This window comes from Bacillus sp. X1(2014) (assembly GCF_007678255.1).
The window spans coordinates 229,804-287,474 of the sequence record NZ_VEED01000006.1; the positions used below are offsets into that span (position 1 = coordinate 229,804).

Genomic DNA, 57,671 nt, shown 5'->3' on the forward strand with positions numbered 1-57,671 from the left:
ATTATCCAACGCGAACGATTTTGAAGTCCATTTTAAAGCATTGCCAAGAGCATCTACGCCGCGAACATGTAAATACCAAAGGCCGTTTTTACCTGAAAGCTTTAACGTGCTGCCATTTGTGAACTTACTCCAGCCAGTTGCAGGGGCAGAAGTAGTTTGTGACCATACATACTCAAGTGAGTTAGCTTCTGCATCCTTCACAGTTACCTTAGCAGCAACTGCTTTGGCAGGTGTTGTACTGCCATTTGGTGCAACAGAAGCTGTTGGTGCATCATTATCTACTCCAAATGAAGTTTGTCCGGAAACAGCATTGCCTTCTTCATCTGTAGCTGTTACTTTTACAGTATAATTACCAGTTGCACTGTTTGGTAATGTTAATGTACGCTCAAATGATTTGTCAGTACCAGTTAATGTTTCAGACTCAGTTAATACCACTTTGCCATTCTTATCAACTAGTTCATATTTAAGAGCTACACTCTCACCAGGTCCATCAAGGTGAACTTGACCTGAAACCGTTAATTCTTTATGGCCGGCTTGGTTTGAATAAGCAGTCTTGCTTAATGGGTTTAATTCCACTTTGTCGATATTTCCTGTATGAAGTTCAATTGCTCCAACAGACATATCATCCGCTTGACCTGTTACGTGAATCTTTAAGCCATACTTTGGTACATTACGGCCTGAATAAATTAAACCGGCATTTGTATAATCTCTTGAATCGTCAAATGCAGTTACTGCAGGTTGCGCACCTAAAGTCATATAACCAAGACCATAATCTAAGAACAACTTACCTGTTTTGTTTAATGAGAAAGCTGCATCTTTAATTTGGTATCTAGTATTAGCAGGACCATAGTAATTGGTATTGTCACTGATGTTGCTATCTTTCCAGATTGCTGTTTCTTGATGCGCATCAACAACTCCTAAAAACCCTTCGCCTGGATGATCGCCTACCCAGTTATCGGTATATTTGTTGTCAACATACCAAAGAACAAGACCTGGATCATGAGTTAATACAGATTTTCCGCGAGTAGTAGCAGCAAGTCCGCTGTCGGTACCTGCATGAGAACGCCACTCAGCTAAATAGTATTGTGTTGATAATTTAATACCATTATTTTTCTCGAAGCCAGTAAGAGTAAACGGTGAAGTTGCACCTTCAGCATCGTCTGTTAAAACATCCGCGCCATCAGCAGTTACTTTCACATCATCTACAAAGAAACCAGGAAGAGAAACCCCAGCATCTGTTACATAATGGAAGCGAAGAGACACTTTTTTGCCGGCGAATGCAGAAAGGTCAAATGTAGCATCTACCCAATCCTTAGAGTCGCCTGTGATTCCGTTGCCTAGATTTGCTTCATATGGGTTAGTAGTTGTTGTGATATTCCCTGGAATTGGAACATAGCTTGTAGCGCCATCTTCTTTTACTTCAACATAGGCATAATCATAACCATCTTCAATCTTGTACCAAGTCTTAAATGTTAATTGTGCAGTTGTTTTACCTGTTAAATCAACATTAGCTGCCATTGAAGTGTTAATGTCATCTGCACTACCGCTAAAGTATTCATATTGACCACTTGACGGAGTGTTGATTGTTGTTGATTTATCTGGCAGATTTATTTTTACAGCATCAGCGTTTGTACCTTTGTCATTTGCTTGGTCTAATTTAACTGTTTTTCCATCTGTTAAGTCAGAAAGATTATATTCTACATCTTTGAACCAGTTTGATCCTGGCATTGTTGCTTGTAAAAATTCTTTGTCATAAGGACTGAAACTTGTTGGTTCTGTTCCGTTGATTTTACCAGCCCAGCTTCCTGCTGACATGATTGTCCAATATTCAGTAGGAGCACCAACTGAATTAGCTGTGTACATTGTGTCATATTCATCAGGTAATCCTAAGTCATGACCAAATTCGTGCGCAAATACACCTGCAGCGCCATCTTCTGGCTCAATTGTGTATCCATATGCAATCATCTGACCATCCCAATATGGAACTTTTGCAGTTGAATTAGGAATCCCTTGTAAGTCGGTAAGTGCAGAGCTGTGTGACCAAATCGCATCGCCACCAAGTGAGCCGCCGCCAGCTTCTTCACCAATACCCGAGTGGACAACCATTAAGTGGTCGATGATTCCATCTGGCTCAAAATAATTGCCATCTCTATCTAAGTCGAATTCATCTTGAATATCATAATCTTGTAAATTAATATCCGGATCTTGTGCTGCTTGAGCTAACGCTTCTTTAACTAATGAACGTGGATGTGCATCATTTCCATCTGGTGCTGGCACGTTACCGCCATAATATGCTGCTGGCTGGCTCGCTGTATACCATTTAGAAACTTGTCCATCAACGGTATAACTGCCACCTGATTGTTCTTCGTAATATTGTTTCATCGAAACAAGTTTTTCACCATTTGGACCCGTATACCCATCTTCACCAAAGATCATATCCTCGTAATGTTTTTGAGTATAATCGTCATATTGAAGAACTGCTCCTTCACCTTCTTTAATCGTACTATGAGGTGCATCTGGATAATCAATTAATAAAACAAGTACCTTATCTGTTCTTTCTGAACCTTCCCAAGTTTCCTTTTGAATTGGGTCTACTTTAGAAGTAGTAACATAAGTAGATTCCCTTGCCTTAGAGGCTTTCGCTTTTGGGGCAATAGCATCTTGTACTTTTAAGTTTGCCTTTTCTTGTAATTTAGTACGAATTTGCTTTACTTCTTGCTGATTTGTCCCAGCAACGTTGGCTTTAGCCGCACGTTTTGCAAAATATGCATTCATTTGTTTTTGCTGCTCTTGAGGAGAGGCAGTTTTGCTCACGATACCTTGATCGATTAATAGTTTTAGAACTTTTTCATCATTTACTAGACCAATATCAAAAGGACCGCCAGTGTGCTTGCCAAGGAATGGCAGTGTTGATCCTTCTGGAGTTTGTAAAACATTTGCGTATGGAACTTTTGAAACATTCGTAGTCTTCGCAAATGCAGCTGGTGCAAAGGAACTAACTACAAGACCAGTCGATAATAGTGAAGTCCCAAGGACATTCTTCCAATTTACCACGTTTTTTCCCCCTAATTTTTTTGTTTATGTAGTAATCAGCGTTCTTTCGTCGATCCCTCCTCAGAGATTCATGCTTTGTGACTATTAATCTAGTTTTTTGTAAAAAATTGTAGATTAACAGTTACAGGAATTTTATTTTATCATCAAAATATTCAAAATAAAACAAAATTTTATAAAAATCTTATTTTTTTCATAACAAAAAAAGGCCGAATTTTATCGACCTTTTCCTACTATACATTCAAATCTCTTTTTTTATAAAAAGTGAAGGTAATTGCTAAAAATAGGGCAGCTACAAGTACTGATATAACAAGATAAATTGGTTCAAGCCCATTGCCTAACATTAGATTCTTAGCCTCGAAATATTTAAAGGGGGTCAAATATTTCAAGCCTTCCATATTCTCATTCAAATCAATTGCAATTGACAGCATATACGTTAGTAACAGGATACCCGTAGCTAGTGATGGGGCTGATCTCGGTTTCCTTTTTACAGCTGCCAGTGCACTGCCAATGACCAAAAACAAGACTTGTAAAATAAACATGCCCACCTGGGTGAGGACTATTTCACCATTAACAGCTTCACCCGCGCTGTTGTACTTTTCAATAAGAGTTATTGATGAAATCAAGGTAATTAGATTAAAAATAACGATATTCGTGAAGGCAGCTAACAGTTTTGCCGTTATAATCTTCGTTCTGGAAACTGGCTTGACGAATAAAAACTCCGCTGTTTTGTCACGTTCTTCTTTCGCAATGATCGAAGCCCCGAGCATTGCCGCATGGATCGTCGCCATTAATAACAAATATATATACAATAATGAGTAATAACCGCTAATCTTCGACAAATCGACTACACCAAACCCCATGACTGCCTTTAGCGATTTAGGCAAATCAGCGATCAGGTCATTGATGGATTGACCCGATGAAGAATAGGCAGCGTATTTGGCCATTCCTGAAGCTACCATGAGGAAGACACCGATGCTCCAAAAGATCAGCGACCTTCGGTACGATTTCAGTTCTTTTACAAATATATTCATAACCCTTGCCCTCCTTCACAGCTATACAGCATGGATATCCTTTTTTAGATAAACAATATAACTTGCCGTAATTGACAAGATGATAATAACGGCACCAGCCACTAGAAAGGAAGTTTCATAGCCAGAATGTTTAATGATATAGGCAGTGTCAAAGTATTTAAAAGGTGAAATATAGCGTTTTGCTTCTTCACCCGTTGTACTGCTAAACATTCCTAAAAAGTAGAAAGCAAATACGGTTGTAAGTGAAACGGAAAGGACAGATTTAATCTTAGGAACAATGACTGAGATCATAATTCCGACTGCAAGGAACATCAACTGAATAAAAAACATGGTAAGTGAAAGTAAAAGTAATATTTTTACGCTGAAATTATCTGTCTTGACTTGAAAAACCATGAACATTGTAACCACTAGATAAATAATATTGGTAATGACGATTGAGACAAAGGCTGCGAACAGTTTCGATGTCAGTACCGCTGTCCTCGTAACGGGTTTAGTTAACAGAAAATCCGCTGTCTTCTCACGGACTTCCTTACTGACAATGCTTGTGCCAAGGTTCATTGCTTGAATCGCCCCGCACAAGGTTATGAACGATAACGGAAAGCAATAAAAGCCTAGAATTGTAAAGAAGTTGCCAAGGTTAAAACCGATTGCATTTCTAATCGCTTCAGGATATCCTTCCATGATCTTTTGAAAGTCCTCTGCATCATTTGCAAAGGCAGGATAAAACGACATAAACAGAGCAATAATCAGCACTAATGAACAGGACCAGATGATTGTGGATTTCCGATAGGCCCTCAACTCATGAAAAAATATATTCATAGTTTCCTAGGCCTCCTTTTCATAATAATGCAGAAAGATCTCCTCAAGGTCTGGCTCTTCTATCCATAAATTCACGAGCTCAATATCGGCAAGTTTTTTCATAATGGCATTAATATTCCCTTTAAATAAAAAGCTGGTGATATTGTCTTTGACTTCTAAATTGTTGGCGCCACTGATGTTGAAATAGTTTGGATCCAGCGGTACTTTCGTTTCTACTTTAAATTTCTTATAGTTGTTTTCTTGTAAAGTACTGATCTTTTCAACGGTAACAATCTTACCTTCTTTAATGATCGCCACCCGGTTACATAAACGCTGCACTTCGCTGAGGATGTGCGATGAAAAGAGAATGGTTGCGCCTTTTTTATTTTCTTCTTCTAAAAGTTCAAAGAATTTCTGCTGCATGAGCGGATCAAGACCGCTTGTTGGTTCATCGAGAATAATTAACTTTGGTTCATGGAGCAGCCCTTGAACAATTCCGACCTTCTTTTTATTTCCTAAGGAAAGATCATCAATTTTTTTATTGAGATCCAGGTCCATAATCGCGGCCAATTCTTTGATTCTCTTACTGCAATCTTTTTTATAAAAACTAGCTGAATATTTTAATAGGTCCTTAACCTTCATATTGTCATAGTAAAAAACTTCAGAAGGTAAATAACCGATTTCCTTTTTAACTTCCGGTGCAAATTGAACAGAGTCTTTGCCAAAGATGGTGGCACTGCCGCTGGTTGGGTAAATCAGCGACAAAAGGGTCCGAATGGTGGTTGATTTTCCTGCACCGTTTGGCCCAATGAACCCGAAAATCTCGCCTTCCTCAACATGAAAGCTAACGTCAGTAATTCCTCTTGACTTACCATAGGTCTTAGTAAGTTGGTTAATTTCAATTACATTCATCGTGATAGCCTCCTAATGTTTATAAAAACATTTAATCATGACCTCAAAATACTCTTCTGCTTCCGCTTGGATCTTTTGATAATCAATCTCGTGGGTGGGGGACAACTTTGCTTTCTCTATCGCTTCATCACTCATTTTTTCAAATGTCCAGCTGATCATTTTTATGATTTTCGTGAGGTCGACATCGTCCCTAAATTTCGAATAATCAATTCCCTCATACGCCTTTTCAATATTGATATGCGTTAGTTCTGACTTCTTTTTATCAAATTCAACCTTTATTTCAGCCGATTCCTCCATAAATACCTCTTGAATAAACTTGAAGATATCCGGATAAGTTGAGAGCATCTCCATTTTGACAATGATGGCTTGACGCATTCGTATAAAGAAATCTGTCTCTTGAAGATTAATTTTCTTGTAAAATTCGTCGACGACCAATTCGTAGCAGTAATCAAAGACAAATAAGAACAGTTGCTTCTTGTTTTGAAAATAATGAAACAGCAGTCCCTTCGATATACCCGCTTCTTTGACAATTTCATTGGTCGATGCCCGGTCATATCCTTTCTCGGCAAATTCCTTAATGGCAGCATTTATAATTCTGTCTTGTTTTTCTTTATCTAAGTTGAGAAACTTCGAAAACATGGTTGCGGCCCTCCCTCTTTTGTTATTGACCACATCAGTCAACCACATTGTACTCCCGTTGACTCATCTGGTCAATAGTAGTCAAGCTATATTTTTTACAAAATTATAAAATGGACAGTTGATGTATAGTATGGCCTTTGGGTATGTGCTGCGATGCAGGGTGAAGGAACTATTTTACAGAGGTAATGGACAAGATTCAAAAACGTGTAACCGCTCTCTCATAGTGATATGATATTCATGAATTCAACTCAATAAAGGGGAGTGTAGTGGAATTGAAGAACGAACTCATTGAAAGATTTACTTCCTATGTTAAAGTGGACACCCAGTCCAATGAAAACAACGAAACTTGTCCATCCACCGAGGGTCAGTGGACCCTAGCCCGGATGCTTGTCGAAGAATTGCAATCAATTGGAATGCAAGAAGTTACGATTGACGAGAATGCATACGTGATGGCGACCTTACCGTCAAACACAGACAAAGAAGTGCCAACGATTGGCTTCCTTGCTCATGTTGACACAGCCACTGATTTTACAGGCAAGAACGTAAACCCGCAAATCGTTCAAAACTATGATGGGAACGAAATCGTTTTAAACGAGGCCCTTAAAGTAGTGATGTCACCGAAGGATTTCCCAAGTCTTCCTGACTATATAGGCCACACCCTGATTACAACAGACGGCACAACGCTGCTTGGGGCAGACAACAAAGCCGGCATTACCGAAATTATGACTGCCATGGCTTATCTGTTGAATCATCCTGAAATTAAACACGGTAAGGTCCGCGTTGCGTTCACTCCAGATGAAGAAATCGGCAGGGGACCACATAAGTTTGACGTTGCGGCCTTCAATGCTAAGCATGCCTATACCGTTGATGGCGGCCCGCTCGGAGAATTAGAATACGAAAGCTTCAACGCAGCGGCAGCAAAAGTCACCATCAAAGGCAACAACATTCACCCGGGTTCCGCTAAAGACAAAATGGTCAACTCGATGAAGATTGCGATGGAATTACATAGCAAGCTCCCAGCACAGGAAGCACCAGAACATACCGAAGGATACGAAGGCTTCTTCCATTTGTTAGCCTTCAATGGTGATGTGGAACTAACCAAGCTCCACTACATTATCAGAGATCATGATATGGCCAATTTTAAGGCGCGCAAGACATTAATTGAAAGCATCGCGGGTGAACTCAAGGCCAAATACGGCAGTGACACCATTCAACTGGAATTGAATGATCAATATTACAACATGGGTGAAAAAATTAAACCGGTGATGGAAATAGTCGACATCGCGCATGAAGCAATGGTGAACCTTGGCATTACGCCGATTGTTAAACCAATTCGCGGCGGTACCGATGGATCTCAGCTTTCCTATATGGGTCTGCCAACACCAAATATCTTTACTGGCGGGGAAAATTTCCACGGCAAATTTGAATTTATTTCCGTGGATAATATGATTAACGCTACTAACACTGTCATCGAAATCATCAAATTAACGGAGCAAAAAGCATAACAAAAAAAGCTCGCTTTGACTAACTCAAAGTGAGCTTTATTTCATAAAAGCAGTGCTGTTGCACACTGTTGAAGACTCGATATAGTTTCATCAAGTTGGGTATTTAGTTGCTCAACAGACCATTTCCCACCATTTCCTGCTAAATCCCTTTGAATCAATAACAGCATCCAAACCGAAAAAGCAGTTGCCACTAAATAATACTCTTTAAAAAACCAAGCCCGGTCATACTCAAATGTCACTTGATTTAGGTACGTTTCCAAGATCCTCTCCCGTAATGAACTTGTTATTTTTTTTGGAAAAAGGGGATGGGACATATCAACCAGATGGTATAGGTCCCAGTGTGGTGAATTAAGATGGGCGTGCTCCCAGTCCAAAATCTTCAACTTGTTGCTGGCAACCGCATAATTTCCGGTATGTAAATCACCGTGGGTCAACACTTGAAGCTTTGACAGCTGCCAATTGCTTATTTTTTCAAAAATAGCATCAACGAGTTCTCGCTCGATGTTCAGAGAAGACATTAAACGATATACTTCATCCTTCTTAACAATAACCTCAGATACAATCTCCTCTATTCTCGGCTTCAGTCCCTTATGGGGTAGAATTCCCAATTGTTCAACTGGCAGGGAATGCCACCATGCAGCCCACTTTATGACATCTAATACAATATCCTCGTTAAATTCATGTGAGAGCTGACCAAGGTCTTCAAGAATCATCCAGTTAAGTTCGGTACATTCATTTATGGAGTAAGAAATAATTTTTGGAAAAATGGCTGGGAAATGGGGGAGAATATGTTCATAAACCCAGACCTCTTTGCCTAATTGACCATTATTTGTTAGTGGTTTAAAAATATAGCTTGTTTCGGGAGTCAGATAAAATCTTTCAACAAATCTTCCATTCATCCCTTTATAGAGGATTTCCTTTTTCAAAATTAACTGCTTATTTAATGCTCCATTGGCCTGAACAAGATTGTTAGGCAGCTCCATTGACACACCACCAAATCTATTAATAGTTTCATAGATTTACTTTTACAAAGAATATAATGGTAATCATTATGCACAACAACTGAAAAGCATTACTGAATATTTTCAAACAGCTTGGTCAAAATAACAGTGGTTCGATTTTTCAAGGAGGTTAGGCGGAATGGATAATCGTGACACACATGAATTTGTAGAACAACTGCATGAAAAGCAGGCAAAAGATCAAAAAAATAAGCAACGGCAAGCGACTAGTCAAAAAAGCCAAAGGATGCCGAATAAACAGCATTAAAAAAAGGGCCAGCCTCACGATACTGTGAGGTTTGCCCTTTTAAATTACTTATTCATGTTAGCAAGAAAACCACCAAGTAAGTCGTCGATATCCGGCTCCACTTCGTTTTCCTCTTCTTCAAGTAAAGGTTGCTTTTCTTTTGCATCTTCCCAGTCAAACTCACTGAGGTCATCATCCATATCACTTAAATCGATAGGGGGGGATGGAACCTCCTTACCAGCAGCAATCTGCAGATAACTGTCATCTTTTTGAAGTTTCTCGGGAAATACCTCTTCCTGAAGATACAAAGCTTCATCGATATCAATTGAATGACTGTTTAATGAAGCAAGCAGCGAGGTCGAACGAACTGGATCAGAAATCAGCTGATAAAGAATACTCCCCAGCAAAGCTTCTGAATGCTCATGCTTTAACCAATTTCGCTGGGCTTTCGTTAACTTCTGGGGAAGGGGAATCGTAATGGTCTCCTTTTCCCGCGAAACAGAACTACTTACACCTTGCATTACAAACTCGGCAATTTTACTGGAAAAATTCCTTCTTTCTGTATCCTTCAACCTTTGTAAATGCTTTAAGATATGGTCAGGTGTATCAGAGGGGATGCGAAAGGATATGGCTTGTCCCCGCTGAACCTCGTTTGAGGCTGGTTTTTTCATATATAATCACCTTATTTAGCTTTTACAGGTTCAACTCTAGGCGCTGTTTGTTTTTCTGACTTTCGAACAAAGTCCATGATGAGTTTATAATAAGCATTGGCCATCATCCAAATACTTTCTTTCCCATCTTCAAAGAAATCAATATTGTAACCGTCTAAATTGTTATTCAATGTTTTAAGATATTCCTTTAAGACATTGGCACCGCCACCGACAAAGTAGCAAATTTCCGTTTGCGAGTTTCTCTGCCAAACATTACGTAATAAACGATATTGCTTTTTAGCTAAATCAAGCAGGATTCGGTCGGTAATATCGTGAACGCTCGTCCGGCTTCCTTTAACCATGATATGATTGCGGTCACTTTTCTTCGTAATAATCTCAACAACATCACGGCGGCTATCGAGCTCAACGCCATGCTTTGTTCTAATCTCTTCACGAATAGCTTCTAATGATTCTGAAACTCCTAAATTAAACCCTTGGGCTTTATCATCATCAACATTACGATTTTTGATGACAGCGATATCTGTAGATAATCCACCGATATCTTGAATTAAGATGCGCTTATCAATAAGATCCTTATTGATGATTTTTCCGCTGTTATCCAAAACAAGATTAATAAATGCGGCGAAACCTTCCGGGTATACTTTTACTTCATCAAATTTAATATTTACTTTCAATCCTTGGTACTTTGGAGTGACAAGGAATTCAACTTGATGGACTGAACCTACTAATTTAGAGCGGTAGCCAGCATCTTTTCCTTCTTTTACTTCGCGAAGGGGAAGTCCTGTTCCCAATGTATAATTGGCATCAATTATATTTTTAGTGCGCGGAAAAGCATTTGAGTTATTTTCCTTTACCGCATCTAAAGCTAATGTTGCAAAAAGCATAATTAGCGTTTGGTCTTCCTCAGACTTGCTGCTGCCAGGATCTAGCTCAGTTGCATTAATACTTTTCGTAGCTAAATTACCAATCCGATAAATTCCGTTGTTTTCTTTTAAAGCAGGGGAGTGGACTTTGATGTGAATTCCATCTAATGGATTTTTATTATCAAGTTCTTCAATCCCGATAACAGGTCGATCTTCTGTATCCCTAGCAATAATGTTAGGAATATTTAATTCATATTCTAATTCTCCGAAAATGGCCTTAATAGAGTCATTCCCAACGTCAATAGCTGCAACTCTGGATTTAGTCATTAATATCATTCCTTTTCAATATTTAGATTTATTTTTAATAGTGGGTATGTAATTCTAGGTCCTTCTTTAAGGTTATAGAAGATTAATAGATTCTTCAAGATTTCTCAGCAAAAAAAAATATAACTGTAAAGTTGTAAACAACATGTAAACTTCAACTCATTGTATACATTTATGTAAACAATGATGACAAAATCGTATACGAGGCTCTGTTTTACTATGTGTACAGGTTTGTTTACATGTAAACCAATTTGTAAACAAAAAGTATACAAATTGTAAACAAGTACACAAAAATGTATACTTACGATAATTTCCCCTGTCTAATTCTCCATTTTAATCATCGTATTCCTAAGTAAAAAAGCACTCATCAAATTTCTACTTATCTATTCCGTATTAGGACATAGTGCGCTGCCAATTTCATCTTTTTGTACTTTGTAAGTTTGTGCTATCCCTCAAATAAATTCGAACTAATTGAATCATAAATTTCATCTTTTTCGAGAAGATTCCCCAGATTGTAGGAGAGGGGGAGCCTGAGTGTTGTTTCTACCCTCATTCTCCTAAAGAAAGACCATCTTACATCTGTCTCAGAGCTGACCTGGGAATTTTCATGACACAAGAGATGGAAGAATAACATTCCTCACTCGCTAGCCATCCGGCTTCACACCAATGACTAATCAAACTTTTGTCTAAAATGATGACAGATCTTAAAATTCATGGCGTGGATATAAGATGTGTACAGGTTTGTCCACATGTAAACGAATTTGTAAATAACAAGCATACAAAACGTAAACAGGTATACAAATTCGTAGACGTGTCTGCAAAAATGTATACTAGTTCCATAACTCCTCTCGTAACCACAAACCTTTAATTTTAAATCCTTACTCCCTTCTCTCAAAAAAACACACCATAATCACCAATGGATGGAGAAGGGCATAGTTCCCTACCCTTTATTCATGGAGCCGGGAACCATATCTTCACGAACATAGAGGAATACCATTTCTCCTTGTAATTCAACCAGCCGGTCACGACTGATTCATGACTGTTTAATTTGTACCTTTCTCCTAATAAATCTGGCTCATCAGATTCTATATATTCATTTTTGTCGAGATAATCCCACTGACTATTGTAAATGAGCTCCTGCGTATTTTTCATCATGCCATAACCATTAAGGAAATACCATCTGCCTTCAGATTTGACCCAACCCACTGGTTTTCATCACGATGGTGCTATCAAATAATCTCATCCTTCACATCAGTTAACAAAATAATACCGCTGTTATTAAGATATTTGTAAACAATGATTACAAATATGTATACATAGCGCCATTACTTGATGTGTACGAGTTCGTGCACATGTTTACACTTTTGTAAACAATAAGTATACATAACGTAAACATGTATACAAAAATGCAAACTTACCTTTTAAATCTAACATCAAAAAAAAAGCACCTACTAGAGGCACTTAAACATGTCTATTAATCTATTAGGCATTTTTCCTACCAGCATAATTACCCTTCACTCATCGCACTGGCAACCATATCCTCACTAACGTAGAGGTAATACCATTTCTCCTTGTAATTCAACCAGCCGGTCACGACTGATTCATGACTGTTTAATTTGTACTTTTCTGCTAATAAATTTGACCCTTCCAATTCAGTATCTTCACTTTTGTCGAGATAATCCCACTGACTATTGTTAACAAGTTCCTGTGTATTTTTCATTACCCCCTGGTCATTAAGGAAATACCATCTGCCTTCAGAGTTGATCCAACCTGTTTTCATCAGCCCTGAATCATCGAGATAGTACCATTTTCCCCCATCAGCCAGCCAGCCTGTTTCCATTGCACCGCTGTTATCGAGATAATACCGATTCGCATCGAACGATAACCAGCCGGTTTGCAGAACCCCTTTATTGTCCAGATAATATTTCTGTCCGCTGTCAGCAATCCAGCCCTTTCTCATCACACCCGTTTGATCAAGATAGTACTTCTTACCGCCTTTTTCAAGCCAACCTGTTTTCATGACGCCTTTTTTATTAAGATAATATTTCTGTCCATTCTGGGTAAGCCAGCCGGTCTGCATTACCCCTTCGTCATTAAAGAAATATCTTTTTCCGTTGATCGATTGCCAGCCAGTTTTTACATCACCATCCACATAATAGTACTTGTTCCCGCTTAATTCGGCCCAACCGTTGCCATATCCGTTCGCTTTGGCAATTGAATCAAAGCTGCTATCCGTATGGGTGATAATAACTAATGTATATTTTTTAACGTGACTATAAAGCCAGCGTATTTCTGAATTATGCATCCGAACGCATCCTGAACTTGCATAGGTGCCAATTGAATTTTCATTGGCATTTCCATGAATCGCATAAGTTGTACCATAGGTCCCTCTTGCTTCTAACCCCATCCAGCGGTTACCCAATGGGTTCCGTGGATCTCCTCCAGGAATTTTCAATTTATAATAGGGACGATTAACGATTTTAGTAACAATTCTAAATGTGCCTTCTGGTGTAAGTGACCTGGTTCGACCTGTAGCCACTCTAAATGTTTTAACTAGTTTTCCACCTTCATAAAAGGCAAGCGTGTTAGTCTTTTTATTAATAATAATTAACTGTGAACCGTCACTAGCATCTGCTTGACTCGTAAATAGGAATATACTAAATAGCAAGACAAAAATAATAGATAGTTTCTTCATCGTAATCTCCCCAATTATGTAATTATTACTATTAAAAGTAACATAGGCAATCGGAATATTTTGTCAAAAAATAAGTGGAAAAGTAATCCTACTTTCCTGTTTTTTAAGAAATTTAATTTGAAAATCTCTCTCATTTCGACAATTTTCTCTCCAAGATTAAATATGAACTTCTTCTCTATCTGGTGTCAGGCACCAGAAGGACTTGAAAAAACGATGGCAGTTGGGTATGGTAAAAATACAATTCTCCATTTAGGGTGTGTATCATGCGTATTAATAAGTTTATTAGCGAGTCTGGGAAGGCATCTAGAAGAGGCGCGGATAAGTTAGTTAGTGAAGGAAAAGTTACGATTAATGGCCAAGTGGCGGTAATGGGCAGCCAGGTGGAGCCGGGCGATGATGTTCGAATCAATGGGAGCCAGATTAGAGTTGCTCATAATTATGTCTATATCGCCTTAAATAAACCTGTTGGAATTACGAGTACAACAGAAAGACATATAAAAGGAAATATCATTGATTTAGTCAATCATCCCTTACGAATCTTCCATATTGGACGATTGGATAAGGACTCGGACGGCCTCATTCTTCTAACGAACGATGGCGATATTGTTAACGAAATCTTACGTGCCGAAAATAAGCATGAAAAGGAATATATCGTCACTGTCGATAAACCAATCACTCCAGAATTTTTAAAGAAGATGGCAGCTGGTGTGGAAATTCTCGATAAAAAAACTCTGCCATGTAAAGTAACCCAGATGTCTAAATATGTATTTCAAATCATCTTAACACAAGGGTTAAACCGCCAAATCCGCCGAATGTGCTCAGCGCTTGGCTATGGGGTTGTCCGTCTGCAGCGGACAAGGATTATGAACATTCATTTAGGCAACCTGCCGATTGGACAATGGCGCGACTTATCGAAAAAAGAAAAGAATCAATTATTTGCTGACTTAAACTATCAACCTAAAGAATGGTAAGGAAGAATAATCGGATCACCAGAGGTGGGTCATTTGGAAATAGGAGCAAAAATTCGTGCCATACGAAATCGAAAGAAAATCACCATTGCGCAAATGTGTGAAGGGACAGGACTGTCCAAAGGATTTATCAGCAATGTCGAAAACAATAACACCTCCCCTTCAATTAGCACGCTGCAAACAATCGCAGCCTTTCTTGGGGTTCCTTTACCCTATTTATTATTAGAAAAAAAAGAGCATATGCGTGTTGTTAGAAAAAATGAGCGGACTCATTCTACTTTTAACCACTTGAAAATCGAGCATTTAACCTCTAAAGGAGGATTAAGAATGATGCTTGTCGAATTTCCTGCGGGTGCTTCTATGGGTGAATTAAATGCGCATGAAGGGGAAGAATGCCACTTGGTGCTAGAGGGAAAAGTTCTAGCAGAACAAGGCGAAGACTCCATGATTATTGAAGAAGGAGATTCCTTCAGCTGGAACGCAAGTGTCCCTCATTTTGTTAAAAATATCGGTGACGGCAAGGCCGTTGTCCTCATTTCGATTTATTCTGATAGTGAATTAAGAGATATTTTTTAATTTATCCCAAAAAGGGCTGACAAGGAGGGGCGACAAGCAGCTTTCAATAGTCAGCCTTTATTTAAATGATAAGAGGGTATAATTTTTTGAACTTAGATTACTGTCTAGCGCAAGCGGCCCTAGCGGCTGACCACGGCGCTTGCGCTTTTCTTATGTTCCTACTTTATTTTCAAATCATGGATTACATCCTGTGCAGCCTTCTCACCAGTTTCGACCGCACCGTTTAAATATCCTGGGTACAGGATTGACGTGTGCTCACCAGCAAAAAAGATATTGCCTTCCCGTTCTCCTAAAATTCCGGCAAATTTCGTATACTGGCCTACCTTCCAATACGAATAAGCCCCTTTGCTCCATTGATTACTAAGCCAATGGTCGATTGTGGCTAACCCGTTCCACTTATTAATGCTTCCTTTCAAAACAGGTTCTAGCTTGTCCAGAAAGCTAATCGTCGTCTCTTTTAACTTCCCATCTGTGACAGCAAACTGCTGAGCCGCCGTTTCACCTCCTGTATAATTAACTAGAATTCCGGATTTACCTCGTTGTGCCCGTGATGATTCAAATGTCTGCTGATAACCTGTATCCGCAAATGTTTCACCATTATTTCCAAGCTCATTCCAAAACCGATTGATAAATTGAACATGTAGCTTTGTATTTATACCCATTCCGAGCTCTTCAATCGCTGCCGCCTTTAACGAACAAAATCTTGCATTCTGATAATCTATTGTTTTTAAAATACTACAAGGGATTGCGAGAATGACTTTGTCGGCTAAAACTTCCCATTCTCCTTCTTTATTTCGAAAAATGAGCCTTATATTCTCTGAATTGTGTTGGTCTATCTTTATCAGTTCGGAATTAAAGTTTATTTGTTCTTGAAGATCTTTTGCCAATAAAGCAGGAATTTGATCATTGCCTCCTCTAATATGAAGACTTTCATCAGAATCACCGTACATTCGAAAGTTCTCTTTTTCCGCAAATCCTAACAAATAAAGAAGATTTAGTGCACTCTGCACATGGGCGTCTGCTCCATATTCAATCGAATAGGCAACAGCTAATAGTTTACCGAACCTAGATCCAATGCCTCCTGGTACCGTTTCATTGATATAGTCAACAATCGACATATGATCGATCTCAAAGCCTCGCTCTGTATAACGATTATAAAGGGTCGTTTCACCTACTTCTTGAAGATCTTTTTTTAGTTTGGGGAGGATTTCCATAAAGTCAGCGGTTACCTCCTGAAAGGAATATGGACGCTGATCAAAAAAATAAAATGGCTCGGTATTGCAGGATTCAGACATGATTAAATGATCTAAAGTTAAGCCTAGTTCCTTTGCAAGCTCTTGAATCTCCCTGTGGCAAGTATCTATTAATTCCCCGCCACGCTCGACCATTTGTTCGTCCTTGAAATAACCTCTCCTAGTCCAACAACGTCCTCCTACCCGTTCGGAAGCCTCATAAATTGTTGCTGTGATTCCAGCTTGTTTAAGCCGATATGCACACGTGAGGCCGGCCAGACCTGCTCCCACAATGACAATCCTTAGATTCAGCGGCTGACGTTTAACCTTTTCGAAGGGATCCTGCATATTTTGTATATGATGAAGATCTACAATATTAGCTTGTCCAGTAGATAATTTGTTCTCCATTTGAGTATCTGCCAACGCAAACGATTTCTGCAGTATACTAGCTAATGGTGTTCGTGCCAAGAAAAACCAACTCCTTTGTGCAAAATAAAACCATGCTAAAAGATTGATAAACTATCGCGGGATAGTAGTTATCAATAAAATATGCATGGCGGTTAAATTTGCCTGAGACAAGCAGCCAGTTCCTTGATTTAAATTTATTTTATTTAAAACGACAGAATTCTTTGAGATATCCTGCTCGTATGTCAAAATATTTATGAATAAATGTTGTGATCATGTCGGTAGAAGGGCCGAACTATTTATCTAATCTCTGACATCAATCACCAAGTTTTACAAATTGGAGGGAAAAAATGATGAGGACCATGAAACTCGGAAGCAGTTCGTTAGAGGTGCCAGTCGTATCTGTTGGTTGTATGCGTATTAACTCGCTCGAGAAAAACCAGGCAGAGCGTTTTGTTCAATCAGCCTTAGAAGAAGGGGCAAACTTCTTTGACCATGCTGACATTTACGGCGGCGGCACATGTGAGGAAATTTTCGCAGATGCTATCCAAATGAATGCAGATGTTCGTGAAAAAATCATTCTGCAATCTAAGTGCGGGATTCGAAAGGGAATGTTTGATTTTTCAAAAGAATATATTTTGGAATCCGTCGATGGGATTTTACAACGACTGAAAACCGAATATCTCGACGTCCTGCTCTTGCACCGCCCGGATGCACTTGTCGAGCCTGAGGAAGTGGCTGAGGCCTTTGATATCCTTGAAACTTCGGGAAAGGTTCGCCATTTCGGCGTTTCCAACCAAAACCCGATGCAGATTCAACTGCTAAAGAAGTTTGTGAAGCAGCCACTTGTTGCTAACCAGCTGCAATTAAGTATCACCAACGCTACGATGATCTCAAACGGAATTAATGTCAATATGGAGAATGATTCCGCTGTCAACCGGGACGGAAGTGTTCTCGATTATTGCCGTTTGAATGATATCACTATCCAGCCATGGTCTCCATTCCAATATGGGTTCTTTGAAGGGGTATTCCTAGGAAGCGAGAAGTTTCCGGAGTTGAATCAACAGATTGATGAAATTGCCGCTACATATGGAGTCAGCAATACTACCATCGCGATCGCCTGGCTTTTACGTCACCCAGCCCATATGCAGCCAGTAATCGGGACAATGAATATCGACAGATTAAAGGATTGCTGCAAAGCGTCTGATATTCAACTGACTCGTGAGGAATGGTATCGTATTTACCGGGCAGCCGGCAATATTCTTCCGTAAAGAAACTCCTTATCGGGAAGAAAATTTATTTTTCAAGGTAAAAAATAGTGGCAATAATGGTATATACTGTAAATACTTTGATAAAAAATCTGAAGTATGTAACATTTTTGTAATAAATAGAGGTTAAGCCCAGCAATTGTCACTGCTGGGCTTATTACTATGAAGAGTTGTAAAATAGCTATGTTTTCAGATAATTAAATAAACTCAGAAATACTATCGCAATATACTTGCCACAGATGTAAAGAGATTAACATACCCCTGTTCTTTGTTTCAGAAAATTCTATGTTACTATTTAGAAAACTTAGCAACCAAAGAACATGGAGGGTAAAAGAATGCTTAAAAGAATACTATCAATTATAGCAGTTGCTGTACTCTCAGTAACTGTAAGTGCTAATGTACAAGCTGCAACAGTAACAGTAAAAGAAGGGGATACCCTTTGGGACCTATCACGTGTAAATAATACGTCTTTAGAAAATATTCAAAAGTTGAACGATCTGACTACAGACCTTATTCACCCTGGGGATGTTTTAACCATAGCACCAGAAAAACATTATACTGTTAAAAAAGGGGACTCATTATGGGAGATAGCCAGGGATTATCAAGTAACTGTTTTACAGCTTAAAGAATGGAACAATTTAACTACTGATCTCATCCATCCTGGATTAAATCTATTAATCTATGAAGGTTTAAATACTACTACTAAGGTTGTAACAGAAAAACCAGTCAATCAGGCGGTACATAAAGAATCTGCAAAGCCGGCTGTGCAGGCACCAAAGGAAAGTGAACCTGAGGAAAAAGAAGCACCAACAGATAATGCAAATTCAAAAGAAATTACAGTGAGAGCTACAGCTTATACTGCCTCATGTGAGGGATGTTCTGGTACTACAGCTACTGGTATTAACTTAAAGGCAAACCCAGATAAAAAGGTGATTGCCGTTGACCCATCTGTTATACCGCTTGGCAGTAAAGTTCATGTAGAAGGCTATGGTGAAGCAATTGCTGGAGATACTGGCGGAGCTATCAAAGGAAACAGAATTGATGTCTTTATTCCTTCAGAAAAAGATGCTATTGATTTTGGCGTAAAACAATTGAAGGTAACCATAATAAACTAATCTGCTTAATAAATGCCACCCCTTTATTTATCAAGGGGTGGCATTTTAGGATATTCTTTTAAAACCTTATGGCGAACGTAATCAAGATGTAAATACAATTGATGAAATGCCTCAAAAGGATCTCTTTTTTCCAATGCTTGATAAATAGCTAGGTGATGTTGAATGGTTCGCTCTGGTTCGCGAATTTTTATTTCACTATTGATTTTGACAAGGGTAACGATTAATGTATCAATCATTCCTTCGACAATCGGATTATTGGCACTTAAGGCAATGATCCGATGGAATTCAAGGTCTGCCTCGCTATAGTCACTGTCTTTATTGTTGGCAATCGTATCAATTGTTTCTTTTAGCCGTTGGAGTTCTTCGTCGCTGATTTTTTCAGCAGCAATCGTAATTAATCCCAATTCTAAGGCCATTCGGGCTTCTACCATTGCCTGCAGATTATCGTGTGCCAGGGATAGCATGATGGAAAAGGGATGACTGCTAATTTTATTATTAAAAAAAGTACCTTCCCGCGTTTTTCGGTGAATAACGCCTAATGATTCGAGAGAACTAAGTGCCTCCCTTAACACAGGGCGGCTGACATTAAGTATTTCCATTAATTCCATTTCAGTAGGAAGTTTCTCGCCCGGCTTCATTTGACCACTAACCAATAGTTGGATAATATTTTCGACTACCTGCTTGGATAAAGTATTGCGGTGTACTGAATCAACTTTTATTTTTTTAGGAGTTTCGTCCATCGTTAGGCCCCTCGTTTTACCAATTTTGTAAGCCTATTATAATCTATTCATATCCTTTTTCACCAGCGATTACAAAAAACGCTGCCGTATATTAGCAGCGTTCGGTTTACTATATTTTCAATACACGGCATACATTTTCTGCCGCAAAAGCTAAGTTTTCTTCCCCACATTCGAGTGCCTCCTCTAATGTAGTCACACCCTTTAAGATCCCAATAATGGCAGTAAACCCGTTGTCGTACAGGGACTCCACTCCATTGCCAATTCGGCCAGCAAACGCAATCACCGGAACAGAATATTTTTCAGCGATCGCAGCAACGCCATAAGGTGTTTTACCAAACAAAGTCTGGCCATCAATGCTGCCTTCTCCTGTAAAAACGTAGTCTGCTCCCTTGACTTGCTCCTCAAGGCCGGTATACTCAATGACTAGATCAATTCCCTTTTTAAGCTGGGCATTTAAAAAAGCCAATAACCCCGCACCAAGTCCGCCTGCAGCTCCAGCACCATCCAAATGGGCAATATCTTCACCTAATTGTTTTTTAATCACATCAGCAAAATGTGCTAAATTTTGGTCAAGAATTCTTACCATTTCCGGGGTTGCTCCTTTTTGGGGACCAAAAATAGCTGATGCCCCATTGTCGCCAATTAATGGATTGGTGACATCACAGGCAACATCCATTTGCACGGTTTTAATCCGTTCATCTAAACAGCTCATGTCAATGGAATGTAGTCGATGTAACGCTCCACCGCCAAACGGCAGTTCATTTCCATCTTGATCCTTAAATGAAACTCCCAGTGCCTGCAGCATTCCTGCCCCTCCATCATTGGTGGCACTTCCGCCAATTCCAATCAGGAACCGCCTTACACCTTTGTCTAAAGCATGTTTGATTAATTGACCTGTTCCATAAGTTGTTGTCAGTAACGGGTTTCTTTCTTTTGGTTTGATTAATTCAAGTCCACTTGCACTGGCCATCTCAATCACGGCCGTTTGTCCTTCGCCTAAAAGACCATATTCCGCAATTACTTTTTCTCCTAATGGACCAATGACGTCTGTCTTTATGATTTCTCCGTTTGTCATACTTACTAGGGAATCTACTGTTCCTTCTCCGCCATCAGCCATGGGAACAATGACGCATTCTGCGTTAGGAAAAACAGCTTTCACCCCTTTTTCCATTGCAAGGGCAGCCTTCTTCGCCGTCATACTTTCTTTAAATGAATCAGGCGCTAACACAAACTTCATAATAATCTGTCCTTTACATTTAGTGAGTTCTTTTATTTTGAAAAGAGAAGGGTTATATTAAGCCACCCCTAAATTTTTTAACGAACAAGGCAAGGACGTTTGTTATCAAATTTCCAGCCAGGGATGTAGAACTGCATACCGACTGAGTCGTCACGTGAGTTAAGTCCCATATTATTATATACTTCATGTGCCTTCAAGATTTGGTCCATATCTACTTCAACACCTAAACCAGGCTTATCTGGAATCGCTAGGTGCCCATCCACGATTTGGAATGGATCCTTCGTTAAACGCTCAATTCCTTCCTGCCAAATCCAGTGTGTATCGATAGCTGTAATTTCACCAGGAGCTGCCGCAGCCACATGAGTAAACATTGCAAGTGAGATATCAAAGTGGTTATTGGAGTGAGATCCCCAAGTTAGTCCCCAATCATTACACATTTGTGCTACACGTACAGAGCCTTGCATCGTCCAGAAGTGTGGGTCAGCAAGCGGAATATCAACTGATTGCAGTGAAATCGTATGGCCCATTTGACGCCAGTCCGTCGCGATCATATTCGTTGCTGTAGGAAGACCTGTTTGTCTTCTGAATTCTGCCATAACTTCACGGCCTGAGTAGCCATTTTCCGCACCGCATGGATCTTCTGCATAGGTTAGAATGCCATGCATATCCTTACAAAGCTCAACCGCTTCTTTTAATGACCAAGCACCATTTGGATCAAGGGTAATTCTTGCATCAGGGAATCTTTCTTTTAGTGCTTTAATCGCTTTGATCTCTTCTTTCCCATCCAAAACGCCGCCTTTTAGCTTAAAGTCTTTAAAGCCATAAAGCGCTTGTGATGCCTCCGCTAGACGTACAACTGCTTCAGGGGTTAACGCTTCTTCATGGCGGATTCGGTACCATTCGACTTCAGAATCCGGATTGCCGTAATAAGGTAAATCCGTCCGATTACGGTCGCCAATATAGAACAAATATCCAAGTGTTTTTACTTTATCACGCTGCTGGCCTTCACCAAGAAGAGCGGCAACAGGAACATTTAAATGCTTTCCTAATAGATCAAGCAGGGCAGCCTCAATCGCAGTAACGGCGTGAATCGTAATTCGTAAGTCAAATGTTTGTAAACCACGGCCAGCTGAATCACGGCCGGCAAATTCTTTTCTTATTTTATTTAAGATATTGTTATAGTTACCGATTGATGAGCCGACTACAATAGCTCTTGCATCTTCAAGCGTTTTACGGATGCTTTCGCCGCCCGGTACTTCACCAACACCGACATTACCATTGCTGTCCTTTAAAATCACAATGTTTCTAGTAAAATAGGCACCGTGTGCGCCGCTAAGGTTTAATAACATACTGTCACGGCCGGCAACAGGATATACTTCCATTTCTGTAACAACTGGAGTAGCATTTATCACTTTCTCAACTGTTTTCATGGGGATATCTCCAATCAAAATGATTTAGTTTTTGGCTGTGTTAAACTTATCCGTTGATTGCAGCCCCAATCAACAAATAAATTTAACACAGCCTTGTTTTTAAAAGGAGAGAACGCAGAATTCTACCATGCCACGTTCTCTATAGTATTTTTCCAATGAATTATCGTGAAATTTCGACATTCGCTAATTTTTCATAGTATTTTAATAGACTGCTATGGTCATCGAACTCATGACCGTCTACTTTCAATTGATACATCATTTCAAGAACAGCTGCAGTTAATGGAGCTGGGGCGCCGAACTCATGGCTAGTTTCCAACGCATTTGTTAAGTCTTTAATGTGTAAGTTGATACGGAAACCTGGGTTGAAGTTACGATCTAACATCATTGGTGCTTTTGCATCTAATACCGTACTTCCAGCTAGACCGCCGCGGATAGCTTGATAGACAGCTTCTGGATTAACTCCAGCTTTTTGAGCTAGTACAAATGCTTCAGACACAGCCGCAATGTTTAATGCGACGATGACTTGGTTTGCAAGCTTTGTTACATTACCTGCACCAATTTCACCTACGTGGACAACTGATCCAGCCATGGCGTCTAAAACCTCTTGCACTTCTTCAAATACTTCTTTCTTACCGCCAACCATAACAGAAATCGTACCATCAATTGCCTTTGGCTCTCCACCGCTAACAGGAGCATCTAGCATTTCTACGCCCTTTTCAACTAATGCACGATAGACTTCTTGAGAAGCAGCCGGTGCGATGGAACTCATGTCAATATAGATTAATCCTTCACGTGCACCTTCGATCAGTCCGTTTTCTCCTAGTGCAACAGCTTTTACGTTTGGAGAGTTTGGAAGCATAGTGATGACGATATCTGCTTTTTCAGCAATTGCTTTTGGAGTTGTTTCTACTTCTGCACCTAATTGTTCAAGTTCGTGTACAGCCTCTTTATTAAAGTCACTAACGATTAACTGGTAACCAGCTTTGATCAAGTTTTTACTCATAGGCTTACCCATAATTCCTAGTCCAATAAATCCAATTTTCTTCATTTCTACTTCACTCCTACAGTTTTTTTTTATTAAAAAGAAGTTATTATCCTACAAACATATTCAAAAGTAACACACCGATTAAACCAATGATGGCAAGTGCGGTTGTATAAGTTGTTCTTATTTTTATTGCTTGAGGTACCGATAAATTGAGGTATTCCTTAAACATCCAGAAGCCTGGGTCAGTTACGTGAGAGAAAGCAATACTTCCGCATGTAACGGCAAGTGTCATTAACTCCATGCTAATTCCTGATGCTTGAGCAATAGGAAGTACTACCCCAGAAGCTGTCATAACGGCAACCGTTGCTGAACCAAGAGCAATACGTAAGAGAGCCGCAATGATCCAAGCAAGCACGATTGGAGACATGTTCCAATCAGCTGTGATATCCTTGATATAATCGGCAATTCCACCATCAACAAGTACTTGCTTAAATGCGCCGCCTGCGCCAATAACCAAAATGATCATTGCCATTGGCTTAACTGCATTGGAACAAGACTGCATAACATCTTTTAATGGACGGCCAATTTTTGGTCCTAATAGCCACATAGAGATTAAGAGAGCAATTAATAAGGCCATTTCAGATGAACCGAAGAAATCCATTGCGTGCCTAAATTTGTTACCTTCTGGTAAAAACACAGTTGAGAAAGCATCAATGGCCATTAGTATTACTGGAATAAGAGCAACGAAAATACTTGATCCAAAGGATGGCATTTCTTCTTCTTTAAACGTTTTGTTCGTAACAATCCCTTCAGGAATGGCTGGATTAATTTTTTTAATAAATGGCAATCTAGTCCAAGTAAGGGCGATAAAAGTAGCCGCAGGTATAGCAATGATTAAACCGTATAAAAGAGTCAATCCCATGTCGGCATGGAAGACGTCAGCAACTGCTGCTGGTCCAGGGTGTGGCGGAAGAAAACTGTGACAGGTTGATAACCCGATTGACATCGGTAAAGCAACCCATAATAGATTTAATTTTGTTTGACGTGCAATAACAAATACTAGTGGAATTAATAAGACAAACGCTACTTCAAAGAACATCGTTATGCCAAGCACAAATGCAGCAATTAATATAGAAATTTGAATCCGTTTAATTCCCATTTTGTCTACTAAACTCGTAGCAATACGCTGTGCTGCTCCCGCATCAGCCATTACGGTTCCAAGCATGGCGCCAATACCAACAATAAGGGCCGTGCCGCCCAATTGGCCTCCAAGGCCATCACCGATGGTTTCCCAAATTTGATCCAGCGGCATTCCCACGAGGAGACCGACAAATATAGAAGACAAGAGAAGGGCTATGAACCCATTCATTTTTAGAGGAATCATTAAAACTAGTAAAAGGACAACTGCTAAGGCAACATACAATAATGGCATGTTATTTCTTCCTTCCCTTTAGGAAATTAATAAATTTGATAAAGTTCTAGATCCTTTAAAACATTTTCTAAGATTGTCTTACTTTCTGGATTCATCTCTGCTGCAGGCGCAAATGCATAACCCACATCAATTCCTACCATTCTTAAACCTTCTTTTAATACAACAGGGAATGTTGCTTTGTCCACCGCTAAGCGTAATGGAGCAAGTTTAAACTGCAATTCTAGTGATTTTTGATAGTCGCCAGCCACAAATGTATTGTAAATATCTGCTACTAATTTAGGAGCAATATTTCCTGTGCTTGCGATCGCACCAGTGGCACCGTGACATAAACCAGCATAAATGAGCGTGTCTCGTCCAAGTAATATGGAAAAAGATTCGCGAGGAGTCACTCGTAAGTACTCAGCCGTTTTCGTCATATCACCGCTCGAGTCTTTAATTCCAATAATGTTGTCAACCTTACTAAGTTCTTCGCACGTCTTTACATCAATTTTCACTTGGGTACGCGCTTCATTACCATAAAGAATAACTGGCAGATTTGTTGACTTGGCGATTGCTTTAAAGTGCTCAGCTAACTCTGTTTGGGTTGGTGACATAAAGTACGGAGTAAGGACAGATAGTGCTGATACACCGCCAATTTCTTCAACCATTTGAGCTGTTTGGATACAGTCTCTCGTTGTAATCTCACTGGCTCCGCAATAAACTGGCACTCTTCCAGCTGTATGATCGACTGTGACTTCCACAACCCGGCGCTTTTGCTCTGGTGTTAACCCGTAAATTTCACCGCTGCTCCCTAGAATGAATAAACCATGAACACCGCCTGCGATTGTGTAATCAATTACTTTTCTTAAAGCATCTTCCATCAAGTTACCATTTCGATCTAAAGGTGTGACTAATGCGGGAATGACCCCTTTTGGCTTAAACATTGATTTAACTCCTCCTCGCTCTACATTTTTTACAAATTTCCTGAAACTCCATTAAGTTTGTCAAAATTGTGAACTACTTCACATAGTTTTTTTTTGAAAAAGATTATTATTTTGATTAGCACTATTTCTAACTTAGTAATCTAATAATAACCTCTTGGCGTGACCATTTATGCGAAAGTTGTTACAAATAATAGACATGTGATAATGGAGTACATTTAACGATTAACTGATGTTATGTTTATTTGTGAATTTCTTCACATGTCTATTGTAAACGGCTTCGGTGTAAATATCTTCATTCAATTTGCTAAAGTATATCGATACTTTTTTAGGCAAATGAACAAGAGGATTATGGTTTTATAAATGTTTAAAATTGTCAAGATAGCTCATGTGATCGTTTTATTACAATAAATCAAACATATTTTAAACTTTTTATCATTTCTAGTAACCGTTTACATTTTTATTGTATAATTGTCTTACAAATAAATCAATCATTCAAATTACTAAGAAACCTTATTATTTTTTAGGCAAACTTACAAATCATTTATTAACCCTTTATTCCTAAAGGAGGAACGGCATATGAAAATAAATAGAGCTCTCGCCCAAGAGATTGCGGATAAAGTAATGATGGTTATTCCTTATAATGTAAACATCATGGATGAAGTGGGGATGATTATTGGAAGTGGGAACGCCAATCGAATCGGCACCTTTCATCAAGGGGCCATCTCTGCAGTTGAACGTGGAACGATTGTTTCCATTTATGATTCAGAAGGCTCTTCAAAGCCAGGTGTTAATATCCCATTCCATTTCAAGCAGGAAATAATCGGGGTAATTGGAATTAGCGGAGAACCTACGATTGTTGAACCTTTTGCTGAGTTAGTCCGTGTTACGGCGGAATTATTAATTAATCAGGAATTTTTGTTTAGAGAACGCAGAATACAAGAGCAAATGAAGGAAGAGTTTTTATATCAGTGGGTATTTCGACTAGATGAATATGATGCAGCTTTTATCAATAATGGGGAGGCTATTGGCATCAATCTTAAATTGGAAAGAAAGGCCATTATCGTGAAGGGGGAAACGATAAAAGAACCATATTTGAAAGAGCAAGAATTTACATTCAAACTGAATAAATCTAATGTTTTATTCATTTTGCCAACTGATAGTGATCTCTTAAAACGATTAGAACCGATGATTACCCAGCAGAGTACTAAAATTGGAATCAGCGATAGCAGTACGCATGTAGCAAAATCCGTTCACGAAGCAAAGCGAGCAATTGATATCGCAGAAAAACTAGGAATGCCCGCCACTTGCTGCTATTATCAGGAGCTAAAGTTTATTGATTATTTGACCAATAAAGATCAGTCTTTTAGCGAAATTAGTCATTTTTTTCAGGAGCTTGAGATTACTCCAAAAGGCCAAGAACTTATTGAAACACTTCTTTGCTATATAAAAAACAGCGGGGATATGAATGCCATATCCAAGGAACTTCATATCCATCGGAACAGTTTAGCTTATCGTTTACAAAGGATTGAAATATTGACAAACAAAAATCCAAAAAAATTCACAGATTTATTTCAACTCTATACTGGTTATGTCATTCATAAAATGCAAGATTCAGAGTAAAAGTTGTCTTTGCATAAAAAATCAGCCTATGTGAAGGCTGATTTTTTTTGAATCTATCTTTCAACCAATATATGAAATTATGACAATTCCAATTAGAGCAAAGATTGATAGATGAAGTCCATTCGCACGCAGTCCTGTTTGGACACCTGAAATTCCAGAAAAACGGCTGACCATTAAGTTCAAACCTGAGAATGGGCTTAAAGCAGTTGAGATCGACCAGACAAGTAAAAGAAGTAGCGCAAGTCCTATATTACTCATCCCTAACTCGGCCGCATTTAATTGCATGGCTAAGGCGCCCACCGCAGCAATCTGGTGAATTCCAATATAAGTGATACATAAGACAATCAGCATTACAGCCAAAGCAAATAAGATAAATGATTGGTGTGCCAATTGGCTGAGGAAGGAACTCACTCCATTGGCAGCTTTGGTTCCTTTCAAAGCAAAGGCTAGCATGCCGGCACTCATAAATAACATAATTTCATTATTCAGCATGGGTACGGTTCGGTCGCGAAAATCTATAATTGGCGGGATCAGCTTTTTCCACTCTTTAGTCACAGCCCCAAATAAGACGGGGATAAGGATGGAAACTAGGCATACAATAACAATCATCGACCAATGGGTCAATATCTCAATGATCAAACAAGAACCCATCAGGATGACCACAAATAATACTAACGTAATCAGCTGATTACGATGTGATTTTTCCAATGGTACCACCGGCGCCAGCTCATCTGCGAGAGGATGTGCTTTCTCCCAGAAGGCAAACAAAATATTCCCTACTAATAAAGACAGTAACGATAAACCGATACCATAAGCGATATAGTCTTTATACGAAATATTTAAATAAAGAAGGACCAGTGACACAGACCCAAAATATGGGGACCACAAGATTGCCGTGGTAAATCCAACATGATAGCTTTTTGCAGACATGAGGGACGGAAGCTTTATTTCTTCCAAAAATTCATGAATGATTCGAACGGAACCTAAGTTTAAGATTGGCGCTAATAAAAAAAGCGTACCAGTTATTCCTGCATACAGCCTTTTTGGCTGGTGCAATAAATTACGTAAGAGAAAAGCAATGGATTCAAAGTAACCACCTAATCTTAATGGAATGGATAATAATGGTGCCAAGGTCAGCAGGCAAAGCAAAGGCAGAATTAAAAGGATCCCATCACTTATTCCTTCTACACCAGTCCCTTTTTTCCATTCAATCACTAATCCAGCCGTCATCATGAAAATACCGAGCCAGCGTGGAAAGGGGTTTGCCTTAAAGGCACTGCTCATAAAAGCGGCTAAGGAAAGTCCAACTACCACAAATTGAAGCCATTCAATCCCTAAGAAATACTGAATTAAAAATAATACACACATCCCCAAAATAAGATAACTCCGCATTAAAACCTCTCCCTGACTGAATATGGGGAAAAAATCTCCTATTCGTTTTTTTAATTTTCATATGAATTCCACTAAGAAGTCAATTTAATTTTCTGTGACCTCTGAGTATTTTTTCCTTTTTTACCCAAACTAAATATAAAGAGGTGATGAATAATGGAAAAAGAGCTTTCAAATGGAAAAAAGAATGACGATGTGAAAAGTTCAACAATATACGAAGAAGTGAAAAGAAAGAATATAATGGACTGGGGAATAATTGAAACTGCAGAAAGCGTCATGCCAAATAAAACTCGGGAAAGTTAATCCGAGTTTTTTATTTTTACTAGTTCAACTCTCGGCCGGATGGGAGAGGAAAAGGTCATCATCAAGCCAATGATAACCAACTTTCCGCATGATGGAAGAGGAAAAGGTCATCATCAATGCTGATGATGACCAAATCTCTTAAACAACGGTTTCTCTAACAAACTATTACTTAAATCGTTATTCCATATCAGAGTTTACAATATCGGCTTCAATCCTGCTCATGAACTCTTCCGCTGCACTGTATCCTTGCTGCTTTAAATACCAGTTATTTGCTGCTGCTTCAATTAACCCCGCCACATCACGTCCAGGCTGGAGCTGAATTTCCATTGATGGAATCTTAACACCCATATAGTCTGTATAGTGGAACTCCTGATCCAAATCATTATATAAGGCATCCTTTTCCCATTTAGTTAAATGAATATCAAGAGCAATACGGGTTTCATCTTGAAAAGCCTTACGGCCGTATAAGCGAACCACATTCAACAAGCCGATACTACGAAGTGCCAAAAACTCCTTGGTTTTCCCATCATGAGTACCCAAAATGGTTTGCGGACTAAGCTTCTTTAGGACAATAATATCATCCGACACCAGCCGATGTCCCCGGCGAATTAACGTGTGGGCCGTCTCACTTTTTCCTACCCCTGAATTCCCGCGAAGTAAGATTCCAATACCAGACACATTCATACAAACTCCATGCACAGCGATTTCTGGTGCTAATTCCTTTACTAAAAATGCATCCAATTTGGTAATAAATTCTGATGTTATCTCAGGTTTATTCGTCAATAACAAGGGAATACCCTGTTCAACACAATGATGGGTTAAATAGGTAAGTCCTTCTTCGCCCGCTGTAACGATAAAACATGGCGGATGATAATGAACAATATTTCCAATTCGTATTCTACGTTCCTCTTTACTTAACTTATGTAAATAAGTAATTTCCTTTTTTCCTAAAATTTGAACTCGTTCTGTTGGAAAAAAATCAAAATGGCCTACAAATTCCAAGCCTGGGCGATGAACCCGTGATTGCGTAATCATTTTCTGCAGTTGATCTTCACCGGCCAGTACTTTCAATGAAAACTTCCGAACCAAGTTTTCAACTGTTATTTTTTTCACCCTATACTCACCGTCCTAATAGTCTTCCTATAGTTGAATTATACTGAAGAATAATAGAACAGTCATCCATTTACGAACGAATTCCTGAAAGTATGGATTAAATCAAACACCTCTCCACTAGGGAAATCAATCTAACTCATAGTACCCGCAAACTACATAGCCTACTGATTTAGCGGCAACGATCAGCGCTTCTTCATCAATATCAAATTTTGGATTATGATTGAAATATGGCTTTTCCACACCTTTTGGCGTACATCCAATATAAAAATAACAGCCTGGGATTTTTTCTAAATAATAAGCAAAGTCATCAGATGGTGACATCATAGGGAACGGAGCAACTTGCTTAATATCTGGATCATTTGCATTTTCCAAGCTTTCTTTCACTGCTAAAGTTACCTCTGGGTTATTATAAAGTGGCGGATAGTCAGACGTATAGGTTAATTCGCATTGTACACCAAATTCAGCTTCAATTCCCTTAACAATCCTGCGTAATTCCTTCTCAATGACTTCCTTTGTTTCCCCAGTCATGTAGCGGATATCACCTTCTAATTCAACACAATCCTTTATGACATTGAAGGTACCCTTTCCATCAAAGGAACCAATTGTAATAACTCCCATATCAAATGGATTTAATCGGCGGCTGATAATGGTTTGCACAGCTGTAACAAAATGAGCGCCAGCGACGATAGCATCATTTGCCGTGTGTGGGGAAGAGCCGTGTCCGCCAACACCTTGAATCCTCAGTTTAAAATATGATCTTCCGGCCATCGAAAAACCACTGTGGAAGCCCACATGACCAGCAGGAGCCATGGGAAGTAAGTGAATCCCAAAAATGTTTTCAACATCGGCAAGCACCCCGGAGTCAACGATACTTTTGGCACCGCCCGGCGGCACTTCCTCTGCATGCTGGTGAATAATTTTGATGGTGCCTGGTATTTCATCTTTTAATTGAATAAGGCAATCCGCAAGAATCATTAAATAGGCCGTGTGCCCGTCATGAGCGCAGGCATGCATGACACCTTTATTCTTAGATTTGAAGGGCAACCCTGTTTCCTCCAGAATCGGAAGGGCATCAAAGTCAGCACGAAGAGCAATCGTTTTCCCTGGCTTTCCACCCTTAATTGTTATGATAATCCCAAGACCATTCCCAACATTGGACTGAATCTCTACATTCTTTTCCTCATAAAAATCTAAAATATATTGTGCCGTTTTTTCTTCTTGAAAGGAAACTTCAGGATTTTCATGTAGATAACGGCGAATTTGAATCATTTCATCTTTCCGTGCTTCTAACATCTCCATTAATCGTTTCTTCATTTTCAAATGCCCCCAATATTTTACTATTCCAAAGATGCTAACTCTTCCATTCCAATCATGTTCTTAGCATGTCCTTTTTGAGTATTATTTTTCCATTATTTTCAAAGACAAAATTAATCATTAATTTACAATTCTTTACACACCCTTAATTAACATAGGAATAGTAGTAACCTATAATCATAGGTGGAGATGAAAATTTACTAGCGCTTTACAGGCAACAAAGGAAAAAACAAATTAAAGGAGGAAATTTTTAAATGCTGCAAAATATTGGAATACCTGGTTTGATTCTTATTCTTGTCATCGCCTTAATCATTTTCGGCCCTTCAAAATTACCAGAACTAGGCCGAGCTGTTGGCTCAACATTAAAGGAATTCAAAAAATCCACAAGAGATTTAGTTTCCGACGAAGAGCCCGTAAAAACACAGCACAAAAAAGAAGAGAAGGCGATATAATCCAAATCATTTTTTAAGAGGATGTAAGGAGGCTTGCATCTTCTTTTTCATAAGGAGGCCCCGATGAAAAACCACGATATGGCTCTTATTGGTCATTTTGAAGAATTACGCAAACGTCTTATTTTCGTCCTCGGAACCTTTATCCTGCTCTTCATTTTATCCTTTATCTATGTGGAGGATATTTATAACTGGCTAGTGAGGGACTTGGAAGTAAAGCTGGCCATATTAGGACCAAGCGACATTTTATGGGTCTATATGATCCTATCAAGTGTTGCAGCAATTGCGGGAACTATCCCAATGGCCGCCTATCAAACTTGGTTGTTTGTCCGTCCCGCTTTGAAAGAAACAGAACGTAAAGTAACGCTGGCATATATTCCGGCTCTATTCCTACTATTTATTTTCGGGATTTGCTTCGGCTATTTTGTCATTTTTCCTACGGTTTTTCAATTCCTCCTCTCGATGTCAGAGGAAATGTTTATGACCTTCTTTACAACAGAAAAGTACTTTATGTTTTTAATTCATATGACGCTGCCATTTGGGTTTTTATTCGAACTGCCAGTGATTATTATGTTCCTAACAAGTGTCGGAGTGCTAAACCCCTATCGATTGCAAAAGATTCGAAAATACGCCTATTTTGTCCTAATTTTAATCGCAATCTTCATCACCCCGCCGGATTTTCTATCAGACATCTTGGTAGTCATCCCCCTGATTTTCCTATATGAATGCAGTGTTGTATTATCAAGGGTCGTTTATCGACGAAAACAACAATTGAATCTAGCGGCATAAAATGAACAAAAAGTCTTAGACAATGTGCTAAGACTTTTTTTATGCAACGGTCCATCATCGTTAGCTATGTATATATCAAAAAGATGTAAACTAGACACGAGGCTTGTTTACATCTTTTTATAGATTCATATAAAGTTTAAATTTTGAGTCCGTGGCGCTCGAATGCTGCGGCTTCAAGAACAGACATCCCGTTCCGCTCAGCAAACGCAACCAGCTTGTCAGAAACTTGTGGTGCAAATTGCTTTGAAGGAGTAGAGTAGGACATTTCCCTTGCACGTGCCGCGTTGTGGCGTTGGAAAGGGCCCCAGATGGCAAAGGTTTTGCCCGGGCTTTGAATATTGACAAAAAGCGTGTTTCCGTCAGGCGAGAAAGTAGGGCCTGTCATTTCAGATCCATTTAGGCGATTGTGGGCAAAAGGATAGATTTTGCCTTCCGGTGTAATCCCCATAAGTCGATCGTCACCTGCTCCATCTTCCACGAACCAGAGGTCACCCCATGGAGTCATGGCAATATTATCTGGAGATTCCATGTCTTTTGCATCAGTTGCTTCATAGAAAAGCTCCAAGGTATTAGTATGTGGAATATAGCGGTATATGCGTCCAAGACTTTTTTCACCAGCAGAGCTGTCATCAAACCAAAAAACACCCGCTTGGAAGAATGCTCCCTCTAATTTTTTAAATTCAATACAGCCTTGTGCCTTGGCATCCTCACGGCATAAATGAGGATCTAGTTCCTTCCAGACAATCTTAAAGGTTTGCCCTGTTTTAAAGGTACTTGCTGATGGTCCATCTACCTCTTCAATCGCCGCCGCATAAAGCTTTCCGCCTTTTTGCAGGGCACCCGGCTGTTGGGTGGTGTCATTTGGGATAAAACGATAGAAATAACTTGGGGATGCATCCTCCGTCAAGTAAACATATCCTGTCGCTGGATCAATCGCACAGGCTTCATGAGAAAAGCGTCCCATATCCTTAATTGGGGTTCTCGACATTTCATTCTCCGGCTGCTGCGGGTCCACTTCGAATACATATCCATGTGTCGTAGTACGTGTTTCTTCACAAGTCAGCCAGGTACCCCAAGGTGTTGCTCCTCCTGCACAATTTCGAATGGTACCTGAAGAGGTTACATATTCTTTAATGACGTTTCGATTTGGACCTACAACTAGAGCAGTTGTACCTCCTGCAGATGCGGCATCATATGGCTTGGTGCCAATCACCGGATTTGCTGCACCATTGCTTAATTCATGATTACGTACAAGAATGGTGGTATTGTTAGGTCCTTCAAAAGCTGCCATTCCATCAAAAGCGCCAGGTATTTTTCCGCCATTTGTCAGTTGACCGCCCTCTTCAGAGATAATTTTGTAATGGAATCCTTTTGGAAGATCAAGAATTCCATTCGGATCCGGTACCAAAGGGCCATACCCGCCAAAACCACTCGTTGGATTATTGGTCGTATCCGCAAATGCTTTTGAACCCAGTGCTAATACTCCCGTTGATCCAAGGGTAAGGGCGAGCGTGCTCATTCCACCTACTTTTAAGAAATTGCGTCGATTCATGCCATTATTAGATACTTGATTATCCATAAAATTAATATTCCTCCTTATTTATGCTTATCTAACTATTTATAGTGTAACTAGCAAACTTTAAGGATTAATGGAAATTATGTAAGGATTAGGTAAATATGATTAAAGAATTGTAAAAATACTCTAAAGGGCTAAATGAAAATGACTTTAATAAATTGTTGATTTCCTTTGCTAATGTGTCCCTCTGACATCTAATGTAGTGTTAGTTACATGCTTTTTCACAAATGTTGAATTGTTGATTTTTCCTTGCAATTTTTCATAAAAAAGGTCTGGGTCACTTGGCAATACTACCGCTTCGTTTAACCATGAGGATAAATAGATGGCATTTGAAATTTCGAGTGCTTTCACACCCTCTTCACCTGGTGAAAGTAAGGGTGAATTCTTAACAATTGCATCAATCCAGTTTTGAATAATGGCTGCATGATTGGCATTATCACTTTTCACAGGAATTTCGATTCTTTGGAAATCAGGCTGGCCAAATCCCCCTTTATAGGAAGAATTAAACTCACGCTCAGATTGTGTTAATTGGTAAAAAACAAGCTCCTCATTTTCAACAACTATTTTTCCTCGGTCTCCGACAATCTCATAGCGGTTTGTACCTGGCGCCTCTCCAGTCGAAGCAATAATGACGCCTGTCGCTCCATTTTCATATTCCAAAAATGCAGTGACATCATCCTCCACTTCAATATCATGATACTTTCCAGAATCGCTCATTGAACGAATGCGTTTTGGCATATATCCTGTTGTCCACTGCAAAACATCGATTTGGTGAAGTGCCTGATTTAATAAAACACCTCCGCCTTCTCCGTTCCATGTGGCCCTCCATTTACTAGAATCATAATAGCTCTGTGGGCGATACATATCCGTAATAATCCAATTCACCCGTTTCAATTCCCCTAGTTCGCCTGATTGAATAAGGTCTCGAATTTTTTGATAAAGCGGATTTGCCCTTTGATTATACATAATGCCAAACTTTTTCCCATAAGTTTTCGCTGCAGCATTCATTTCCAGTACATTTTTGGTATAGACGCCCGCCGGTTTTTCGATAAGGACATGCTTCCCCTTTGCAAAGGCCCTTTTGGCTAATTCCGGATGACTGTAATGCGGTGTTGCAATAAGGACAGCATCGATTTCCGATTCATTGAAAAACTCTTCTTCCTCTTTAAAAATTTTTACATTTTCATTTATATTTTCTTTAACCCATGCTATTCGGCTTTCATTACTGCTGCAAACTGCCGTTAATGCCGCTCCTTTAATTTGGCCGCTTGTCAACATTTGAACATGTAAACTCCCCATATTTCCAATCCCGATTACACCAATTTTAACTAAACTCATCTAAATCCCTCATCGATTTTTGACGTATTGTTTAACCGTTTATATAAAGAAATTCATTTGGATTTTTCATTAATTTTGCGAATAGTGAATTCACTAATTAACCACATTGTGGTACGCTTGTATCACATAATGGTTAATTTCATAATAATGAATGTTTAAATCATTTGTCAATAGATAACACACTTTTGATACTTTCAGCTGTTAGTATAAAATGAAGAAAATGGTGGAGGAGTACATACCTATGAACAACGATAATCAAGAACAAACTAAATCATTTAATGTTCAGGTGATCTCTCGTGCGGCTAAAATATTGAGGACTCTTAGAGTACATCCAAAAGGAATGAGCTTATCGCAAATTTCAAAAGAAGTAGGCATGGCCAGGTCAACGGTCCAAAGAATTGTTATGACACTAGAACAGGAGAGATTCGTGGCGGCAGCTTCTATTAATGGCGGTTACCGGCTTGGGCCTGAGATTGCCATGCTTGCTTCCGCTGTCCATAGTGATTTAAGAGAAGAAATCCGGCCATTTTTGGTAAAACTATCGCAGCAAGTCAATGAAACGGTAGATTTATCCGTTTTGGATAACGGTAAGGTGCTTTTTGTCGATCAAATTATTGCTCCGCATCCATTGCAAGCAACCTCCCAACCCGGTGCATCTTTCCCCCTGCATTGCACGGCAAACGGAAAAGCCATACTCGCCTCCATGCCTATAGATGAAGTGGCTAAACTGTTACCGGAGCACCTGCAGGATTATACTGTTAATACCATTACGAGTCGTGATGTACTGTTAAAGGAATTAGAAGTGGTTCGTAAACAAGGATTTGCATTTACAAAGGAAGAGCACATTGAGGGGATTTGTGCAGTAGGTGCGTCTATAAATGACAGCATGGGAAATTTAAGTGCTGTCTCCATTCCGCTTCCATCTACTCGCTTTTATGGGAATGAAGAAAAGCTAGCGGCTGCCCTTATCGAAACTTGTAAGTCTATAAATCAGCACTTTAAGAATAAACAATAGTGCCTGTCACTCCCCGCATATTGTCGTTGAATCCTACAAAATGCGGGTGGTGACAGGCACTTTTTTGAGTGAATACCCAATTTTTACCATATAAGTTATTTTTATTTGTAACTATAATTTTATATCATTTTATTTTTTTCCATTATTGAATTATCATTGGTATGAGCAAATGAAAGATTACTTTTTTAATTTTTAGAGTGCGGATTTCATCATGCTAAATCATCCTTGAGGTTAAACATAGCTTATAATCTTTTAGCCAAGAAGTCTGTCTGTAGGACAGAAATGATTTTCAAAAATAGGAGGAATTTTTTATGTGGATAATCACTCGTTATTTAGATTCAAATATTTCTATGTTTGAATATGAAACTGAAGATGCAGCAAGAGAGGCTCTTAAAAATATGAAGGGCAGTAAAATCCTATCTGAAGTTGTTTACTTCAATGATCCTTGTTTCCAGCAGGAAGCAGCTTAAAATATTTAAAATAGGACAAGTCGTTAGTTGTTAATTGACCTTCTAACCACTTGTCCTTTTTTTATCTGTTTTCTAAATCCCCATGCCTTCTTCCGGAATAATTTCCTGCCTTCTTAATTGATTGTTCTACAACGTACTGAAAGCCATAAATAATGATTGCTAAGAATACACAAATAAAATACCAAGTAGAATGTTTCATCTTTATAAACTTGACAATTCCGAATTTTTTTCCTATGTAAGGTAAAGGAAAGGCATTAATGATATCCAATACCATATTTGTAAGTAAGTACTTGGGAAAATTGCCAAATGTTAATTTAAAAATCCAAAGTGTTGCTACAAAATAAGGACCCAATATATATGTAAAATCGATAGGACCAGGAGAGATAGGATTTTTCGTAACCCACCATTTTTTCCTATAACAAATTAGATTAAATACACTTAAAACTAAATTGACAAAACTTGCTACAGGTAAAAACCTAAAAAAACTTTTTTTCCCCATAAAAGGAACGGTTAGCCAAGGAAGAAGTAATGTGGCTAACGAGAATGCGACTTTCGCTTTATACTTAACCATTGAGTTCCACCCTCGAAATGATATTTTACAGAAATAATTTCCATAAATATATAATCTAACTTGATCAACCAAAATATACATAAATTAATACTTTCTCCACTTTTCTTTTGTTTTACTAGATTCGTTTTTTCTTAATATTCCACACTAACGAATCAACCCCAGTGGAGAAATGAGCAATCGGATTAACTTGAGAAAGTTCAAAATGAAGTGGAGAAAAAAGGGTATTCTCGACAATCTGTATTTCTGCTTTTTGCAAGGGCCAAGGCAGATGGTGTATTTCACCGCAATAAACGTTGGCTCCATTATTTGAACTATAGAGGCAATACCGCTCAGTGAGCCAATGATCTAGGGTTCCCTCCTTTGGAAAATAAACCTCCGATACCGGAACGTAATTCCCCTTAAATGATATAGGAGTCTTAAAATTACCATTTCGACTGGTATGAAAATGAAAGGATTGTCCTTCTTTTCGAAAAGAAATTTGAGCCGGATAATAGGGTAAATGAAACCATCTTTTTGCAATCTTTAATGAGGCCCAGTTCTCAACATCAATAGATAAAAAATAAATACCGGGTTTTCCATCGTTTATAACATATGTCCTCACATTTATTTCTGGAAATTTAGGTGTAAGGGAAATAGATGATAATCCACGAGGAAAGATTCCCTCTAAAACAAATACAATGACACCTAACCATGCGGAGCCATTAAAAGTATCAATTTGTAAAGAAGAAGGAATATGCGGCCGTAGTAAATTAAGTGGAATTGGCCAATGTAAAAATAATAAATTTCTCCAAGATTGCTGCATAATCCAGTATTTTGATGGTAATGGCCAAGTTCGATGACCAATATCATTCATTATATTCATCCAATAATCCCCCTGTTTTTATATGTATATAGTTTGGAGTAATTTGATAATTTAATACGATTTTAAAAATACTATCTTGATTTATAATATTTTCCTTTTTTTGACTATAATAAGACTAATTGGTTTTATTACTAACTATGTGGAATATGGAGCAATAACTATGGAGATTATCCTTTATTATTTAACTTTTGGAATGGTAGCAATTATTTTTACCACTTTTATATTCATGCTTTTGGGATGGCGTTGGTTCATGAAACTGATGGTGAAGCATATGGGAAAAATTATTTTATCTGACAGTTATCAAGAAAATGTGATGGAGTTGATGCCGGGACTCAGGCATATGGGCATTCAAAATATGCTTGAAAATAGCCTGCGGGCAGAAACAGGCGACGTCCTTCACCGCCCGATGGGATCTTCAAAAAAATGGCCGCATTTAGATCCGATCACTTTTATCCCTGCCCAAACAACACCATTTCCAATTGATGGCGAAGAAGATGTAGATGTGCAGGTAACCATCGGTCCAAATGCAAAAAAACCAATGAAAATAAAAATCCCGTTAATGATCAGCGGAATGGCCTATGGAATCGCTCTCAGTGAGGAAGTGAGACTCTCCTTAGCTAATGCTGCTAATAATGTGGGAACCGCTATTAATTCCGGTGAAGGGGCAGTCTTACCTGAAGAAATAAATATAGGCGGAAAATATATTTTACAGTTCTCCAAAACAAACTGGGCAAAGGAAGATGATTTAATTAAGCGGGCCGATATGATTGAAATTAAGCTGGGACAGGGGGCACTATTTGGGACAGGCGGGAAAATTTCTCCCAAAAATTTAACGGGCCGGGCCCGTGAACTGATGGGTTTAGAGGAAAATGAAGATGCCGTGATTTATGATAATTTTGTTGAAGACCAAACGCTGGATGATTTGAAAGAACTTGCTGATGAGCTTCGGAGAATTACAGGCGGTGTCCCCATTGGTGCAAAAATAGGGGCTGGCGGAAAAATTGAAGAAGATATTGATCATTTAATCTACATAGGTGTTGATTATATTGCGGTTGATGGAGGACAAGCAGCAACACTAGGTGCCGCCCCTATTTTATCAGATGACGTTGGAATCCCAACTCTGCATGCGATTGTAAGGGCTGCTAATCATTTAGAAAAGAGAGGCATGAAGGGAAAAATTAGTTTAATTGCCTCTGGCGGGCTGCTAGTACCCGGCCATTTTTTAAAAGTGCTCGCCCTCGGAGCAGATGCAGTCTATGTAGGATCAGCTATGTTATTTACCGTCTCACACCCTCAATCATTAAATGCCCTTCCATTTGAACCACCCACTCAAGTTGTTTGGAATCAAGGGAAATTCAAGGATCAATTTAAGATTGAAGAGGGAGTAAAATCGGCAGAGAAATTTCTAACAGCAAGTATTGAAGAAATAAAAATGGCATTAAGAGCAATGGGAAAACGATCATTAAAGGAGTTATCGAAAAAGGATTTGGTTTCCTATGATGAATTGACCGCCAAAATGGTTGGAATTCCGTTTTCCTTTGAACCATGGGAAGAAAAACAAGGACATTTACCATCATAATAAGCCTATCCCTATCTACTGTACGAATATTGGAGAAATGACTATGCTGAACATATTATTTTATCTGACTTTTACAATGGTGACCCTATTATTTATCGTGTTGGTCTTCATGCTCATATGCTGGCGCTGGATGATGAAACTCATAGTGAAAAAGGCCGGAAAAATTATTTTATCTGACAGTTATCAAGAAAATGTGATGGAGTTGATGCCGGGACTAAGACATATGGGCATTCAGAATATGCTAGAAAATAGCCTTCGGGCAGAAACAGGGGCCGTCTTGGATCGTCCTCTTGGCGGCTCTTCTAAAAAATGGCCGAATTTGGATCCCATTACCTTTATCCCTGCACAGACCTCACCATTTCCGGTCAATGGTGAGGAGGATGTAGATATATCTGTTACCATTGGGCCAAAGGCAAAAAGACCAATGAATATAAAAATTCCTCTTTTGATTAGTGGCATGGGTTACGGAATATCACTTAGTGAACAAGCAAGGCTATCTTTAGCAAAAGCAGCTAAAAAGACTGGAACGGCGATTAATTCAGGGCAAGGTGGAATCTTACCCGAAGAATTAGACGCTGCCGGAAAGTATATTTTACAATTTTCTAAAACAGACTGGGCAAAGGAAGAACATTTATTACATCGTGCGGACATGATAGAAATTAAATTAGGCCAGGGTGCATTAGCGGGAATGGGGAAAAAAATTCCACCACAAAATTTAACAGGTCGTGCCCGCGATGTCATGGGGCTTAAGGAAAATGAGGAAGCGGTCATTTATGAAAACTTTTATGAAAATCAAACGCTAGTAGACTTAAAACTACTTGTGGAGGAGCTTCGCGTAAGATCAGGTGGTGTTCCTATAGGAGTCAAAATTGGCGCAGGTGGAAAAATCGAAGAAGATATTGATCATTTAATCTTTATGGGAATTGATTTTATAGCCATAGACGGCGGTCAAGCAGCCATGCACGGTGCACCGCCTATATTATTCGATGACTTTGGAATCCCAACATTACATGCAGTAGTTAGAGCTGTGAAACATTTAGAAAAATCAAAGATGAAGGGAAAGATTAGTTTAATTGTTTCAGGAGGACTTTTAGTACCCGGTCATTTTTTAAAAGTGCTTGCACTCGGAGCTGATGCTGTATATTTAGGCTCTGCTATGTTGTTTGCTCTCGCTCATGATCAAGTATTGAATGCCCTCCCATTTGAGCCTCCTACACAAGCTATATGGTATGATGGCAAGTTCAAGGATCAATTTAAAACCAAAGAAGGGGAAAAAACAGCCGAAAAATTCTTAACGGCTAGTGTAGAAGAAATGAAAATGGCATTAAGAGCAATTGGAAAACGATCTTTAAAAGAGTTGTCAAAAAAGGATTTAGTTTCCTATGATGAATTAACGGCTAAAATGGCTGGAATTCCGTTTTCCTTTAGACCATGGGAAGACAATCAACTTGAGAAATAGGCTCTAATTTCAAAAAATAAGCGGTGGCATGTTTAAGAATGGAAACCTTACTATGAAATAAAACCTACCTTGAATACTCCAAAGGCAGGTTTTCTTCCAGTCTATAATATTTGGTTCAAAAACCTTTTAGTACGTTCATGTTTTGGATTGACAAAGATATCATTTGGATGTCCTTCTTCAATAATATTTCCGTCTGCAAGCATAATGACTCGGTCAGCCACTTCTTTCGCAAATCCCATTTCATGTGTCACAATCACCATCGTCATCCCGTCACGTGCCAGATCCTTCATTACCTGCAGTACTTCACCAACAAGCTCAGGATCCAATGCTGAAGTCGGCTCATCAAAAAGCATCACTTTGGGTTCCATGGCTAATGCTCTCGCGATCGCTACCCGCTGCTTTTGCCCGCCGGATAATTGTTCAGGATAGTAGTTGGCTTTATCCTCTAAGCCTACCTTTTTAAGAAGGGCCATTGCTTTTGAACTTGCTGCTTCCTTTGTTTCTTTTCTTACAAAAATCGGTGCTTCAATAATATTTTCTATTACTGTTTTATGGGGGAAAAGATTGAAATGCTGAAACACCATTCCTACCTTTTCTCTTACTTTATTTAAGTTTGTTTTTGCTAGATCTATTTTTTCAGAATTGATGATAATGTCACCGCGCTCTGCCACTTCTAAAAAATTGAGGCAGCGAAGCAGAGTACTTTTACCAGAGCCACTGGCACCGATCAGAACAACTACCTCTTTCTCGTCTACACTTAAGTTAATATTTTTTAATACCTCAAGCTTACCAAAGGATTTTGAAAGATTGCTAATTTCAATCATGCCATTACGCCCTCCTTAGGTTTACTGACATCCATTTTCTTTTCAATCCGATTAGCAACCCATGTGAAAATCAGAACGATAATCAAATAATAGACTCCTACAACAAAGTACGTTTCAAAAGGCATATAGTTTTCACCTTGGACACTAAGAGCCGTGTTATATAGGTCAGTCACGGCAATATAGGCAACAAGGGAAGAATCTTTTAAGCCAATAATAAACTGATTGGCTAAAGACGGAATTGCTCTTTTGAAAGCCTGTGGGAAAATAATTCTCCTCATCGCAAGAGAATAAGGCATTCCGAGTGACCTAGCCGCTTCCATCTGTCCGCGATCAATTGATTGCACGGCTCCTCTAAAAATTTCCGCAATGTAGGCACCCGTATGAACACCTAATGCCAGAGCCCCTGCCGTGAAACTGTCCAGGTTCACGATATTGGCAAGTCCATAATAAAGGAACATGATCTGAACAATGAGAGGCGTTCCACGAATAATACCTATATAGATATCGGCTATACGATTTAGTATTTTACTAGTGGAAATCTTAAAGCCTGCGAAAATTATGCCGATCACCATCGCAAATAATAGCGAGATGGCCGTTATAGCGATTGTCATCCAAGAAGCTTTCAAAAAAGCAATTCCATGTTCACTAAAAATACTGATAATATTTTCAATAAATATCATGATGCGTACCTCCTTCGTTGAATAGTGCAAGCACCCACATTAGGTGCTTACACTAAAATTTTTCTATCCCATCTTACTTTTCCATAATGTTGGTATTAAACCATTTCATACTGATTTTTTCATACGTACCATCGTCAATCATCGATTGGATGGCCTCGTTGATTTTATCAGCAAGCTCTTTGTTTCCTTCAGCAACCGCTACACTTACACGGTCTTCATTCAATAAATCGCCAATTTCTTTAATTTTTAAGCCTTTTTCATTTTTTGCACTCACACCGACAATTTTATCAGTGATCACGGCATCTAAACGGCCAAGCGCTAAATCTTGAAGTGCATTGACGTCTGTTGGATAGCCTTTGACTTGATCAGATAATTCATCGGCCATGTCTTTCCAAGTACTAGCCTGAATGACGCCAATTTTTTTCCCTTTTAAATCCTCTTTTGATTGAATATCGGAATTGCCTTCCGCTACAAAAATCTGTGCACCAGATAGATAATATGGATTGGTGAAATCAACTTGCTTATCACGCTCAGGTGTAGCAGTCATACTTCCGATAATTGCATCATATTTGTTTGCCTTCAATCCTTGGATAATTGTTTCCCATGGATTTGTTACAGGGTTTGCTTCAAGCCCAATTCTCTTAGCAATTTCTGTTCCAATTTCAACATCAAATCCAGTCAATTTACCGTCCTTCTTAAAGTTTAACGGTGGATATTGTCCTGTCATGGAAAATGTTAACGCGCCTTCTTTTACTAACTCATGCTTAGAGCCACTTGCTTTTGATGCCTTTTCTGCTCCATCACTCTTCTCTGTTCCGCAAGCAGATAAAATCAACATCATTGCTGCTGCTAATAAAAATGCAAACTTTTTCATAAATATGCCCCCCTGTTTAATAAAAAACACCGTCAATGTGAATATGACGGTGTTCTACACACCCTCATCGATTAGCATTGGTGAAGATAGTTCTCCACAATTCCAAGGAACTGTGACAGTTCTGCCTCTATTCGAGTGCAGACCCAGCTTTCTGAAAGAAGTGATTTCAGAAGCTTCGGCGATTGATCCTTTTTCCTATTTTCATAGATTTCACTGAATCTCCAATAGGATACTAATAACAATCGCGACCTCTACCTCATCTAATGCTTAAAGATGAGGATTTATATTTAGTTCAACGAAACAATTTTTAGTATATATAAATATTCTAACATTTTCAATAATAATTTTAATGGAATTTGTATCCAAATTAAAAGACTTGACGGGCTTTATCTTCTGAGATACATTTTTTTAAAATACCAATTTACTAGAAAAGAAGGTCAGGCGTATGTTGCAATGTCGTGAGGATGTGCTGACATTCACGAAACAGCTCGTAAACATTGAAAGTGTTGTTAATACCAATGGCGAAAAAGTCATTGCTCAGTCTTTATATTCTATGATTTCTTCTATGCCCTATTTTTCACAAAACCCCAGCCACCTAGTTTTAGAACAAACGCTCAACGATGATCAAGAGCGTTATAATGTTCTTGCTTTTGTTAAAGGAACAAAAGGAAATAGCAACCGTACGGTGATTTTGATGGGGCATATTGACACGGTTGGGATTGATGATTTTAATCACTTAAAAGACCAGGCTTGCTTCCCAGAGGAACTTATGGAATCACTGAAAAGTGAACAGCTTCCAGCTGCTGCTAAAGCACATTTAAATTCGGGGGATTGGTTATTTGGCCGCGGCGTCCTTGATATGAAAAGCGGGGTTGCCAGTCACTTATATCTCTTAAACTATTATTCTCTGCATCCTGAAGAATTAGACGGAAACATTGTCCTCTTATCGGAATGTGACGAAGAGGACAGTTCACACGGTGTTCTTTCAGCTTTGAAAACATTGAAACGCTGGAAAAAAGAACATAATTTTAACTATGTAGCCGCAATTAATGCGGATTTTGTTTCACCAAGATATGAAGGCGACGAAAATCGCTATATCTACAAGGGGACCGTCGGAAAGCTGCTGCCATCGTTCTTTATTACAGGAGCGGAAACGCATGTAGGCTCAGCCTTTGAGGGACTCGATCCAAACTTTATTGCAGCCGAGCTGACCAGGCAAATCAATTACAATCCGGAGCTATGTAACGAAGCGTTTGGTGAGACGACTGTGCCGCCTGTTTCGTTAAAACAAACGGATTTGAAGCCGTCTTATACAGTTCAAACTGCCTTAGCTGCCTATGTTTACTATAATTTCTTTATTCACTCCTGGTCTCCAAAGGACGTGCTTGAAAAATTAAGGGAACAAGCTATGATTGCTTTTACAAATGCCCTGACCTCCTTTGAAGTAAGATATAAACAATACAGCAAATTGAGCGGCGAACCATATGTACAACATCCTTGGAAGCCTAGAGTGATGACGTTCGAAGAAATGGAACAATTATTGGTCGATGAGAACGGAGAGCTGTTCACAGCACATATGAGTCAATTTAAAGAAAAGCTTTTAAAAAATACGGAACTAGATACGCGCATGTTTGCGGCAAAGGTGGTAGAGGAAGCCTGGAAATGGATGAAGGATAAAAATCCAGCCATTATTCTGTTTTACTCATCCCTGTACTCTCCACGAATTGAATTGACAGGTAAAACATCAGACGAGCTTGCCTTAATTACTTCATTGGATGAAGCTGTGGAAGAACTCCAACCACACTATCAATATCCGATTGTAACACGTAACTTTTTCCCTTATATCTCTGATATGAGTTTTGTTGCTCTTAGTGATGATGAAGCCGGTATTAATGCCGAATCAAACAATAACCCTGGCTGGGGTACGAAACTCTTTGTAGACTATCAAGATATTCGCGATATCAATGTACCAGTAATCAATATCGGTCCTTATGGTTTAGATGCTCACAAGAAACTTGAAAGACTGGAAATGACCTACTCGTTTGAAATAGTACCGAATCTAACACATCTTGTGATTCAAAAATTATTTAATAATTGAACCAAAAAGCCTGTAGACTAGTCTACAGGCTTTTTAGCTGGAAGGAAAAGGGAGTCCATTATGAAGGGTTTGATGCATTCGCAACCTGGCAATATTTAACGGAAAATTCACACTCACCTGTCAAATTTTTATATAAAATAAGCTTAGAAAGGAAGTGGCCTATGATACTTAAAAGCAGAACAGAATCAGATGAATTATTGAAAATGCGATCTTTAAACATACGGATGCTGTTAACTCAAGAAGAAAAGTTTCATTATTTCAACCTGGAAAAGGGTTATGAGGGGGAGGTGAAATTCGATAGAATGGCAGAAAATCTTCTTCAAGAAGAAAGATATACCATCAATGACTTGCTGCTTAAAGTTAATAATTCCTATTTTCAGATTGATACAACGCTAGTTTCGCAAGAAGTCATTCGTCTGTTGGATGTGAAAAATTTTGAAGGAGATTTTTGCTTGGAAGGGGACAGATTTTTCCTCGTTAAAACCGGTAGAGAATATAAAAATCCAATTGGTCAATTAAATAAATGTGCATCACAATTCCGTCAGCTGCTCCAAGACCTCAAGCTTAATTACCTCGTTGAAGCCACACTTGTTTTTATTAACCCCGAATTTACTTTATACAACGCGCAAGTGGACCACCCTATTATTCTTCCCAATCAGGTGAACCGGTTTTTAAAAAGTATAAATGATACATCATCAAAATTGAATGATGATCACAAAAAATTGGCCCAACAATTAATTTCCTTACATCAAACTAAAAACCCATTTACACAGGTACCAAACTATCAATATGAACAGCTAAAAAAGAAAATTTATTGTAAATTTTGTAGTTCCTTTTTGGTTTCTTTACAGAACCATTTGTTCGTTTGCGAAAAGTGTGGAGGCCATGAAACGGTTGAAGATGCTATTCTCCGAAATGTGAAGGAGTTTCAGTTGCTATTTCCTGAAAGAAAGATAACTACTACAAACATTTATGAGTGGTGCAGCGTCGATTTAACAAAAAAGACATTTTACAGGATATTAAAGAAGAACTTTACGTCCTTTGGAAAAACAAGTGATTCCTATTATATATAATGTTTGTTCTGATGGAAGATTGGTATTTTTTCCGACATAATTACACCTTTTTAGCTTTACCCTGTCCAAAGTTTGCTCGACTTCGGATAGGGACTTTTCTTTTTTGGACCTTTCTTGTCCGAAGTTCCTACGATTTCGGACATGCTCTTGCTTTTTTGGCTCTTCCTTGTCCGAAGTTCCCTCTACTTCGGACATGCTCTTGCCTTTTTGGCTCTTCCTTGTCCGAAGTTCCCACGACTTCGGACATCCTCTTGCCTTTTTGGACTCTTCCTTGTCCGAAGTTCCCACAGCTTCGGACATACTCTTGCCTTTTTGGCTCTTCCTTGTCCGAAGTTCCCACAGCTTCGGACATACTCTTACCGTTTTGGCTCTTCCTTGTCCGAAGTTCTCACGACTTCGGACATACTCTTGCCTTTTTGGACTCTTCCTTGTCCGAAGTTCCCACAACTTCGGACATGCTCTTGCCTTTTTAGCTTTGCCTTTTTCGAAAGTTGAACCATATTTTAAATTGCCTCTATTTATGGTACGGTTCACCGCACCATTAAACTGGCGGTTTTTTTGCTATTATTCTCTTTCCCATCAGTTAAATTATTGAACAAAAAAATCCTTTCATCAAAGATTCTATTGTGAAAGAGATTTTCCTACTGTTCGTTTGTAAATAATAACGAACGTTTAGGAAAACCTAGATTAAAGAGAGAATACAGGAGGGCGAAAAAATGACAGAAAGCCCAATAACAAACAACAAGACTTTTTGCATGAGTGAATACGATGTATTAAGACGAGTAATCCTTTGTCAGCCTCAATATATGACAATCCGCGAAGTAATTAATGAAACGCAAGAGCATTTTAAAAATGAAGGTATCCATATTGAACGTGCGCTCGAACAGCACGGTGAATTTGTCAAAACACTAAAGAAACATGGTATCGAAGTTATTTTATTGCCTTACCATAAAAAATATCCTGAACAAGTATTTACTCGGGATATTGGTTTTACACTAGGGCAAACAATCTTTGTTGCCAATATGGCAACAGATGTTCGTGCAGGGGAGGAAAACGTTTTAAAACAATGGCTGGAGGATGAAGAAATCTCTTATTATAATTTATACGAGGAACGAATTGAAGGCGGAGATGTTGTGATTGATCGAGAAACAATTTACGTGGGGCTCAGCAATCGGACAGACCAAAAAGCAGCTGAACATTTACAGAGTCTGTTGACTCAATTCAATGTCATTACCATCCCATTTAAAGATAAATACCTGCATTTAGATTGTATATTTAATGTCGTTTCACCTGAAGTGGCCCTTATTTACCCAAATGCCTTAACGAAAAAAAACATCGAGTTTTTTGCTTCACGCTATGAATTAATTGAAGTTTCGCATGAAGAACAATTTCAATTGGGCACAAATGTATTAAGTATAGGCAACAAACGAGTATTTAGTCTGCCGGTCAATAGGAAGGTAAACAAACAGCTTCGTAACCGGGGATTTGAAGTTATTGAGGTGGATATCACAGAAATCATTAAATCTGGCGGTTCCTTCCGTTGTTGCACCCTTCCTATTTTACGAGAAACGTAAAATAAAAATATAAAAATGACCATATAAACAACCCCCAAACTCCTAAAGAGCGTGGTTGTTTATATAGTCATAAGATACATTATTTAGCTATATAAAAACTGCCTCTATTTATGGTAAGGTTCACCATAACGCATCAAAATGAGATTCATCTTATTAAGAACAAGGCTATGTAACTTTTATTTTTCCATTACGAAACAAATCGTGCGATGCTATATGTTCGCACGACTTGTCATTTGTTTTTTATGATCACCGAGGATTTCATCTGGTTACTATCAACCATCCTTTTATGACTACTTTTCCCCCGCATTTTCCTTCTACTCTGATTTTATGCTCCATTTGTTTGATCGTCAGAGTTATTTGATCTCCCAAATAAACGGGTGAGGTAAATGTAAATTCATGCTGACACACCCACTCTTGAGGAGTGAGAATTTCGTTCGAAACCATCCATAACACTTTAGCCGCTGTTAACATTCCCTGGACAATTTTATTAGAAAATCCTTGTTGTTTCGCCGCTTCTATATCTAAATGAATGGGATTGTTATCACCTAAAACTACCGCATATCGTTCAACCTCTTCTTCGGTAATTTTATAGGCAAGCTTTTTCATGTCAAACCTCCCAAAATCAAATCCGATACTCCCTCAAAACAAAGTTGTCCATCATTACGATATAAATAGAGAGTTTGTTTAATAAAAGTAAGCTTTTGACGTTGAAATGGATTTGTGACTTCAACAATCGCTCTATAGATCTCATCCATATACATTCTTTGATGTTGGATACATTTCTGTTTTCGATGAATAATAGGCTGTTGAAGCTCCAAAGGGGTTTCAAGCCATTTATAAGCCATCATTGGCATGGTTGGAGGAAGAAGAATCGTTTCGGAACCATCGTCTTTTGCCCCCTCAGGATTCTGATAGATAGAATTTTGCTCACCAATCAATTGGACAAATTGCTGTACATCTTCTTTGGTAAAAATAATTTCATACTCCTTCGTTTTCATATGGCCACCTCGAATAGGACTGCTGATCCTATTCCTCCACCGCTGCCTATTGCCGCTAGTACATATTTGACATTCTCTCGTCTTTGGACTTCGTAGAAAAGCCTCGTTATCAAGATACTTCCCGAAGCTCCATAAGGATGTCCTAACGTTAAAGCTCCTCCGCGAACATTTATTTTGTCACAAGGAATAGACAGTTCTTTCATAGAAGCGACTATCTTCGAAGAGAAGGCTTCGTTTATTTCAATTAAATTAATATCCGCAATGGTTAACCGGTTTCTTTTTAATAAGGCTTGAATAGCCGGAATAGGGGCTGCCCCGGGATAATTGGGATGGACACCTGAGATTTCACTATCCAAAAATCGCAGGATAGGCTGGAAACCATTATTTAATGCTATACTTTCTTCCATGACAAGAACGGCTGAAGCTCCGTCATGAATACCGCAACTGTTCGCTGCTGTAACCGTACCGTTCCTTTTAAATATGGGCTTCGCCCTTTTTAATAGTACTTCCAGCTTTCTTTTCCTAAATAGTTCTTCATCCTGATGGTAATCCCCAATCGGAATGATCTCCTGAGTAAAATACCCTTTTTCATTCGCCTCCCAGCTACGCTTGTAACTTAATAGTGCATATTCATCCTGCATTTCTTTTGAAATAGCATATTTTTCTGCCACATATTCAGCGGCAACTCCCATATCGGGGTCGCCAATTTTTTCAGGAGAAAATCTCGCTCTTGATGGAAACGGAGAGGTGCTCGTGCTTTCTACACCACCAGCAATGTAACAACGGCCAGCTCCACCTTGGATATAGTAACATGCCATTCGAATCGCTTCTAACCCTGCACTGCATTGACGGTCAATGGTAAGTCCCGTTACAGAGAGAGGTAATCCTGCTTCTAATGCAGCAAACCGGGCTACGTTTCCACCGGGCCCAACAACATTCCCCAAAATAATGTCATCAATCTTTTCTTCTAATCCATTCGCTAAATGCTGGAGAAGAGGAACTGCAAGCTCATGTGGCTGAATATCCCGTAAAATTCCACTCATTTTTCCAATTGGTGTACGTTTCGCATGGACAATTACTGCTCTTTTAATCACTGGTCACCTTGCTTTCCATTTGTTTTATTAGCTCAGCACGAGCAATCTTTCCGCTTGTTGTATATGGGATTTCAGATAGAAAAAACCATTTGCGAGGAATTTTATAAGAAGACAAATACTTCTTACAAAGTCTTTTTAACTCTAATGGGCTGCCCTTTCCTTTCACTGCCGCAGCCACAACCTGACCCCAATATGAATCTGGCAGACCAATTACAGCAACTTCCTCGACATCCGGATGTAAGGAAATCACTTTCTCTATTTCTTCAGGAAAAATATTGATTCCTCCATATAAAATCATAGTTTGCTCACGGCCTGAAATATATAAATAACCATCTTCGTCAAAATAGCCCATATCATGGACCGTAGCCCATCCCTCTTCATCCTGAATCGAATGAACGGTCCTTCCATCATGATCCATGTATCCATTTATTATCAGTCCACTTCTTACATAGATCTTTCCAACCTCATTGGGCTTTGCTAAGACATGATCTGGCAGCCGTATTTGCACCTCTACGCCGTAACAAGGCTTCCCTACGGTTGCTGCCTTTTGCATACCATCTCGATCAGAAAGTACGGTAATGAAGCTCAATTCGCTGGCTCCATAAAACTCATACATGGTTATATTTGGAAAAATATGATAGATTTCCAATTTCGATCTTTCAGACCACTTTGCACCCGATGAAAGGAGTTTTATAGACTTATTGATTTGAATTCCTTGTTTAAGAAATGCTTCTACCATTACTGGAACGACATACATCGTTGTAATGGGATAAGATTGTATCCATGAATGCCCTTCAATAGGGGAAAATTTGTCTAATAGATAAACGGTTCCCCCTAAATACAAAGTGCTAATAGCTCCATAAAGAAAGTGAGAATGTATTAAGGCTCCAGGAATTAAAACATGATCCGATTCATTTATTTCGAAATCAAAACGGTTACAATCAAAACTTGCCATCCATGAATCCTGGGAACGAACAAATGCTTTTGGATTTCCGGTTGTGCCAGAAGTGAAGCCCATATAAAAAGGCAAATTTTCTTGAGTATACCTAATGATGGTCGCTTCAAACCGGGAGATTTCCCGTAAACTGTCATCCAAACTCATTACATTTGGAATCATATATTTAATCTGATAGTAAATTTCTCTTGTTGTGACAATGATCGAAGGATTGAAAAGTTTTATTCTCTTTTCTAATTCAGTTGTTTTCCATTTCAAATCATAGGGAACCGCAATCCAACCAGCCTTGGATGCACCTGCAAAGAGTTGCAGGAAAGGGAGCCCATTAGGCAGAAGGATTCCTATTGTTTTATTTTCTGAATGTAGTGAGTAAAGCCAATTTGCCGTTTGATTGACCAATTCACTCCATTTTTGATAATTGATTTGTTGATGATTAGTATGGATGGCTATTTTGTTGGGGGAAATTTTAGCGGAAGTTTCATACGATTCAGTTATATTGCCCATCATTATCACCTCTATAAAAAAAGACACATCAAGGTGTCTCTTTAGATTTAAATATTTTTAGTTACATGATTAGAGTAGCTCGTTGCTAGTGATCTTGAAAAAACGGGGTGCTTTCTTAGTCTGTATACTAAAATCGAAGCTAGTACAGCTTTTAACACATCCCCAGGAAGGTAAACTAAACTTAATTTTACAGCATTTAATCCTGAAATGTGCATGATCAATGCTTGAACAGGGATACCAATTAAATAGATAAGCAGGATTCCAACTGTCAGATTAATAAATAAAACATGGTGTAGTTTTAAATTTGCTATACGTGATAAAAGATATCCAATAACGAATGCTGTAATTGGCCAAGAAATTAAATAACCAACACTCGGTCCAACAAATACACTTAAACCGCCTCGACCTCCCGATAAAAGTGGTACTCCAACAGCAACTAGCAGTAAAAAGACAGTTTGGCTCATTGCTCCTAATCTTGCCCCTAATACTCCCCCGGCAAGAAGAACACCTAGTGTTTGCAATGTAATAGGTACGGGTGTAAACGAAAGAGTAATAGGCGGAACGATACCTAGAGCACCCATGACAGCAGCAAACACTGCTACAAAGGTAATTTCTTTAAGTTTCATTTCTACATTCTCCTCAAAGTAAATATGTAATTAATTCAATTTTGATTATATTCAATTTCAAAACAAATTGTCAACCTGACATTAATTATAGTTAACAATTTGTTTTAAAAAATAAATTAAGTTGCGCTCATTTTATCAAAGAATACAAAAAGAGCTTGGCAGACCAAACCCTTTTGTTTATATAAGCAAATCATTCCAAATGAATAGTAAAGGAAGGATAACCATATGTACTCTACACAAGTAATATATTCAGTCATAGACTAATAGAAAATTACCTGTTGAAAAGCCCGGATCACAAATTGTTTGTGGCCGGGCTTTTTCATTTTATCTTATCAAAAAATGAAAGGACAAAAAATTTAGATTTAAAAAACCTCATTTACTTATGGTAAGGTTCACCCCGATTAATCCGAAACGCTCGATAAATCTGCTCAACGAGTATGAGCCTCATCAGTTGGTGGGGGAAGGTCATCCGTGAAAAGGAAAGCTGTTCATTCGACCGTTTGATTACTTCCTCACTCAACCCCAGCGATCCGCCAATCACGAAAGCGATTTTACTTTTTCCATAGGTTGCAAGCTTATCTAGTGAATCCGCTAGTTCTTCCGATGATCCTAATTTTCCTTGAATCGCTAGTGCAATGACATATGTATCTTGGCTAATCTTTGCTAAAATTCGTTCGCCTTCTTTTTGCTTTACTTGCACCATTTCCAGCTCACTTAATACTTCTGGTGCTTTTTCATCAGGAACTTCAATCACGTCGACCTTTGCATAAGCCGTCAGCCGTTTTAAATATTCCTCAATACCCTGCTTTAAATATTTCTCTTTTAATTTGCCAACCGTAATAATGGAGATATTCACAATCCACAGCCCTTTTCAACTTGATTACAAACAGTTTACAAACAAGATATCCACAGAAGTTATCCACATATTCACAATTTTTATCCACATCTTGTATGGAATCACTTGTTCGCCACAACATATGTAGCTTGATTTTGACAATATTCACAGTGTGTTGATAAGTTATCCCCATCTATTTTCGATAAAACTGGAAATGTCTCAAATTGATCCACAATATCATCTAAGGCAATATCCACATGTTCCTCACAGCTATAAATCATTTTCATCCGTCAACCTTTCTTACGCTTATTATTTAATATTATTGTTTGCACGATAATCAACTGTCATACAAGATCCCTCAATAACTTATACATAATACCACAAAAAAAACAGGGAGGTGACTTGTTCACCTTCCTGTTTTTTATCGAACATTATTGGGTTGTATCTCCTGATAAGGTTAAAGTCGTTTGCTTCACCTTCCCATCGCGGTAAAATTTAATCTTTAACTGTTCACCAATTTTCTTTTTCTGGTACAAATGTTTCCGAAGATCAATGACGTCATTAATCTTTTCCCCATCCATCTCGACAATAACATCTAATTCTTGTAAACCAGCTTGCGCCGCTGGAGAATTCGGTACAACTTGTCTTAAGGCAACCCCATAATTGATATCTCGAGGTAATTTCAACGCTTCTTCTTGGTAGTAGGCAGGAATTTCAGCGACTGATTTTAAATCGACGCCCATGTAAGGACGCTTAACAGATCCAAACCTTTCAAGGTCATCAATGATCGGCCGTGCTGAGTTAATAGGAATCGATAAACCAATTCCTTCTACAGCATTTTGGGCAATCTTCATGGAGTTAATTCCAACAAGCTGTCCTGCAATATTAATCAATGCCCCGCCGCTGTTACCAGGATTGATTGCGGCATCTGTTTGCAGTACTTCTGCATTCCAGTCAATGACCCCATCTTGATTAATATCAACAGGAATCGTCCGCTTCAGCCCAGAGATGATTCCTTGTGTGACGGACCCTGAGAAGGTCGCACCAAGCGGATTTCCGATCGCGATGACCGGTTCTCCCATTTTTAAACTATCCGAATCACCAAACTCAGCCACCTTTTTAATCTTGGCTGCATCAACCTCAAGCACCGCTAAATCCGTCCAAACATCACTGCCGAGCAGTTTAGCTGGAATCTTTGTCCCATCGCTAAAGCTTACTTCTAGCTTAGTTGCTCCTTCAACCACATGGTGATTCGTGACAACGTAAGCCTTTCCTCCTGCTTTTTTATAGACCACACCTGATCCTGTTCCGGCTGCTTCTTCCTCTGAGGCCGCTTCATCATCTGTCCAAAAGTTTGATGACTGGATGTTATTAATTCCGACAACGGCATCAGCAGCCTTATCAACTGCTTTCGTTGTGTTTGTGTTCACATCATAGGAAATCTGTTTTTGAGTGAAATTTTGATTCTGATTATTATTATTAGTTGATTCTACGGCATTGTTTTGATTTGTTTCAATTTGATAGGGAAGAATCCCGCGATTTGATAGGGCAGGAATAGAAATAATAACAAGAATGGCTCCAAGGATCGCCCCAACAACACTGGCAAGGAAGACTCCGCCTCTATTTCCTTTCTGTTCCCTGAAGCGGTTTTGTGATTGATCATCATAGTAACCCACTTTACACCATTCCTCACTTTCCGAAAGATTGCTACCGTTTATTTTGGCTTATAATTACAATTATACTCGCTCTTCTTTAAATTACTAATTAATAACTATGTATTAATAAAAACTTACGACTTTGTTCATAGATTTTTAATAAATAGGCTGTGTTAAACTAGTCTGTTGATTTCCGTTCCAGGCACTTCGCTTTCCGCGGGCGTGCCGGGGAGCCTCCTCGTCGCTTTGCTCCTGCGGGGTCTCCCCTGCCCCGTATTCCCGCAGGAGTCTTCGTTCCTTCCACTCCAATCAACAGAGTGCCAAAGTCAACATTAACCTTTAACACAGTCAATAAATAATAAAAAAGAACGAGGTACCTGTAATAAGGCACCTCGTTTTTTTAACTAGACTACACAGCTGTTAATGCTGTTGGTATTTTCGGGTCTGTATCGTAGAGTCCGAATTGTTCGCCGACAATTAGACCTCGCTCTTGAAGGGTTTGGGAAACTGCCATTTTAGCTAAGTCCTTCATGTTATTATCCGCGCTTAAATGGGCAAGATAAATTCGCTTGGTTTGATCGCCAATGACATCACTCATTGCTAAAGCTGCATCCTCATTGGAAACATGGCCGACATCACTTAAAATCCTGCGTTTAATATTCCAAGGGTATCTGCCCATCCGCAGCATCTGCACATCATGATTGGATTCAAAAATATACACATCGGCATTCGAGATGGTTCCTTTCATTCGGTCACTAACATAACCCGTATCCGTGATAAGGACGAGTTTTTTCCCTGAATGGTGGAATACGTAAAACATTGGTTCCGCCGCATCATGGGATACTCCGAATGACTCAATATCAACAGAACCAAAACTCTTTACGGTTTCCATATTAAAAACAAATTTTTGTTCCGTTGGAATGGCACCGACTGAACTTTCCATTGCCCGCCATGTTTTTTCGTTCGCATATACAGGCAAATGGTATTTACGAGCAAGGATACCAATTCCTTTAATATGGTCACTGTGTTCATGCGTCACAAATATTCCGGAAAGCTTGCTAATATCACGATCAATTTGTCCAAAAAGTGCCTCCATTTGCTTGCCGCTAAACCCCGCATCCACAAGAAACGAATGCTCATCAGACTCTACATATAGAGCGTTTCCTGTACTCCCGCTTGCAAGAATGCTATAACTTAAAGACATACGATTTCACTCCACTTTACTTTTTTCATCGCTGTTAAATTGAATAATCTGCCCTTCAAATGCGTTCACAAATAGGCTCTCCTTGCCATTAACCTCAAAGCGCCATGTAGGCGCTAAAACTTGGGAAGCTGCCAACTGAATGAGTGTGGAATAACCAAGCTCAATCTTGGTGATATTGCTCTTCGACTTCAACATTCCCTTCTGATGCAAAGTTTCAATCGCCTTTAACGGCGCCAAAATTTCTTCCTTGGCCGTTAACTTCTCCATTTCCACCAGGTAGGTCTGATCATAGGAGACAATCTGGTTCTTATCACCGATTTTAAATGTAATCATCCCATTTATATTTTTAAATAAAGGGACATTCTCTGCAGTCTGAAAGTAAGTGATGGATTGATCCTTGTCACTTTTCTCCCCATATTGATAATCCTCACCAAAAAGGACATTGTCATTTATAAAAGCGGACAACTCGGCTGGTTCAAACTTTGCAGTGATTTTAATCGGCTTTTCTAGTGTGACATGGAGTGTTGTCGTCCCTGTACCCCTTAAGTCCCCAGATTTTCCTTTCAGCTTATCAGTATCAACCTGTGTAAACACCTTGGGCTTGGCACTGAGATACTGGGCTTGAATCGTATCCTTAGGAAAGTCTTTATACGTAATCTCATCTGCTTTTAGCTTTTCTTCAAACGAAGCCTCTGAAATAACCTCATACTTATTAGCATCACGGATTTTCATGAATTGGTATAAGAGATACACATCTAAGATTAAGAAGGTGATAATAAAAA

General features: G+C 39.0%; 56 protein-coding genes and 1 riboswitch (2 of these 57 only partly in view). Of the genes, 17 read left to right on the forward strand and 39 right to left on the reverse strand.

What is annotated here, in order from left to right:
• The 5 genes from FS608_RS14200 to FS608_RS14220 all read right to left on the reverse strand — a co-directional run.
• Positions 1-3,054, reverse strand: partial view of an immune inhibitor A domain-containing protein gene (locus tag FS608_RS14200; RefSeq protein WP_144551892.1) — the 5' portion only. 507 nt of this gene lie to the left of the window's left edge; only the first 3,054 of its 3,561 coding nucleotides appear in the window; its start codon is at positions 3,052-3,054; the stop codon falls past the left edge of the window.
• A 230-nt stretch (positions 3,055-3,284) separates the two neighbouring features.
• Complete coding sequence (locus tag FS608_RS14205; protein WP_144551895.1) at positions 3,285-4,085, reverse strand: ABC transporter permease subunit; 801 nt, start codon at positions 4,083-4,085, stop codon at positions 3,285-3,287.
• A 21-nt stretch (positions 4,086-4,106) separates the two neighbouring features.
• Positions 4,107-4,904, reverse strand: a complete 798-nt coding sequence (locus tag FS608_RS14210) for an ABC transporter permease subunit (protein WP_144551898.1) — start codon at positions 4,902-4,904, stop codon at positions 4,107-4,109.
• A gap of 6 nt (positions 4,905-4,910) precedes the next feature.
• Positions 4,911-5,795, reverse strand: a complete 885-nt coding sequence (locus tag FS608_RS14215) for an ABC transporter ATP-binding protein (protein WP_144551901.1) — start codon at positions 5,793-5,795, stop codon at positions 4,911-4,913.
• Positions 5,796-5,807: 12 nt separating this feature from the next.
• The gene (locus tag FS608_RS14220) at positions 5,808-6,434 is read right to left on the reverse strand and encodes a TetR/AcrR family transcriptional regulator (protein ID WP_144551904.1); all 627 of its coding nucleotides are present in this window, start codon (positions 6,432-6,434) and stop codon (positions 5,808-5,810) included.
• A gap of 272 nt (positions 6,435-6,706) precedes the next feature.
• Here FS608_RS14220 and pepT point away from each other — a divergent pair, with 272 nt between their 5' ends.
• Entirely contained in the window at positions 6,707-7,939 is a 1,233-nt protein-coding gene (gene pepT, locus FS608_RS14225; RefSeq protein ID WP_144551907.1) for a peptidase T, read from the forward strand.
• Between the two features lie 41 nt (positions 7,940-7,980).
• Here the strand turns inward: pepT and FS608_RS14230 are convergent, their stop codons facing one another.
• Entirely contained in the window at positions 7,981-8,922 is a 942-nt protein-coding gene (locus FS608_RS14230) for a phosphotransferase (protein WP_144551910.1), read from the reverse strand.
• Positions 8,923-9,079: 157 nt separating this feature from the next.
• On the opposite strand from FS608_RS14230, the gene FS608_RS14235 reads away from it, so the two are divergent.
• Positions 9,080-9,205, forward strand: a complete 126-nt coding sequence (locus FS608_RS14235) for a DUF4023 domain-containing protein (protein ID WP_144551913.1) — start codon at positions 9,080-9,082, stop codon at positions 9,203-9,205.
• Between the two features lie 44 nt (positions 9,206-9,249).
• Here FS608_RS14235 and FS608_RS14240 read toward each other — a convergent pair whose 3' ends face one another.
• From FS608_RS14240 to FS608_RS14255, 4 genes are all read right to left on the reverse strand, one after another.
• Positions 9,250-9,855, reverse strand: coding sequence for a hypothetical protein (locus tag FS608_RS14240; RefSeq protein ID WP_144551916.1), 606 nt, complete (start codon positions 9,853-9,855; stop codon positions 9,250-9,252).
• Positions 9,856-9,866: 11 nt separating this feature from the next.
• Complete coding sequence (locus FS608_RS14245; protein WP_144551919.1) at positions 9,867-11,045, reverse strand: ParM/StbA family protein; 1,179 nt, start codon at positions 11,043-11,045, stop codon at positions 9,867-9,869.
• A 948-nt stretch (positions 11,046-11,993) separates the two neighbouring features.
• Positions 11,994-12,194 (reverse strand): hypothetical protein, encoded by a 201-nt coding sequence (locus FS608_RS14250; protein WP_144551922.1) that lies wholly within the window; start codon positions 12,192-12,194, stop codon positions 11,994-11,996.
• Between the two features lie 355 nt (positions 12,195-12,549).
• Positions 12,550-13,737 (reverse strand): L,D-transpeptidase family protein, encoded by a 1,188-nt coding sequence (locus FS608_RS14255; protein ID WP_144551925.1) that lies wholly within the window; start codon positions 13,735-13,737, stop codon positions 12,550-12,552.
• Between the two features lie 263 nt (positions 13,738-14,000).
• Between FS608_RS14255 and rluF the strand changes: the two genes are divergently transcribed.
• Both rluF and FS608_RS14265 read left to right on the forward strand, forming a co-directional pair.
• Complete coding sequence (gene rluF, locus FS608_RS14260) at positions 14,001-14,708, forward strand: 23S rRNA pseudouridine(2604) synthase RluF (RefSeq protein WP_144551928.1); 708 nt, start codon at positions 14,001-14,003, stop codon at positions 14,706-14,708.
• 33 nt (positions 14,709-14,741) lie between these two features.
• Positions 14,742-15,281: a helix-turn-helix domain-containing protein gene (locus tag FS608_RS14265; protein ID WP_144551931.1), complete on the forward strand. Its 540-nt coding sequence runs from the start codon at positions 14,742-14,744 to the stop codon at positions 15,279-15,281.
• A gap of 158 nt (positions 15,282-15,439) precedes the next feature.
• On the opposite strand, the gene FS608_RS14270 is transcribed toward FS608_RS14265, so the two are convergent.
• A complete protein-coding gene (locus FS608_RS14270) occupies positions 15,440-16,981 on the reverse strand; it encodes a flavin monoamine oxidase family protein (RefSeq protein ID WP_144551934.1) in 1,542 nt (513 codons plus the stop codon).
• Positions 16,982-17,271: 290 nt separating this feature from the next.
• On the opposite strand from FS608_RS14270, the gene FS608_RS14275 reads away from it, so the two are divergent.
• Positions 17,272-18,189 carry an aldo/keto reductase gene (locus FS608_RS14275; RefSeq protein ID WP_144551937.1) on the forward strand — a complete coding sequence of 306 codons (918 nt, stop codon included), beginning with the start codon at positions 17,272-17,274 and terminating at the stop codon, positions 18,187-18,189.
• 332 nt (positions 18,190-18,521) lie between these two features.
• The gene (locus tag FS608_RS14280) at positions 18,522-19,301 is read left to right on the forward strand and encodes a LysM peptidoglycan-binding and 3D domain-containing protein (protein WP_144551940.1); all 780 of its coding nucleotides are present in this window, start codon (positions 18,522-18,524) and stop codon (positions 19,299-19,301) included.
• A gap of 23 nt (positions 19,302-19,324) precedes the next feature.
• Here the strand turns inward: FS608_RS14280 and FS608_RS14285 are convergent, their stop codons facing one another.
• The 6 genes from FS608_RS14285 to dapA form a co-directional block, all read right to left on the reverse strand.
• Positions 19,325-20,041: a FadR/GntR family transcriptional regulator gene (locus FS608_RS14285; protein ID WP_144551942.1), complete on the reverse strand. Its 717-nt coding sequence runs from the start codon at positions 20,039-20,041 to the stop codon at positions 19,325-19,327.
• Between the two features lie 109 nt (positions 20,042-20,150).
• On the reverse strand, positions 20,151-21,278 hold the full coding sequence (locus FS608_RS14290; RefSeq protein ID WP_144551945.1) for a glycerate kinase: 1,128 nt from the start codon (positions 21,276-21,278) through the stop codon (positions 20,151-20,153).
• 77 nt (positions 21,279-21,355) lie between these two features.
• On the reverse strand, positions 21,356-22,708 hold the full coding sequence (gene gudD, locus FS608_RS14295) for a glucarate dehydratase (RefSeq protein WP_144551948.1): 1,353 nt from the start codon (positions 22,706-22,708) through the stop codon (positions 21,356-21,358).
• A gap of 160 nt (positions 22,709-22,868) precedes the next feature.
• Positions 22,869-23,786 carry a 2-hydroxy-3-oxopropionate reductase gene (gene garR / locus FS608_RS14300; protein WP_260871690.1) on the reverse strand — a complete coding sequence of 306 codons (918 nt, stop codon included), beginning with the start codon at positions 23,784-23,786 and terminating at the stop codon, positions 22,869-22,871.
• A 13-nt stretch (positions 23,787-23,799) separates the two neighbouring features.
• Positions 23,800-25,125, reverse strand: coding sequence for a gluconate:H+ symporter (locus FS608_RS14305; RefSeq protein ID WP_144551953.1), 1,326 nt, complete (start codon positions 25,123-25,125; stop codon positions 23,800-23,802).
• 26 nt (positions 25,126-25,151) lie between these two features.
• Entirely contained in the window at positions 25,152-26,048 is an 897-nt protein-coding gene (gene dapA / locus FS608_RS14310) for a 4-hydroxy-tetrahydrodipicolinate synthase (protein ID WP_144551956.1), read from the reverse strand.
• 576 nt (positions 26,049-26,624) lie between these two features.
• On the opposite strand from dapA, the gene FS608_RS14315 reads away from it, so the two are divergent.
• Positions 26,625-27,668, forward strand: a complete 1,044-nt coding sequence (locus FS608_RS14315; RefSeq protein WP_144551959.1) for a CdaR family transcriptional regulator — start codon at positions 26,625-26,627, stop codon at positions 27,666-27,668.
• Positions 27,669-27,728: 60 nt separating this feature from the next.
• Here the strand turns inward: FS608_RS14315 and FS608_RS14320 are convergent, their stop codons facing one another.
• Entirely contained in the window at positions 27,729-29,060 is a 1,332-nt protein-coding gene (locus FS608_RS14320) for a hypothetical protein (protein ID WP_144551963.1), read from the reverse strand.
• 153 nt (positions 29,061-29,213) lie between these two features.
• On the opposite strand from FS608_RS14320, the gene FS608_RS30285 reads away from it, so the two are divergent.
• A complete protein-coding gene (locus FS608_RS30285; protein WP_186328731.1) occupies positions 29,214-29,360 on the forward strand; it encodes a hypothetical protein in 147 nt (48 codons plus the stop codon).
• Between the two features lie 177 nt (positions 29,361-29,537).
• Here FS608_RS30285 and hprK read toward each other — a convergent pair whose 3' ends face one another.
• Both hprK and FS608_RS14330 read right to left on the reverse strand, forming a co-directional pair.
• Positions 29,538-30,473 carry an HPr(Ser) kinase/phosphatase gene (gene hprK, locus FS608_RS14325; protein WP_144551965.1) on the reverse strand — a complete coding sequence of 312 codons (936 nt, stop codon included), beginning with the start codon at positions 30,471-30,473 and terminating at the stop codon, positions 29,538-29,540.
• Positions 30,474-30,599: 126 nt separating this feature from the next.
• On the reverse strand, positions 30,600-31,787 hold the full coding sequence (locus tag FS608_RS14330; RefSeq protein ID WP_144551968.1) for an amidohydrolase: 1,188 nt from the start codon (positions 31,785-31,787) through the stop codon (positions 30,600-30,602).
• Positions 31,788-32,041: 254 nt separating this feature from the next.
• Here FS608_RS14330 and FS608_RS14335 point away from each other — a divergent pair, with 254 nt between their 5' ends.
• Together FS608_RS14335 and tatC are read left to right on the forward strand one after the other, a co-directional pair.
• Positions 32,042-32,239: a twin-arginine translocase TatA/TatE family subunit gene (locus FS608_RS14335; RefSeq protein WP_026568093.1), complete on the forward strand. Its 198-nt coding sequence runs from the start codon at positions 32,042-32,044 to the stop codon at positions 32,237-32,239.
• Between the two features lie 63 nt (positions 32,240-32,302).
• Positions 32,303-33,025, forward strand: a complete 723-nt coding sequence (gene tatC / locus FS608_RS14340; protein ID WP_144551971.1) for a twin-arginine translocase subunit TatC — start codon at positions 32,303-32,305, stop codon at positions 33,023-33,025.
• Positions 33,026-33,161: 136 nt separating this feature from the next.
• On the opposite strand, the gene FS608_RS14345 is transcribed toward tatC, so the two are convergent.
• Both FS608_RS14345 and FS608_RS14350 read right to left on the reverse strand, forming a co-directional pair.
• Positions 33,162-34,604 carry an alkaline phosphatase PhoX gene (locus FS608_RS14345; protein WP_144551974.1) on the reverse strand — a complete coding sequence of 481 codons (1,443 nt, stop codon included), beginning with the start codon at positions 34,602-34,604 and terminating at the stop codon, positions 33,162-33,164.
• 171 nt (positions 34,605-34,775) lie between these two features.
• Positions 34,776-35,939, reverse strand: a complete 1,164-nt coding sequence (locus FS608_RS14350) for a Gfo/Idh/MocA family protein (protein WP_144551977.1) — start codon at positions 35,937-35,939, stop codon at positions 34,776-34,778.
• Between the two features lie 241 nt (positions 35,940-36,180).
• Here FS608_RS14350 and FS608_RS14355 point away from each other — a divergent pair, with 241 nt between their 5' ends.
• Together FS608_RS14355 and FS608_RS30290 are read left to right on the forward strand one after the other, a co-directional pair.
• Positions 36,181-36,954 (forward strand): IclR family transcriptional regulator, encoded by a 774-nt coding sequence (locus tag FS608_RS14355; RefSeq protein WP_144551980.1) that lies wholly within the window; start codon positions 36,181-36,183, stop codon positions 36,952-36,954.
• 311 nt (positions 36,955-37,265) lie between these two features.
• A complete protein-coding gene (locus FS608_RS30290) occupies positions 37,266-37,424 on the forward strand; it encodes a hypothetical protein (protein WP_186328732.1) in 159 nt (52 codons plus the stop codon).
• A 61-nt stretch (positions 37,425-37,485) separates the two neighbouring features.
• On the opposite strand, the gene FS608_RS14360 is transcribed toward FS608_RS30290, so the two are convergent.
• Both FS608_RS14360 and FS608_RS14365 read right to left on the reverse strand, forming a co-directional pair.
• Positions 37,486-37,995, reverse strand: coding sequence for a hypothetical protein (locus tag FS608_RS14360; protein WP_144551984.1), 510 nt, complete (start codon positions 37,993-37,995; stop codon positions 37,486-37,488).
• Between the two features lie 115 nt (positions 37,996-38,110).
• Complete coding sequence (locus FS608_RS14365; RefSeq protein ID WP_144551987.1) at positions 38,111-38,857, reverse strand: YqjF family protein; 747 nt, start codon at positions 38,855-38,857, stop codon at positions 38,111-38,113.
• Between the two features lie 160 nt (positions 38,858-39,017).
• Between FS608_RS14365 and FS608_RS14370 the strand changes: the two genes are divergently transcribed.
• Both FS608_RS14370 and FS608_RS14375 read left to right on the forward strand, forming a co-directional pair.
• A complete protein-coding gene (locus FS608_RS14370) occupies positions 39,018-40,436 on the forward strand; it encodes an FMN-binding glutamate synthase family protein (RefSeq protein ID WP_144551990.1) in 1,419 nt (472 codons plus the stop codon).
• 43 nt (positions 40,437-40,479) lie between these two features.
• Positions 40,480-41,895 (forward strand): FMN-binding glutamate synthase family protein, encoded by a 1,416-nt coding sequence (locus tag FS608_RS14375; protein WP_144551993.1) that lies wholly within the window; start codon positions 40,480-40,482, stop codon positions 41,893-41,895.
• A gap of 101 nt (positions 41,896-41,996) precedes the next feature.
• On the opposite strand, the gene FS608_RS14380 is transcribed toward FS608_RS14375, so the two are convergent.
• The 3 genes from FS608_RS14380 to FS608_RS14390 form a co-directional block, all read right to left on the reverse strand.
• Positions 41,997-42,719 (reverse strand): amino acid ABC transporter ATP-binding protein, encoded by a 723-nt coding sequence (locus FS608_RS14380; RefSeq protein ID WP_144551996.1) that lies wholly within the window; start codon positions 42,717-42,719, stop codon positions 41,997-41,999.
• Positions 42,716-43,399 (reverse strand): amino acid ABC transporter permease, encoded by a 684-nt coding sequence (locus tag FS608_RS14385; RefSeq protein ID WP_144551999.1) that lies wholly within the window; start codon positions 43,397-43,399, stop codon positions 42,716-42,718. Before FS608_RS14385 ends, FS608_RS14380 begins: the two co-directional genes overlap by 4 nt.
• 73 nt (positions 43,400-43,472) lie before the next feature.
• The gene (locus FS608_RS14390) at positions 43,473-44,273 is read right to left on the reverse strand and encodes an ABC transporter substrate-binding protein (RefSeq protein WP_144552002.1); all 801 of its coding nucleotides are present in this window, start codon (positions 44,271-44,273) and stop codon (positions 43,473-43,475) included.
• A 79-nt stretch (positions 44,274-44,352) separates the two neighbouring features.
• A riboswitch (Lysine riboswitch) is annotated at positions 44,353-44,535 on the reverse strand.
• A 183-nt stretch (positions 44,536-44,718) separates the two neighbouring features.
• Here FS608_RS14390 and FS608_RS14395 point away from each other — a divergent pair.
• Together FS608_RS14395 and FS608_RS14400 are read left to right on the forward strand one after the other, a co-directional pair.
• Positions 44,719-46,371, forward strand: a complete 1,653-nt coding sequence (locus FS608_RS14395; protein WP_144552005.1) for a M20/M25/M40 family metallo-hydrolase — start codon at positions 44,719-44,721, stop codon at positions 46,369-46,371.
• Between the two features lie 161 nt (positions 46,372-46,532).
• A complete protein-coding gene (locus FS608_RS14400; protein ID WP_144552008.1) occupies positions 46,533-47,444 on the forward strand; it encodes a nuclease-related domain-containing protein in 912 nt (303 codons plus the stop codon).
• On the opposite strand, the gene FS608_RS30800 is transcribed toward FS608_RS14400, so the two are convergent.
• Positions 47,391-47,978, reverse strand: a complete 588-nt coding sequence (locus FS608_RS30800; RefSeq protein ID WP_222127352.1) for a hypothetical protein — start codon at positions 47,976-47,978, stop codon at positions 47,391-47,393. The two genes, FS608_RS14400 and FS608_RS30800, sit on opposite strands and share 54 nt — an antisense overlap.
• Positions 47,979-48,160: 182 nt before the next feature.
• Between FS608_RS30800 and FS608_RS14410 the strand changes: the two genes are divergently transcribed.
• Positions 48,161-49,018: a dimethylarginine dimethylaminohydrolase family protein gene (locus tag FS608_RS14410; RefSeq protein WP_144552013.1), complete on the forward strand. Its 858-nt coding sequence runs from the start codon at positions 48,161-48,163 to the stop codon at positions 49,016-49,018.
• 258 nt (positions 49,019-49,276) lie between these two features.
• Here FS608_RS14410 and FS608_RS14415 read toward each other — a convergent pair whose 3' ends face one another.
• From FS608_RS14415 to FS608_RS14460, 11 genes are all read right to left on the reverse strand, one after another.
• Complete coding sequence (locus FS608_RS14415; protein ID WP_144552016.1) at positions 49,277-49,624, reverse strand: MaoC/PaaZ C-terminal domain-containing protein; 348 nt, start codon at positions 49,622-49,624, stop codon at positions 49,277-49,279.
• The gene (locus FS608_RS14420) at positions 49,621-50,016 is read right to left on the reverse strand and encodes an FAS1-like dehydratase domain-containing protein (RefSeq protein ID WP_144552019.1); all 396 of its coding nucleotides are present in this window, start codon (positions 50,014-50,016) and stop codon (positions 49,621-49,623) included. Before FS608_RS14420 ends, FS608_RS14415 begins: the two co-directional genes overlap by 4 nt.
• Complete coding sequence (locus FS608_RS14425) at positions 50,013-51,107, reverse strand: acetyl-CoA C-acyltransferase (protein ID WP_144552167.1); 1,095 nt, start codon at positions 51,105-51,107, stop codon at positions 50,013-50,015. Before FS608_RS14425 ends, FS608_RS14420 begins: the two co-directional genes overlap by 4 nt.
• Positions 51,103-52,569, reverse strand: a complete 1,467-nt coding sequence (locus tag FS608_RS14430) for an AMP-binding protein (RefSeq protein ID WP_144552022.1) — start codon at positions 52,567-52,569, stop codon at positions 51,103-51,105. The genes FS608_RS14425 and FS608_RS14430 overlap by 5 nt, the downstream gene beginning before the upstream one ends.
• Positions 52,570-52,616: 47 nt before the next feature.
• On the reverse strand, positions 52,617-53,195 hold the full coding sequence (locus FS608_RS14435; RefSeq protein WP_144552025.1) for a biotin transporter BioY: 579 nt from the start codon (positions 53,193-53,195) through the stop codon (positions 52,617-52,619).
• A 376-nt stretch (positions 53,196-53,571) separates the two neighbouring features.
• Positions 53,572-54,051 carry a 23S rRNA (pseudouridine(1915)-N(3))-methyltransferase RlmH gene (gene rlmH / locus FS608_RS14440; protein ID WP_144552028.1) on the reverse strand — a complete coding sequence of 160 codons (480 nt, stop codon included), beginning with the start codon at positions 54,049-54,051 and terminating at the stop codon, positions 53,572-53,574.
• 101 nt (positions 54,052-54,152) lie between these two features.
• Positions 54,153-54,317 (reverse strand): CxxH/CxxC protein, encoded by a 165-nt coding sequence (locus FS608_RS14445; protein WP_395947779.1) that lies wholly within the window; start codon positions 54,315-54,317, stop codon positions 54,153-54,155.
• A 144-nt stretch (positions 54,318-54,461) separates the two neighbouring features.
• Positions 54,462-55,706, reverse strand: coding sequence for a S1C family serine protease (locus tag FS608_RS14450; RefSeq protein WP_144552031.1), 1,245 nt, complete (start codon positions 55,704-55,706; stop codon positions 54,462-54,464).
• A 157-nt stretch (positions 55,707-55,863) separates the two neighbouring features.
• On the reverse strand, positions 55,864-56,037 hold the full coding sequence (locus FS608_RS30805) for a hypothetical protein (protein ID WP_222127353.1): 174 nt from the start codon (positions 56,035-56,037) through the stop codon (positions 55,864-55,866).
• Positions 56,038-56,094: 57 nt separating this feature from the next.
• Positions 56,095-56,889, reverse strand: coding sequence for an MBL fold metallo-hydrolase (locus FS608_RS14455; protein ID WP_144552034.1), 795 nt, complete (start codon positions 56,887-56,889; stop codon positions 56,095-56,097).
• Between the two features lie 6 nt (positions 56,890-56,895).
• Positions 56,896-57,671, reverse strand: partial view of a two-component system regulatory protein YycI gene (locus FS608_RS14460; protein ID WP_144552037.1) — the 3' portion only. The gene runs 25 nt beyond the window's last position; 776 of the gene's 801 nt are visible here — the last part of the coding sequence; the start codon falls outside the window, past its right edge; its stop codon occupies positions 56,896-56,898.

What these genes read in the sequence shown, in the direction of transcription:
- FS608_RS14445 (WP_395947779.1), bottom strand. Translation starts at nt 54,317, where the DNA reads ATGAAAATGATTTATAGCTGTGAGGAACATGTGGATATTGCCTTAGAT.
- FS608_RS14255 (WP_144551925.1), bottom strand. Translation starts at nt 13,737, where the DNA reads ATGAAGAAACTATCTATTATTTTTGTCTTGCTATTTAGTATATTCCTA.
- FS608_RS14370 (WP_144551990.1), top strand. Translation starts at nt 39,018, where the DNA reads ATGGAGATTATCCTTTATTATTTAACTTTTGGAATGGTAGCAATTATT.
- FS608_RS14320 (WP_144551963.1), bottom strand. Translation starts at nt 29,060, where the DNA reads ATGCGGAGTTATCTTATTTTGGGGATGTGTGTATTATTTTTAATTCAG.
- FS608_RS14285 (WP_144551942.1), bottom strand. Translation starts at nt 20,041, where the DNA reads ATGGACGAAACTCCTAAAAAAATAAAAGTTGATTCAGTACACCGCAAT.
- FS608_RS14245 (WP_144551919.1), bottom strand. Translation starts at nt 11,045, where the DNA reads ATGACTAAATCCAGAGTTGCAGCTATTGACGTTGGGAATGACTCTATT.
- FS608_RS14280 (WP_144551940.1), top strand. Translation starts at nt 18,522, where the DNA reads ATGCTTAAAAGAATACTATCAATTATAGCAGTTGCTGTACTCTCAGTA.
- FS608_RS14410 (WP_144552013.1), top strand. Translation starts at nt 48,161, where the DNA reads ATGACAGAAAGCCCAATAACAAACAACAAGACTTTTTGCATGAGTGAA.
- FS608_RS14400 (WP_144552008.1), top strand. Translation starts at nt 46,533, where the DNA reads ATGATACTTAAAAGCAGAACAGAATCAGATGAATTATTGAAAATGCGA.
- tatC (WP_144551971.1), top strand. Translation starts at nt 32,303, where the DNA reads ATGAAAAACCACGATATGGCTCTTATTGGTCATTTTGAAGAATTACGC.
- FS608_RS14305 (WP_144551953.1), bottom strand. Translation starts at nt 25,125, where the DNA reads ATGCCATTATTGTATGTTGCCTTAGCAGTTGTCCTTTTACTAGTTTTA.
- FS608_RS14205 (WP_144551895.1), bottom strand. Translation starts at nt 4,085, where the DNA reads ATGAATATATTTGTAAAAGAACTGAAATCGTACCGAAGGTCGCTGATC.
- FS608_RS14220 (WP_144551904.1), bottom strand. Translation starts at nt 6,434, where the DNA reads ATGTTTTCGAAGTTTCTCAACTTAGATAAAGAAAAACAAGACAGAATT.
- FS608_RS14345 (WP_144551974.1), bottom strand. Translation starts at nt 34,604, where the DNA reads ATGGATAATCAAGTATCTAATAATGGCATGAATCGACGCAATTTCTTA.
- FS608_RS14390 (WP_144552002.1), bottom strand. Translation starts at nt 44,273, where the DNA reads ATGAAAAAGTTTGCATTTTTATTAGCAGCAGCAATGATGTTGATTTTA.
- FS608_RS14380 (WP_144551996.1), bottom strand. Translation starts at nt 42,719, where the DNA reads ATGATTGAAATTAGCAATCTTTCAAAATCCTTTGGTAAGCTTGAGGTA.
- FS608_RS14330 (WP_144551968.1), bottom strand. Translation starts at nt 31,787, where the DNA reads ATGAAGAAACGATTAATGGAGATGTTAGAAGCACGGAAAGATGAAATG.
- FS608_RS14455 (WP_144552034.1), bottom strand. Translation starts at nt 56,889, where the DNA reads ATGTCTTTAAGTTATAGCATTCTTGCAAGCGGGAGTACAGGAAACGCT.
- FS608_RS14210 (WP_144551898.1), bottom strand. Translation starts at nt 4,904, where the DNA reads ATGAATATATTTTTTCATGAGTTGAGGGCCTATCGGAAATCCACAATC.
- FS608_RS14360 (WP_144551984.1), bottom strand. Translation starts at nt 37,995, where the DNA reads ATGGTTAAGTATAAAGCGAAAGTCGCATTCTCGTTAGCCACATTACTT.
- FS608_RS14235 (WP_144551913.1), top strand. Translation starts at nt 9,080, where the DNA reads ATGGATAATCGTGACACACATGAATTTGTAGAACAACTGCATGAAAAG.
- FS608_RS14385 (WP_144551999.1), bottom strand. Translation starts at nt 43,399, where the DNA reads ATGATATTTATTGAAAATATTATCAGTATTTTTAGTGAACATGGAATT.
- FS608_RS14365 (WP_144551987.1), bottom strand. Translation starts at nt 38,857, where the DNA reads ATGAATATAATGAATGATATTGGTCATCGAACTTGGCCATTACCATCA.
- dapA (WP_144551956.1), bottom strand. Translation starts at nt 26,048, where the DNA reads ATGTTTAAGCCAAAAGGGGTCATTCCCGCATTAGTCACACCTTTAGAT.
- gudD (WP_144551948.1), bottom strand. Translation starts at nt 22,708, where the DNA reads ATGAAAACAGTTGAGAAAGTGATAAATGCTACTCCAGTTGTTACAGAA.
- FS608_RS14290 (WP_144551945.1), bottom strand. Translation starts at nt 21,278, where the DNA reads ATGAAGTTTGTGTTAGCGCCTGATTCATTTAAAGAAAGTATGACGGCG.
- FS608_RS14275 (WP_144551937.1), top strand. Translation starts at nt 17,272, where the DNA reads ATGAGGACCATGAAACTCGGAAGCAGTTCGTTAGAGGTGCCAGTCGTA.
- FS608_RS30290 (WP_186328732.1), top strand. Translation starts at nt 37,266, where the DNA reads ATGTGGATAATCACTCGTTATTTAGATTCAAATATTTCTATGTTTGAA.
- FS608_RS14240 (WP_144551916.1), bottom strand. Translation starts at nt 9,855, where the DNA reads ATGAAAAAACCAGCCTCAAACGAGGTTCAGCGGGGACAAGCCATATCC.
- FS608_RS14315 (WP_144551959.1), top strand. Translation starts at nt 26,625, where the DNA reads ATGAAAATAAATAGAGCTCTCGCCCAAGAGATTGCGGATAAAGTAATG.
- FS608_RS14230 (WP_144551910.1), bottom strand. Translation starts at nt 8,922, where the DNA reads ATGGAGCTGCCTAACAATCTTGTTCAGGCCAATGGAGCATTAAATAAG.
- FS608_RS14375 (WP_144551993.1), top strand. Translation starts at nt 40,480, where the DNA reads ATGCTGAACATATTATTTTATCTGACTTTTACAATGGTGACCCTATTA.
- FS608_RS14430 (WP_144552022.1), bottom strand. Translation starts at nt 52,569, where the DNA reads ATGGGCAATATAACTGAATCGTATGAAACTTCCGCTAAAATTTCCCCC.
- FS608_RS14435 (WP_144552025.1), bottom strand. Translation starts at nt 53,195, where the DNA reads ATGAAACTTAAAGAAATTACCTTTGTAGCAGTGTTTGCTGCTGTCATG.
- FS608_RS14250 (WP_144551922.1), bottom strand. Translation starts at nt 12,194, where the DNA reads ATGAAAAATACGCAGGAGCTCATTTACAATAGTCAGTGGGATTATCTC.
- FS608_RS14395 (WP_144552005.1), top strand. Translation starts at nt 44,719, where the DNA reads ATGTTGCAATGTCGTGAGGATGTGCTGACATTCACGAAACAGCTCGTA.
- FS608_RS14420 (WP_144552019.1), bottom strand. Translation starts at nt 50,016, where the DNA reads ATGAAAACGAAGGAGTATGAAATTATTTTTACCAAAGAAGATGTACAG.
- FS608_RS14335 (WP_026568093.1), top strand. Translation starts at nt 32,042, where the DNA reads ATGCTGCAAAATATTGGAATACCTGGTTTGATTCTTATTCTTGTCATC.
- rluF (WP_144551928.1), top strand. Translation starts at nt 14,001, where the DNA reads ATGCGTATTAATAAGTTTATTAGCGAGTCTGGGAAGGCATCTAGAAGA.
- FS608_RS14350 (WP_144551977.1), bottom strand. Translation starts at nt 35,939, where the DNA reads ATGAGTTTAGTTAAAATTGGTGTAATCGGGATTGGAAATATGGGGAGT.
- FS608_RS14415 (WP_144552016.1), bottom strand. Translation starts at nt 49,624, where the DNA reads ATGAAAAAGCTTGCCTATAAAATTACCGAAGAAGAGGTTGAACGATAT.
- FS608_RS14215 (WP_144551901.1), bottom strand. Translation starts at nt 5,795, where the DNA reads ATGAATGTAATTGAAATTAACCAACTTACTAAGACCTATGGTAAGTCA.
- FS608_RS30285 (WP_186328731.1), top strand. Translation starts at nt 29,214, where the DNA reads ATGGAAAAAGAGCTTTCAAATGGAAAAAAGAATGACGATGTGAAAAGT.
- FS608_RS14355 (WP_144551980.1), top strand. Translation starts at nt 36,181, where the DNA reads ATGAACAACGATAATCAAGAACAAACTAAATCATTTAATGTTCAGGTG.